Here is a 47,239-nt window from a genome sequence, read left to right on the forward strand (position 1 = left end):
AATCAGCTAAAAGCAGAAACAAGCTTTAATAAAGGCATGCCCGCAAAACAGAAAAAAGCTATGCGCAGTACAGATTACCTTGAAAAGGTATTGAAATCATAGACTTTTTTCATGCTCTTGCCCTGTATTTATATGTCGCTATAAATGGTCAGTAACTTAACACGATTGGTATAAATTAGTATTTAATTAGATAATGCTATTTTACCTCTGATTGTTCATAGACAAGTTTGGCACGGTTAGTAATCGGTATAAAAGAAATTGGGTATATAGCGTTATTATTTCGAATATATTGGTAACATTTACAGTGCGCCTTTAAGTCTTGTAGATAAAAAACAAATATAACTTCTGTTTGTAAAATTGCGGCTACGTTTTCTTTTAAAGGTCGGGTGCTTTTTTTTTGTACGAAACACCTAGGTTATTGCTGCATAAAAAGGCTTTTTTACTGAATGATTACGCTTATTCGAAATTATTATGAACTTTTTTTAACCCTGCTTGATTACACATAAAATGTTACATTAATGTTTTCTCTTTCATTAAGGGAGGTAAAACTGTTGTTAGTAAGCGGCTTTCATCCTATATGAAAAACCACCTCTGTTACATTTATGTTAATCCTTTGTTTTTTGTGTTTTAGTTTGCAATGATTGAATTAATTTATTTATGGTTAATTCCAAACATCAAGTTGACAGCGTGCATTGCATTTAGCATTATTGGAGGGTTGATATCTATTAAAAGATATCAGGGTTGTCTCCTTCGGGAGGTAATTAAATTATAAAAGTAACATTACTTAATTGGTTGGGAACTATGTCTGTTAAAATCAGAAAGAGTCTTGTAGCAACTGCGTTGGTTGGCGCTTTTGCATTCGCAAGCAGCAATGTGATTGCAGATCCTTTGAATGACGTGCAAAAAGCAGGTCTACAAATTCAAACGGCTGCGGTTAAGTCTCAAACTAAAATTGACAATGTATATGGTCAAACTCAAGAGCTATTAGCTGAGTACCGTAGCGTTGTTGATGAATCTGAGCTATTAAAAGTATACAACGATCACGTTGCCCGTTTGGTCGCTGACCAAAACGCGTCAATTGAATCGTTTGACCGTCAAATCGCTACGATCGACAACACAAAACAAAACGTTGTGCCTTTGATGTATCGCATGATCGATACGCTCGAGCAATTCATCAAAGCGGACGTTCCGTTTAACAGTGACAATCGTTTGGCGCGTGTTGAAAGATTACGTGAAACAATGGTTTCTTCTTCTGTTACTACTTCAGAGAAGTTCCGTCAAGTGTTAGAAGCGTACACTATCGAAGCTGCATATAGCTCTTTAGTAGCTGCTTCACAAGGTACTTTAGAAGTTGATGGCAAGAGCATTAACGTTGATTTCGGCCAACTTGGTCGTATCACTTACGTTGCTCAATCGTTTGACTTAAAGCACGCATGGGTATGGGATAACAATACTAAACAGTGGAAAGAATTAGGTGATGAATACCTAAAACCTGTTAAAGAAGTTATTCGTATGGCGCGTAAGCAAGCGACATTAGAACTTGTTAAACTACCAATCTTTGGCGCGGAGTAATCAATAATGAAGAAACTATTTAAAGGTTTTGCTGTTGCAGCAGTACTATCTGTTTCTGCAGGTACCGCGCTTAATGCACATGCAAATACCACTGCTTTAGATAAAATTCTTGAGCAAGTAAAGCAAGAGCGTATATCTGAAGGCAAAATCAATAAGCAACGTGAGCAAGAGTTCTTATCAGATCGTGCTGATAAGCAAGCGTTACTTAATAAAGCAAAAAGCCAATTAGCTGCTGAAAAAGCTCGTGGCGATCGTTTAACTAAAGAATATGCACAAAACGAAAATACTTTAGCTGAGAAAGAGGCTGCTCTTCAAAGCGCACAAGGTACGTTGGGTGAAATGTTTGGTGTTGTACGTCGTGCTGCACAAGATGCAATTGGTTCAATCGAAGCATCACTTGTTTCTGCTGAAAAACCTGGCCGTGCTGAAATCTTACGTTCATTAGCTGCTGCTAAAGAACTACCAACAGTTCGTGAACTTGAAGAGCTTTGGATTTCACTACAAACTGAAATGACTGAGTCAGCTAAAGTTTCAACATTCGAAACTGAAGTTGCAGGTCTTGACGGTAACGCGACAGTTAAGAAAGTAACACGTATCGGTAACTTCAACTTAGTAACAGACGATGGCTACTTAATCTATTCGCCTGAAACTAAATCAATTCAGCCTTTAGGTAAACAGCCTGATGGTTACATCCTTGCTGGTATTAAAGACTTAGAAAATACGTCTTCTGATAACTATGCTGGTGTATACGTGGATCCGACTCGTGGTGCTATCTTACGTATCAATACACAAAAAGCGACACTTGATGAATACTTCCACCAAGGTGGCGTAGTTGGTTACATCATTACTGCGTTATTAGGTTTAGGTATCTTAATCACACTAGTACGCTTTATTGACCTTACACTTACTCGTAGTAAGATTAATAGCCAGCTTAAAAACGTGTCTACACCGAATACAAATAACCCACTGGGTCGTATTCTGAAAGTGTATCATGACAATAAATCGCAAGATGTTGAAAACCTTGAGCTTAAACTTGATGAAGCGATTCTTCGTGAAACGCCACGCATTGAAGCTGGTATCAATATCATTAAAATCCTTGCTGCAATCGCCCCGTTACTTGGTCTACTAGGTACGGTAATCGGTATGATCTTAACGTTCCAAACAATCACATTGTTCGGTACAGGTGATCCGAAGATCATGGCAGGTAACATCTCTCTAGCACTTGTAACTACTGCGCTAGGTCTAATTGCTGCACTACCACTTATTCTTCTTCACGCTGTTGTTGCGGGTCGTAGTAAGTCGGTATTACACATCCTTGATGAGCAAAGCGCAGGTATTATTGCTACTCACGCGGAGAAGGAGAAAGCCTAATGCTAGTCCTGATGGAGATCTGGGAATCTATCAGGGATTTTGTTGGCACAGGCGGCCAGGTTTTATACGTGGTCGCGATAGCACTCTTTCTTATGTGGGTTTTAATGATTGAGCGCTATTGGTTCTTACTTGCAGAATTTCCTCGTTTATCGTCGGAAATTGTAGCAAAGTGGGATGCCCGCCAAGACACTACGTCTTGGTACGCACACAGAATCCGTGAAGCATGGATTTCTGAAGCGTCTGAAAAATTAGATCAGCGTATGTTGTTGATTAAAACATTAGTAGCTGTTTGTCCTTTAATTGGCTTACTTGGTACAGTAACAGGCATGATCGCGGTTTTTGAAACCATGGCAAGCCAAGGTACAGGTAATGCACGTTTAATGGCATCAGGTATTTCAATGGCAACAATCCCAACAATGGCTGGAATGGTTGCGGCATTATCTGGAGTATTCTTTAGCTCACGCCTTGAGGCAAGAGCGAGAATGGTGAAAGCCAAGCTTGTTGATAGTATGCCTCATCACTAGAGAGAGAATTAAATATGGCACGTAAACAACGTTTTCGTGAAGAAGAAGATGCAACGGTAGATATGACACCGATGCTTGACATCGTATTTATCATGCTTATTTTCTTTATCGTAACTACATCGTTCGTTAAAGAGGCTGGTATCGAGGTCAATAAACCAAAAGCGGCCCAAGCTACGAAGCAAAAAAATGCTAACATTTTTATTGCAATTCGTGACAACGGCGAAATCTGGATTGATAAACAGCAAGTTGATGTTGAACGTGTTTCAGCAAAAATTGAAAGTTTATTAGCAGAACAACCTACTGAAGTTGTAATTTTGCAAGCTGACAAAGATGCAAAACACGGCGTAGTGGTTAAAGTTATGGACCAGATCAAAGCGACGGGCGACAACCTGAGAATTTCAATAGCTGGAGATCAGTAATGATTCGTTTTCTGTTTTCACTGATTGCAGGTGGGGCAGTTACTTTCGGCTTGTTCTACTTCATGGCCTTCCTCATCTCTGGTGGGGCTGACCGTAATACGGAACAAAAAGAGCAGATCATAGTCGAAATTATGACGAATCCGCCTGAATCTAAGGTGCAGGAACGGAAGCGAGTACCGCCTCCGCCGCCTCCACCGCCAAAGCAGCCGCCTAAACCGCAGCCGCCACAGCCGGAAAACAACAACCCAAATCCAGGTGCTATGTCATTTAACATGCCAAGCATTAATGTGGGAAGTTCGGCAGGTGGTCTAAGTGGTCCAGGGGCATTCGGACGAGACGGTGATGCGACACCAATCGTTCGTATTGAACCAAAATATCCAACACAAGCAGCACGTGATGGCAAAGAAGGTTGGGTACAACTTTCATTCTCAATCGATGAATTGGGTGGGGTTACTGATGTTGAAGTAATCGACGCAGACCCTAAACGTATTTTCGATAGAGAAGCTAAACGCGCCTTGAGCAAGTGGAAATACCGTCCTAAAATTATTGACGGTAAGCCACAAAAGCAAGTTGGCTTACAAGTTCAGCTAGACTTTAAAATTAACCAAGGCAATTAAGGAGGCAAGTAATGAGAAATTTATCTAAAGTAACAGCACTTGCGGTACTTATGTCTTTCTCGGGTGCAGTATTTACTGCACCGGTTCTAGCAGCGCCAGATCCCGCGAAAATTGAAGCGCGGAAGAAAGCAAAAACTAGAATCATGGGTGAGCGCACTGGTAAAAAAGTTATAAAAGCGTTTGACTTATATAACGAAGAAAAGCTAGACGAAGCAATTGCCATGTTGAAAGAGATCGATGCTTCTGATGATTTCGACAAAGCAACAGTTAATCGCTATTTAGGTAGTATGTATGGCCAGAAAGAGCAGTACAAAACTGCGATTGGTTACTTAAAATTAGCTGTTGCCCCTGATGTTTTGAACTTTGCCGATCAAGAACAAAGTTTAAAAACATTAGGCGATATGTATGCTGGTACTGAGCAGTATGAAAAAGCCAAAGATGCTTATGTTGCATGGATGGACTTTACTGGTGAAGAAGATGCAACGGTTTATACTCGTATAGCCCAAGCTAATTACCAGTTACAAAAGTTCAAAGATGTTTTTGCACCTGCAGATAAAGCAATTAAACTTCAAAAAGAGCCTAATAAAGGCCCTTACCAATTAAAATTAGGTTCTTATTTTGAACTTAAAGACTATAAAAATATGGTTAAAATTGGTGAAGAAATTGTTCGTATCTGGCCAGATGATAAAAAAGCATGGGTAAGTTTAGGTAAATACTACCTTCAGACGGAAGACTACAAAACTGGTCTTGCGACGATGGAAGTAGCTTACAAAAACGGTTATTTTGAAACTGAAGTTGATTATAAAGTTTTGTCTAACTTCTATTCATTGAATGAGATCCCTTATAAAGCCGCTAAGGTTTTAGAGAAGTCTATCGATGATAAGATTGTGAAGCGTAATAAACAAAATATCAGTGCAGTGGCAAGTAACTACCATCGCTCAAAAGATATTGCAAAAGCAGCTAAGTACTATGAAGAAGCGGCAAAATTTGATGACGATGCTGAGCTTTATCGCAAAGCAGGTTCATTACTTTTACAATCGCAAAATTATAGTGCTGCCGTTGTTCGTCTGAACAAGGCGCTTGAATTTGGTTCTGATAAGAAAGGAACTATTTATTCAGATTTAGCGGAAGCTTATTACTATCAAGAAAAGTATAAGCAAGCTTATGCTGCAATTACTAAAGCAATGGATGACCCTCGCACGCGTAAGTTTGCGAAAGGTTGGTCTGTATTTATTAAAGATAAAGCCGCTCGCAACGGTGTTAAGATTTAACTTTAATTCGCTATAGCAATTTATAAAAAGCCCCTATGGGGCTTTTTTTATTGGATTAACTCATGATAAAACACCTAATATGGATATGCTTCTTAGCGCTTTTCTTGAGCGCATGTGGTGATACGAATAATCAGTATCAAAGTAAAGAGCAAGCTCAGCAAGCGTTGCAAACACTAAATCAATTTTTAAGACCAACAGGTGAAATTAAACCAGTTAACGAGCAACAGTTTCCATTCAGTGATGCGTATTTAAAAGAGCGCCACAGCATATATCAAGCAATGCAAACCCTTGAATTAACTCCTGTCGCTCAGCGCACATTGGATTACCTCATTATTGCAGAGCGTTTTCCGCAGCGTTACTTTACGTGGCCGGTGTATATTCCTGTGCTCGATAACATGCTTGCCTATAACCAGCAACACGATATTACTGCAAACATAAACAATTGGCTTAGTTTTACCCAGCAGCAGTTAATACTTGCTAAAGAGAGCAAACTTAGACTCAACTCAATCGAGCTTAATGCCTTACAAGCGCAGGTAACTAAAAATCTTGCTCGCGTTGATCTTCCAGAAAATCTTAAACACACTCTAACTGAATTTAATGATTATTTAGCTCTCTATGCACCCCGAGGTAGTGTTGGTTTACATGGCATATCAAATGGTGGGTCTTGGTATCAAAGTAAGTTAAATTACTTCTCAGGCGTCACTAAAGCACCAATAAATTGGCTAGTAGCAGTACAATCTCAGTTGAAGGAAATGCAGCAAGAAGCATATTCTATCCATGTAGCAGTTGATCATCGCTATTCCGTGCTTGCACAGCGTTTTGCATTGTCTAATAAAAAGCTTGTTGGCTTTGATTGGGCACAAGATTATCAGAGTCTGATAGGCTATGCTGGGCAAGCTGCAACAGGACTAAGTAATGAAGAGCGTACTTTTTGGTTAGCTATGATGGAAACCGATCTTGGCATACATTACCATGCTTGGACTGTCCAACAAGCGAAAGTTAATTTGCTTAAACGGCTGAAAATGACGCCACAACAAGTCGATTATTTAGTGGCTGATATCATTTTTTATCCGGCGCAAAGTTTTGCGTTTGCAACACTTTTAACAACTTCGTAAGTCCGCTTGCTGATTTTTATAGCCTTGGCTCGCAGTTGCCACAGCGCTGCGCTGTTGGATCGGCATTCAGCCGTTGCGAGTCAATTTTTTCTTCACAGTCACAGCAATAACCATATTGGCCGATATCGATTTGGCAGACCGCCGCTTCAAGTTGTTCTAAGCGTACTATGATATCTTTATATTCAGTGCCAAGTTGCTTTTGCGTAAGCTCTAACCATTGTTCAGGGTTATTTTTGTGCAAGGTTTCAGCTAGCGAGTGATGCGATTTGTTACTTGAGCTTGATAGTGTCGTAAGCAAGCACTGCCTTACTTGCTCTAACTCTGTATTAAGTCTTAGAAGGTGATGTTGAGCATTGATCATTGTCATTGTCCTCGTTGAGCAATGCTGCAGTATTCATTAATTTAAAAAAGCCGACTATGATGTGTGTCAAATTAAGGTGCGATAGCATATTTTTTCAAAACACCTGCAACATCTTCTTTTGTTTTAAGGCGCCTGATCTCATCGAATAAAGTATCGGCCTGGCTATATTGGCGCTTTAAATAGCCTAGCCACTGTTTAGTACGAGAAGCAAAATACTTTTCATCTTTCGCTGGGTCATGATGTATGGCTGAATGGATCAGATGATAGAGAATATGCTCCCACTGCAGGCCATCATAGTGCTCATCATTAAAGTGTGCTTTTATTTTACGTGCTAAATCAGGATGCGATAATGCACCGCGACCAAGCATTAAGTCTGTGCAACCACTACGTTGCTGGCAAAGTAGTGCATCTTCTACTTGCCAAATTTCACCATTTGCGACCACGGCGATGTTTTTATCTTTGATCAGTGGTGGAATCTTCTCCCAGTAAGCGGGCGGGTTATAACCGTCTCGCTTTGTACGGGCATGTATGGCAATACTATTGGCACCGGCACTGACAACGGCATCAACAATGTCTTGACTGTTACTGTCATCATCAAAACCTAAACGAATTTTAGCGCTTACTTGATGCTCGCTTGGCACGGCATCACGGACTGCTTTAATGATTTCATACATGTGTTCAGGATCTTTTAGTAGTACGGCGCCGCCTTTACTGCGATTGACTGTTTTAGCAGGGCAACCAAAATTAAGATCAACGCCGTGAGAGCCAAGCTCTATTACCTTGATTGCGTTTTCAGCCAATGCGTGTGCAACTTGGCCAAGTAATTGGATACGCACAGGAGTGCCTGAACGAGTGAAACCGTTATTATTTAGCTCTGGGCAATAGCGATGAAATACTTTATCAGGCAGGCAGGCATCAATAACACGAACAAATTCAGTGACGCATAAATCAAAACCGCCAATTTCGGTGAGTAGTTGACGCATTTTAAAATCGACAACCCCTTCCATAGGCGCTAAAACTAATTTCATGATAGGGGCACTTTGACTTTACATAAGGAGACGTATTTTACCTGTAACATTGATAAATGCCAATTTTACTCCCATAGTTAACTCCAGTTTTGTACTCCTTTGTAGCGTTATCATCAATAATAAATAAAAATATGTGATTAAATGAAATATTATTTTTGTAGCAAGGTCTACTTAGTACAACCTTTGTATGTTTAGAGAGAGTCATAAAATGAATACACTCAAAAAAAATTCAATCGCGTTAACATTAGGCGCGGTAGTAGTAGGTAGCACAAGTTTTATTTCTGCAGATGTTCAAGCGAATCCGTTTGAATTTCAACAAATGGTAACGGGCTACCAAGTCGACGCGACAGAAGGAAAATGTGGCGAAGGTAAATGCGGTGGAGATGCTAAAACTAAAGACGACAAAGCTAAAAAAGAAGGTAAGTGCGGCGAAGGCAAATGTGGTGGCGATGCCAAACACGACAAAGCTAAAAAAGAAGGCAAGTGCGGCGAAGGCAAATGCGGTGGCGATGCTAAACATGACAAAGCTAAAAAAGAAGGCAAGTGCGGCGAAGGCAAATGCGGTGGCGATGCTAAACATGACAAAGCTAAAAAAGAAGGAAAGTGCGGCGAAGGCAAATGCGGCGGCGATGCTAAAGCTAAAAAAGAAGGTAAGTGCGGCGAAGGAAAATGTGGCGGCGACGCTAAACACGATAAAGCTAACAAAGAAGGTAAGTGCGGCGGCGATGCTAAAGCTAAAAAAGAAGGCAAATGCGGTAGCCATTAATTAGATAAGTTAAGTAACCTGCACTTTAGCTAAGTAGTATGTTTATAAAAGGGCCGCATTGTGGCCCTTTTAAATGAAGGAGTTGATATGACTGTATCTAGTAACAGTGAATTTGGCATGGTAGGGCTTGGGCTGCGTAGAGAAATGCTCGATGAATTGCTGATGCAGATACCAAAGCAAATTGATTTTATGGAAGTGGCGCCTGAGAACTGGTTAAAACTCGGTGGTCGCTTTGCTAAGCAGTTTAAGTCACTGACCGATACAAATAATTTTGTTTGTCATGGCTTGTCATTATCCATCGGCTCTCCTGAACCGTTAGATATTGAATTTGTTAAAGCATTAAAAGTCTTTTTCAAAGCACATAATGTTAAGCTTTTTAGTGAGCACCTTAGTTATTGTTCCGGCAGCGGCCACATGTATGATCTGATGCCGATCCCATTTACTGAAGCTGCGATTGCCCATGTTGTTGGGCGGATAAAACAGGTGCAAGATATTCTCGAGCAGCAAATAGCTATCGAAAATGTGTCTTATTATGCCGCACCTGGTCAGCAAATGAGCGAGTTAGAATTTACCACTGAAATATTACAGCAAGCTGATTGTAAGTTATTACTCGATGTAAATAATATTTATGTGAATTCGATAAATCATGGTTATGATGCAGAACATTTTCTAGCTAGCTTGCCATCGCAACGTATAGCGTATGGTCATGTCGCAGGGCATTTCAATGAGGCGGATGATTTACTGATTGATACTCACGGCGCTGACGTGATTGACCCTGTTTGGCAATTACTTGATCGTGCTTATCAACATCATGGAGTGTTTGCGACTTTATTGGAACGTGATTTTAATATTCCAGCTATCGCTGAGCTTACCAAAGAGCTGGATATAATTCATCAACTACAAGCCAAGCACGCAATAATACAGCGTAAAGAAAGTGCCTGATATGAATTTTATTGAAACCCAACAAGCGTTTATGGCGCATATTCGAGCGCCAGATACACAACCAAAGCCCGATGACATTGAAGAGCGTCGTATGGCGATCTACCGTGATTTATTTTTCAATAATATCAATGGCTTTATTTCCTCAGCATTTCCGGTTCTGAAAACACTCTACAGCGATAACAATTGGTTAAGATTAGTTCGCCAATTTTTTGCTGAACACGATTGTCAATCACCTTATTTTTTGGATATTGCTAGTGAGTTTATTGCGTATTTAAGTAGTGATTACCAATTGCAAGAAATTGATCCCCCCTTTATGCTTGAACTTGCTCATTATGAATGGATTGAGCTTGATGTCTCGGTTGCGCATGCGGATCCAACTGATTGCATCATTAATGCACCGCTGAGTAATGTGCCTCTTTATATGAGTAGTTGCGCGCGAAATTTAAGTTATCAGTTTGCTGTACAGCATATCAGTGTTGATTTTCAACCACAGCAGCCTAGTGAACAGCCTCATTATTTTGTGGTGTATCGCGATACCGATGACGAAGTACAATTTCTTGCTACCAATGCAATGACCGCATTATTACTGGCAATTATAGACACAACACCGAGTATCAAATTAGCTTCGTTGGTGGAGCAAGTTGCTTTACTAGCGCCGCAATTTACTACAGAACAGCTTGTTCAAGGTGCTACAGTAACATTACATGCAATGGCGGAACGTGGCGTTATCGTGACAAAAAATCACCCTTAAAGTCTTTATTGATTATTTTACATCGTCTATTATGTGCGCCTTAATTCGTCGCGCTTAATAAAAGGTAGTACCTATGTCAGAAGATAAAGATTTTAAAGATCCGTTTAATGCAATGTATTTTCTTGCGTTCTTAGCTGTGTTTGCAGGAATCGGCTGTTTAAATGCAATCCTAGGCTGGATCACCACAGTCTCTTAATTTAGCACTGCTAAATTATAATAAGGCTGTATATAATACAGTCTTATTACTTAATTATTTAACTTCTTACCGACAACTCATTTTTGTGATGTTATAATTGTCTGCTTTGTAATATTACAGATAAAACAGTTTAAATTATGACTCAAGTAACTCCATCTATCATTAAAGATAGCATAACTACTATTGCAGATTACCCTAAAGCAGGCATTATGTTCCGTGATGTAACTACGCTAATGGCTAATCCCGCTGCATTTCAAGCAACAATTAATGCATTTATTTCAGCTTATAAAGATCAAGGTTTTACCAAGATTATAGGTACTGAATCACGTGGTTTTATCTTCGGTGCGCCGCTTTCATATGCATTAGGTATTCCTTTTATTCCAGTGCGTAAACCGGGCAAACTGCCACGTGCAGTGATCTCTCAAGATTACCAGCTAGAATATGGTGAAGATGTATTAGAGCTGCATACAGATGCCATTGTCCCAGGTGACAAAGTGCTTTTAGTCGATGACTTATTAGCAACCGGCGGTACCATTGAAGCGACCGCTAAATTAGTCAATAAGCTGGGTGGTCATGCGACAGATGCAGCATTTGTAGTCTCTTTACCAGAACTTGGTGGCGAGCAACGCATTGCAAAAATGGGGATTAAAATCCTAAAATTGGTTGAATTCGAAGGCGAATAATTAATGAGTTATCAAGTCCTAGCGAGAAAATGGCGTCCGCAGACCTTTCATGAATTGGTCGGTCAGTCCCATGTGAAACAAGCGCTTATTAATGCTTTAACACAAAACAGACTGCATCACGCTTATTTGTTCACTGGGACTCGCGGGGTGGGTAAAACCACCATCGCACGTATTTTTGCAAAAAGCTTAAATTGTGATGAAGGCATTTCGGCGCAACCGTGTGGCAAGTGTAGCAGCTGTATAGATATCGAAACTGGTCGTTATATTGACTTACTTGAAATAGATGCAGCATCGCGCACTAAAGTTGAAGATACCCGTGAGATATTGGATAACGTGCAGTACGCGCCAACTCGCGGTCGCTACAAAGTGTACCTGATCGATGAAGTACACATGCTTTCAAAGCATAGTTTCAATGCATTATTAAAAACCTTGGAAGAGCCGCCTGAGCACGTTAAGTTTTTATTAGCGACGACGGATCCACAGAAACTGCCTGTCACCATTTTATCGCGTTGTTTGCAGTTTAATCTTAATGCGTTATCGCAACCTGAAATACTCCAACAACTTGAATATGTGTTAGGCGAAGAAAAATTAAGTTTTGAAACTCAAGCCCTGCAAATTATCGCCAAAGCGGCTGATGGCAGTATGCGTGATGCGTTGAGTTTAACTGATCAAGCGATTGCTCAAACGAATGGTGATATTAAGCATCAAGCGGTGCAAGCAATGCTAGGGTTGATGGACAACCATTATAGCCAGCACTTGCTGGTTGCATTATTAGCCCAAGACGGCCATGCATTGATGGCGCAAATCGAGCAAGTTGCCACCCAAAACCCAAATTATATTGCTTTGTTAGATGATCTAATTGGCCTTACACATTTAGCACAATTAACCCAATTAGTGCCCGATGCCGCCAAGTTAGATGAATATAATCGCGAGTTTATTAATGAAGTAGCAAAGAGCTGCGATTCACAACAAATCCAAATTTATTATCAATTACTGCTTAATGGCAAAAAAGACTTACAATGGGCGCCAGAGCCTCGTTTAGGTTTTGAAATGGTTATGCTGCGCTTACTGGCATTTCAACCAGTTGATAGCCAAATGCTTGCAAGTACTGCGGCGCAGGCTCCAGCGGCCGATAACAACCGGTCTCGCTCAGCAGCATTGAGAGATATTCTCAATAAAAATAAGCCTGCAACACCACAGCCTGTTGATAACCAAGTATCATTGCCTCAAGCTGCACCGCTACAAACGACCGTGAGTGCGCCTGAACAAGCCGTTGCAACAACTGAACACTCTGTAACCAGTGAGCAAATTGCACCTGTCGATACGCAGCCAACTGTGACCACAGCACCACATACAAATTCGGGAATTATGCACGAAGCCGCGCATGGTAATGAGCATGATTCAGATGCTGAGCTTGAGCAACAATTAGTATCCCAATATGATGAGGTAATGAATAACGCAGTGGAGCAGGGCTTTCATAGTGGCTTTGAGCATGCGCCAGAACAATCTTTACCTGAGCATCAATATAGCGCAGAGCAAACCGCTCCAGCACAAAATAACAGCTCATTCTCTGACTATTCAGATACCACAGATATTAGCCAAAAAGAAGCACAAGCGCAGTCCGCAATTGCACGTATTTTACGAGATAGAAATATTTCTGGTGCAGGTACGCTCTCTGGTGGTAAAACATCTGTGGCGCCATCAACGAATAAACCAGCTGCGGTTGAGCGCGGTACTGCGGTAAAAAAGTCACAGCCCCAGATAACGGGGGCAAGTAGTCAGCCTGAGACTGATGGTTACACGCCGAATATCGCCCCAAATAAGCGTGTGAAACCTGACTTTAAAGAAAAACATCAGACTATTACTGAGAATTTAGCACCGGAATTGCTAGAGCAAATTAATCCACAAAAAGTAGTTGCTGCACCTGAGCCTGAAATAAATATTCAAATACCGGATGATTTTCAAAGCCCGATCAGCGATATTCGTTTTGCACATCAACAAGATGAGTGGGCATACTTAATTAAGCGGATGGGACTTGGCGGGCGGATGCGTCAATTTGCTTTGCATTCAATTTATTCAAAGCAACAACAACAGCTGCACTTAGAAGTGGATGAATCGCAAAAACATCTCGATACCCCTATGTTAAGACAAAAGCTTAGTGCGGCGCTGGCCAGTATTTACGGGTATAATGTTGAGCTGACAATCAATTTTGCCCCTGGGGTGATAGATTCGCCTTACTTAATTCAGCAAAAGATTGATGCAGGGCGCCATCAGCAAGCAATTGATGTGATCAACGGTGATGAAAATATCGTACAGTTACAGCAGCTATTTTCTGCAATTATCGATGAAAACAGTATTCAGGCATTGTAATTCACTGCAATAGCCCTTATCTTCATGGCAATTAGAAATAGAAAGAGAGAAAGTTATGTTTAAAGGTGGAATGGGTAACATGATGAAGCAAGCGCAGCAAATGCAAGAGCGCATGCAAAAAGCCCAAGACGAAATTGCTAGCTTAGAAGTGGTTGGTGAAGCAGGTGCTGGTTTAGTTAAAGTAACCATGCTTGGAAACCATAATGTTCGACGTGTTGAACTTGATGAAAGTTTAATGGAAGACGAAAAAGATCTTATTGAAGACTTACTTGCCGCTGCGTGTAATGACGCAGTTCGCCGTGTAGCAGAAGAAACACAAGAGCGCATGGGTAAAGTAACTGGCGGTATGCAATTACCACCAGGTATGAAAATGCCATTTTAAGATAAAATATGCAGCTTTCAGAGAGTTTAAACCAGCTAATTGAAGCATTGCGCTGTCAGCCGGGCATAGGCCCAAAGTCAGCGCAGCGCATCGCGTTCCATTTGCTTGAGCGTGACCGTAAGGGGGGCACTCAGCTTGGTAATGCACTTACCAAAGCGATGACTGCTATTGGACACTGTCAATCGTGTCGTACTTTTGCAGAGCAGCCGCAGTGTGAAATCTGTTTAAGCCCCAAACGTCAAGATAGCGGAATTTTATGTGTGGTTGAATCACCTACCGATGTGTTGGCGATTGAACAAACTGGCCAGTATAAAGGTTTGTACTTTGTATTGATGGGACATTTATCACCTATCGATGGTATTGGTCCAAATGAAATTGGCCTTGATATTCTTGAAAGTAAGTTGCAACAAGGTGGGATAAACGAGGTTATATTAGCGACCAACCCTACAGTTGAAGGGGAAACTACAGCGCATTATATTGCCCAGCTTTGTCACCGTTATAAAGTTGATGCATCGCGGATAGCCCATGGTATTCCGGTCGGTGGCGAACTTGATTTGCTCGATGGCATGACATTAATGCATGCATTTAGTGGCCGACGAGTGGTTAGTCAAAATTAGCTTTGCAGTTAAGTAAATAAATTCTTTGAAAGCGAAAAGCCTGCATTTGCAGGCTTTTTTATAGTCGCTCTAAAATAAAGCGACTCAGCTAAGCGCTAACCATACTCCAACGCCAACCATCAAACTGCCAGCGATGCGGTTCATCCACTTGATATTGTCACCTTGGTTTAAAAACAGCCGTAAACTTTTACCGCCAGTGGCATAGAGCATCATGCAAGTGAACTCGCTGAGCATAATGATGGCGACTAACATACTCAATTGTGGCGCAATCGCGTAGTCAATATTTATAAACGGCGGTAGCAGGGAAATCATAAACGCCCAGCCTTTAGGGTTGGCAATCGCGGTGATAAACCCTTGTGAGAATAGCGCTTGGCGAGATACTTTTAATTTACTGTCTGCGCCTAATTTGATGGTTGCTTTTGCTCGCCACATTGCAACCCCAATATAGACTAAATAACCTGCACCGAGCCATTTTAATACGCTAAAAAGTGTCGGGTAGTTGAGCATGATACTTGCCACCCCTGCGACTGCTGCAACAGCCACAATAGCAACGCCAAGTAATTCGCCAATCATCATCCACATAGTTCTGCGCACGCCAATACTCATTCCTAAGGTCATGGCTAAAGTCATACACATCCCAGGTGTAATAGAGACAAAAAAGAAGGTGGGTATAAATACCCCCAGGACTGCGAAGTCGAGCATGTAAGCATCCGTTAGTTGCTGTAATAGAATGCGCAATGGTAATTGTTTTTGAAAGGGTTAGAAACCAATTTGGGATGGTTAAGCACAATTAAGAGATTGTTAGCACTGGCGATAAAGCATAAACTGATTACTAATACGCAAGCTAATTTAGATCTTTGAGGAGCATGTAGCAGGAAGCTTCTATGCACTGATCACAAGCACTTATTTGTAAGTGGGTTTTAACAAATATATTTTTGCTTTGTTGGGTGCTTTGAATTAGGATCAAAACAGTTTAAAACCAAGAACTAATGCCCTGTGTCTAGATTATTTATTGCTATTATCATCATTTTCCTAAGTTTTACTGCGACTGCGGTTGAAGTTACTGATCTATATCAGGACGTATTAAAAGTATCTGACAAATCTCGCGATGCTCGACTCAGCGCCAGCCGAGAGGCGTTGCTCAATGTACTGGTTAAGGTTAGTGGCGATCCGAATGCGGATCAAAATCCAATCGCTCAGCAACGTAGTAAAGATATATCAGATTACATGCTCAAATTTGAATACGACGAAAAAGCCAATGGTCAACTTAATCTCGTGGTTAAATTTGAAGCAAATAAAATTAATGCACTCGTCAAAGAGCTTAATTTACCATTGTGGGGTACGCGTCGCCCGCTGGTGGCTATTTGGCTTGCCATTGAAGATAACTGGCGTCGTGAACTTGTTACCCAAGAAAGTTATCCGCAGCTAGAGCAACTAATTTATAGCACCGCAGCGCGACGTGGCTTGCCAGTCGTGGTACCGTTGCTTGATTTACAAGACCGTGCATTAGTGGGAATACCTGAGGTGTGGGGTAATTTCTCCTCGCCAGTCGAACAGGCATCAAGCCGTTATAGTGCAGAACGCAGTATTACCGCGCGTTTATACAAACAACTTGACAGCGAGATTTGGTTGTTGGATTGGCGCTTTACTAATGATGAGCTGTTTGAAGCAAATAGAGTAAGCGGTGATAAACAACAAGCCATAGCCTTAATGATCGACAGCTTAGCAGCTGGCTTGGCCAATGAATATGCGGTTGATCCAAATTCTACAACGCAGCTTGCCCAAGCGGTATTTAAATTAAAAGGCACCACTAACTTTGTCGATATTGAGTTGGCTAAACGTCAGCTTCAGAGCTTAAGCGTAGTTACCCAAGTGACAATTCGTTCTCGTACTGCTGATGTAGTTAGTTTTTCGATCAATCACACTGGTAGTATGCATGATTTACAAAAAGCCTTAGAGCTCGACCGCGCTTTTCAACCATTTGTTGATCCTCGTGCATTTTATCCCGTAGTAGCGCAAGACGATTTAGAATATCAATGGGTTGGTTTGTAATGCAGACAATTGAGCCGGTGCAAATGGCATTACCGGTAACGTTGCCGGATGATGAAACCTTTGCATCTTATTTTGGTGGTGAAAATTCACTGGAAGTGAGTCATTTAAAAAATGCTTTTAAAAGTTTAGCAACCACTTTTCAATATACATATTTATGTGGTTTAGGAGATTCGGGTAAATCACATTTACTGTATGCAACCTGTATTCATGCTCAAGAGCATGGCCTATCGACTATGCTGCTATCAATGCGCGAAGTGATTGATTTTGGCCCTATGGTGCTCGATGGCTTAGACGCGCTTGATGTGTTGTGTATTGATGATGTGCACTTAGTAGCTGGTAACGATGCGTGGGAAAAAGCGTTGTTTAATTTTTTTAACCGTTTTAACGAACCGGGTAAATGCTTGGTAGTGACAGCGGATCTGTTACCAGACATGCTTAACATTAACTTGCCGGATCTTGAGTCACGATTAAAATGGGGTACGACATTTCAAATCCGTTCTATGAGTGATGATGATAAAGCCGAAGCCTTAGTAAAGCGCGCCAATATGCGCGGTTTAGAGCTTAGTGATGAATGTGCGCGCTTTTTATTAACGCGTTTGAGTCGTGATATGCGAGCGTTACTTGATGTGCTTGATAAACTTGACCATGCCTCGATGGCTGCACAACGTAAATTGACAATTCCTTTCATAAAATCCACTCTAAAACTCTAGGGTCTGTTGGCCTTTGCGGATTAATATTTGTTCAAACTAGGGGCAATTTAATCGCGGCGCGAGGTTTGTAACCTAGTGGGCTAAGTAAAAGCCGAGCAACAAAGAGTTAATTGCCCCTAGGCAGAACCCTTCGGGCAGCGCCTGTTTGGCATTGATGCTGCGTTATCGCCTATTTATGGGGAATAACCACACCACATAGGCTCTGCCTTGCCTAAATACCAAACAGACTGCTGCAAATTTAACCTTGAAAGATCAACAGACCCTAGTTTTCTCTACAAAATCGTCTAACTTCCCATTTTGCTTAACCAGAATGGGAAAGAATTCAATAAGATTGGTATAAGGTCTGGAATCTAGCCATTGCTTTCAGTTATCATTAGCTATTACTTAAATCACCTTCTGTGACAGATCAGGTATCGAATGAACTTAGAAAATATATTAGCGCAAGCACTTGAGGCGGTCGCCAGTGCCAGTGAAATCGCGCAGCTTGAAGATATCAGGGTTAATTACCTTGGTAAAAAAGGCGAAATCACGAATCTATTAAAAACCCTTGGTAAAATTGCCCCTGAAGAACGCAAAGAAGCAGGCCAAGTAATTAACCAAGCTAAGCAAGATGTACAAGTTGCGATTAACGACAAGCGCGAATTATTAGCAACCAAAGCCCTTGAAGAGAAATTAGCCGCTGAAACAATCGATGTAACATTACCCGGTCGTGTTATGCCAACAGGTGGTTTACACCCAGTGACGCGTACCATTGAGCGGATTGAGAGCTTTTTTGGCGAATTAGGTTTTGCGGTTAAATCTGGCCCAGAAGTAGAAGATGATTTTCATAACTTCGACGCGCTAAATATTCCTGAGCATCACCCAGCGCGTGCTGATCACGATACCTTTTACTTTAATCCAAAACTGGTGTTGCGTACGCAAACCAGTGGTGTGCAAATTCGCACCATGGAAGCTGAGCAACCGCCGCTGCGTATTATTTCTCCAGGGCGTGTATACCGTAACGATTACGACCAAACACATACGCCGATGTTCCATCAGGTTGAAGGGTTGATGGTTGATACTGATGTAAGCTTTACTGAGCTTAAAGGTATTTTGCACGATTTCTTGCGTAACTTTTTTGAAGAAGATATGGAAATTCGTTTCCGTCCTTCATTTTTCCCATTTACAGAGCCTTCAGCGGAAGTTGATGTGATGGGTAAAGACGGAAAATGGTTAGAAGTATTAGGTTGCGGAATGGTGCACCCTAACGTGCTTAAATCAGTGGGAATTGATCCAGAAAAATACACTGGTTTTGCCTTTGGTATGGGTGTAGAGCGTTTAACCATGCTGCGTTATGGTGTAAATGACTTACGTGCGTTTTTCGAAAACGATTTGAAATTCCTTAATCAGTTCCGTTAAGAGTGAAGAAATAACATGAAATTTAGTGAAAAGTGGTTAAGAGAGTGGGTTAATCCTGCAATTGACACGCAGGCTCTTTCGGAACAGTTATCGATGGCCGGCCTTGAGGTAGATGGCGTAGAGCCCGCTGCGGCAGAATTCTCTGGCGTTGTTGTCGGTGAAGTAGTTGAATGTGGTCAGCATCCTGATGCAGATAAACTACGTGTAACTAAAATCAATGTCGGTGGCGATGAGCTATTAGATATTGTATGTGGTGCGCCAAATTGCCGTTTAGGTATCAAAGTTGCAGTAGCTATGGTTGGCGCTGTATTACCGGGCGATTTTAAAATTAAAAAAGCCAAACTACGTGGTCAACCGTCTCACGGCATGCTGTGTGCATTCGTGGAGTTGGGTATTAGCGAAGAAGGCGACGGTATCATGGAGTTGCCACTTGATGCACCAGTGGGCACAGACTTACGTGAATACTTAAGCCTTGATGACAACATTATTGATGTTGATTTAACCCCGAATCGTGGTGACTGTTTAGGTATTAAAGGCATCGCTCGTGAAGTGGGCGTACTTAACAGTATTGATGTTAAAGCCCTAGAAATACCAGCGGTTGCAGCAACTATTGATGATAAAGTATCAATTGAACTAGTAAACGATGAAGCCTGCCCTCGTTATTTAGGGCGTGTGATCAAAGGCATCAACCTTGACGCCACAACACCACTTTGGATGGTTGAGAAGCTTCGTCGTAGTGGCGTGCGCACAATTGACCCTGTGGTTGATGTAACTAACTATGTGTTACTTGAACTTGGCCATCCAATGCATGCTTTTGATTTAAATGCGATTGAAGGCGGTATCAAAGTACGTAGCGCCCATGCTGGTGAAGAGCTGGTATTACTAGATGGTAATACTGCTAAGTTGAATGAATCTACCTTAGTAATAGCCGACCATAACAAAGCGCTGGCGATTGCCGGTATCTTTGGCGGTGAGCAATCAGGCGTTACCGAGCAAACAACGGATATTCTATTAGAAAGTGCGTTTTTTAATCCAGTTGCTATCGCAGGGCAAGCCCGTAGCTATGGTTTACACACAGATGCATCGCATCGTTATGAACGCGGTGTGGATTTTGCGCTGCAACATGATGCAATAGAACGTGCAACTGCGTTGTTACTTGAGATTGTAGGCGGTCAAGCAGGCCCTGTAGTTGAAGCTGTTGCAAAAGATAAGCTTCCTAAGGTCACTGAAGTGCGTCTTCGTCGTGCGCGTTTAGACCGTGTTATTGGTCATCATATTGAAGATGCGAAAGTAACCGACATTTTAACCCGTTTAGGGCTTGATGTGAAAATTGTCGATGGTGTGTGGAGTGCAGATGTACCAAGCTACCGTTTTGATATTCGTATCGAAGAAGATCTAATTGAAGAAGTTGCTCGCGTATATGGTTACAACAGTATTCCAAACGTAGCACCGACTGCTAAATTAAAAATGACCACTCATAACGAAGCCAATATTGCAGTGAGCAAATTTCGCAATACGCTAGTGACTCGTGGTTATCAAGAAGCGATCACATACAGCTTTGTTGACCCTAAAGCACAAGCTATTTTACACCCAGGCAGTGACGCGCTGGTTTTGCCACATCCAATTTCGATTGAAATGTCGGCAATGCGTGTGAGCCTTATGCCAGGTTTACTGGCATCAGTAATGTATAATCAAAACCGCCAGCAGCCACGTATTCGTTTATTTGAGCATGGCCTTAAATTTCTACGTGATGAAAACGCAGAGAATGGCGTAAACCAAGTTGCAGTTATTGGTGGGGCTATTACTGGTCTGGCACATGGTGAACATTGGGTTGAAGAAAAGCGCACCGTTGATTTTTATGATTTAAAAGGTGACGTTGAAGCATTACTTTCATTAACCAATGATATAACGCGTTTTGAAATCAAAGCAGAGCAATCAGATGGCTTACATCCGGGCCAATCTGCGGTGATTTATGTTGAAGGTAAAAAGGTCGGTTTCTTTGGTGCTATTCATCCTCAAGTACAAAAATCGTTAGATATCAATAATGCGACTTATGTGTTTGAAATTGAAATGTCAGCCATTGAAAAAAGAAATTTACCAGAGGCTGTAGGGGTTTCGAAGTTCCCTTCAAACCGCCGCGACATCGCTATTTTAGTGGAAGATCAGGTGAAATCTGGCGACATTTTATCAGTGATAGAAAAAGTTGGCGGAAATCAATTGGTTGACCTAAACTTATTCGATGTGTATAAGGGCAAAGGTATTGAGCCAAATTATAAGAGTTTGGCGATTGCTCTAACACTGCAAGCGGTTGATAGAACACTCGAAGAGAAAGATATCAATCTAGTAGTTGATAACGTGGTGGCCGCACTGGCCGAACAGTTTAATGCATCGTTGAGGGACTAGATATGGCGCTTACTAAAGCCGACATAGCTGAACACCTATTTGAAAAATTGGGGATCAATAAAAAGGATGCCAAAGATTTAGTTGAAGCGTTTTTTGAAGAAATCCGCTCAGCGCTTGAAAAAGGCGAGCAGGTTAAGCTCTCTGGATTTGGTAACTTTGATCTTCGTGACAAGAAAGAAAGGCCTGGCCGTAATCCGAAAACTGGGGAAGATATCCCTATTTCGGCACGACGCGTCGTCACCTTTCGACCTGGTCAAAAGCTCAAAACTCGTGTTGAAGTTGGTACGAGCAAATAAATTAAAAAAGGCAGCGTCAGCTGCCTTTTTCTTTTCTATAAACTAAGTTTGAACACGATTAAAAATCCCGTGGTGAAACAAACTGCCCAGCTTGAATACTGTCGTAGGTTTGCTGTGCGAGGGTATCTAATCCGCTGAGACTTTTTCCTGTTGCTGTGAGTTGCTGCTCAATCGGGAATATTTCAACATTGGTTATCCCAGAAAGCTGTGCAATTTTTGCAAAAGTATAGGCATGCTTATATTTTTCCTGTTTATAAAATAAACTGATCAATGAGGTGTAAATCTCGGGGTTTGGAGTTTGTTCAGCTTTGTTTAGCTCTAACGTTTTATACAGTAAGTCTATGGTCTTATCTTCATCAAACTTAATATAATAACTGGCTAAGAAAAACTGGATTTCAGCGTCCTCAGTGACACTAGGATCGTTTTCAAGCGCAAGTAATTTAGTCAGGGCTGATTGGTCATTATTGCGAGACCAATGATAATACAACAACCCAGGGTGGTTAGTATTTTTGGTATCTTGAAATAACCGCGTCATTTCCTTGATACTGGTTAAATGTGCTTCAACGCGGGAGGTGGTTTTTTCTTTTAATTTGATATGTTCAATTTTTGCCGCCAGCGATACGCATTGATCGTATTTTTCAAAACCTTTTAATAATAAATATTTGTTATTATCAGTCGGTTGTTTGTATTCATGGTAACGCGCCATGATCACATCAGCACGTTGGGCTTTACAGTGACTATCTTTATTTAAATCATTACATAAACCTGGGGTTTCTTTACACACCTGTGCAAGTGTCAACGGTTCTTCACACCCAGTTAATGCCAACAAACTCAGTAAAACACTTGCTCTTAGTAACATCCCTTAACCTCACCTTAATAATTACCTTGTTATTCTAGCGTAATGAATTGCTCTCTAACAGTGGAGAATAAAGTTAGTTTAAATTAGAATAGCGAAGCCCACTGAGGCGTGTTGCTCTCAAAACTCAATACGTCTTATGGCTATCCGTTCAAAAATTGTTTAATTAGGTAAATAAAATGACCTCATCTCACGAGTTAGAATACACAAATAGTTGGCAAGAACGCCAAGATTACGCAGAAAGCATGCAACCTATCATTGGAAAGCTTTATCGTAATCGTGGTATTGAAATCGCGGTATATGGCCGTCCTCTCGTCAATGCCAGTACAATTGATATCATCAAATCTCACAAAACAGTGGCGCAGTTTGAAGGCACTAAACTTCGTTTACGTGAAAGCTTTCCGTTTTTAGAAGCTATTAGCAAAATGGATTTAAACTCTGCACGTATCGATATTGGTAAACTGGCTTATGGTTATTTATTTAACGATGTTGCAAATGGTCGTTCTATCGAAGAGTATTTAAACGACGAGTTAGCTGAAATTGTAAACTCACAAGCCAAAGAGCCACGCGATGTGGTGTTATATGGTTTTGGTCGTATCGGTCGTTTACTAGCGCGTTTGTTAATTGAAAAATCAGGTCCTTATGCGGATTTACGCTTACGTGCAATCGTTGTTCGTGGTGGTAAAGACGGCGACCTTGAAAAGCGTGCTAGCCTATTACGTCGTGATTCAATTCATGGTCCTTTTAATGGTTCAATCACCATTGATAAAGAACGTAATGCAATAAAAGCCAATGGTAGCTACATTCAGGTGATCTATGCTAACTCTCCAGATGAAATTGACTACACAGCATATGGTATTGAAAACGCATTGATCGTTGATAATACGGGGATCTGGAAAGACGAAGCTGGCCTTGGCTTACATTTAAAATCAAAAGGCGCTGCAAAAGTACTATTAACAGCACCGGCGAAAGGCAATATCAAAAACATCGTATATGGTGTTAATAACCACGATATCAAACCGGAAGATAAAATTGTTTGTGCAGCAAGCTGTACTACCAACGCAATCACACCAACATTAAAAGCACTTAATGATAAGTTTGGTATTAACAATGGTCACGTTGAAACAGTTCACTCGTACACTAATGACCAAAATTTGATTGATAACTACCACAAAGCAGATCGTCGTGGCCGTGCCGCAGCACTTAATATGGTGATCACTGAGACTGGCGCAGCTAAAGCTGTTTCAAAAGCATTACCAGAACTTGAAGGCAAATTAACGGGTAACGCAATCCGTGTACCTACACCGAATGTGTCTCTGGCTATTTTGAACTTAAACCTTGCGACCAGCACCACGGTTGAGGAGTTAAATTCGTTCTTACGCCATGCTGCTCTGCATTCAGAGTTACGCGACCAAATTGATTACACGGCCTCTACTGAGATTGTGTCTACCGATTTAGTCGGCAGTCGTTATGCGGGTGTAGTTGATTCAACCGCCACTATCGTTGATGACAACCGTATTGTACTTTATGTTTGGTACGATAATGAGTTTGGTTACAGCTGCCAAGTTGTGCGTTGTATGCGCGATATGGCCGAGGTTTCATTCCCAAGCTTGCCACGTTAATCGGTAATAGCTTAAAAATCTTTACAAAAAGCCAGCATTCGCTGGCTTTTTTAGTCATGAATGTTTTTTCAAAACCCAAGCCATGTGGTAGGCTGTGTCCAGTTTGCTACATTTTAATAACAATGCGTCCATTATAGTGAGGCGTTATTTAATTTCTAACTAACAAGCGATAAGTTAGCAATTAATTTTTCATATATAGGTTTAATAAAATGAAAATCACCAGTAATTTTGACAGTGGCAATATCAAGGTCATTGCCGCGACCGATCCACTTAATATTCAGCTTGAGATCAATAAAGATCATTTATCTGATTTTTTTCAGTGGTTCCATTTCCGTTTAGAAACAACACCTTTTCAAAGCCATAAATTACATATCAATAACCTTGAAAATTCAGCTTACCCTGACGGCTGGGAAGGTTATCAGGCAGTTGCATCATATGATCGCCAAACCTGGTTTCGTGTTCCTTCAAACTATGTTGATGGCACGTTATCATTTGAGATTGAACCAGAATGTGGCTGTGTTTATTTTGCTTACTTTGCACCATATAGCTACGAGCGTCACTTAGATCTAATCACATGGGCACAAAGCCAAGAAGCCTGTCAGCTTGAAACCTTAGGTGAAACACTTGATGGCCGTGATATGAGCGTACTGCGCATTGGTGGCGAAAGTGATGAAAATAAGAAAACTATTTGGATAACAGCCCGTCAACATCCAGGCGAAACGATGGCCGAATGGTTTGTTGAAGGTGTATTACATAAGTTATTAGATGATGAAGATCCACATGCAGCAGCATTGTTATCAAAAGCGGTATTTTACATCGTACCGAACATGAACCCTGATGGCAGTGCTCGCGGGCATTTACGTACTAACGCAAAAGGAGTTAACTTAAATCGTGAATGGCAAACTCCCAGCATGGAAAATAGCCCAGAAGTATATTTAGTGCTAAATAAAATGCGTGAGACCGGTGTTGATATGCACCTTGATATTCACGGAGATGAAGCGATTCCATATAACTTTGTAGCCGGTAGTGAAGGTATCCCAAGCTATGATGCACGCTTAAAAGACTTAGAAGACAGTTTTAAAGCGGCATTGCACATAGTGACTCCTGAGTTTCAAGATGTCCACGGTTACCCGAAAGATGAGCCAGGTCAAGCCAATCTAACGGTGGGGTCATCAGCTGTTGCAGAAGAATTTAAAGCGCTTGCTTACACGGTTGAAATGCCATTTAAAGATAACGATGGTTTACCAGATCCTGATTATGGCTGGTCAGATCGCCGTTCATATCAATTTGGCCAAGACACCTTGGCTGCGATTGTTAACGTAGTAGATAAATTAAGATAACGTGTTTGTTACTAAGGGCATCATTCATATCGATGCCCTTAGTTTTTTTTATCGCGATGAATGGCATTAGCGACGCTAATAAAGCGATGATATTTGCTTAATGTGTTACTTAAATCTTTTCCAAGCTCTGTTCGAGCCGTATCTTTAAGTTACCTACATAAAACCATGTAGAGTTAATTAAATTTTAAAAGTAGTTATTTTGAAAATTAAGTGTTAACAAACTTAGAACGTTTAAGTTAATATTCAAAAAGTTGCAGGGGAGGTAGTAATGTTGTTACCTTATTTCCCATAGCCATATGTCGCGCATTCTGATTAGCTACAGCAGAGTATCGTAACTAGAAAATAATAAATATAACTATAGAGGATATCCATGGAAGCTTTTGTAAGCGCTGTTAATGATGTTGTTTGGAGTAACGCACTCATCTATTTATGCCTAGGCGCAGGCTTGTTCTATTCTGTATTAACCCGATTTGCTCAAGTTAGACATTTTAAAGAAATGTGCAAATTACTATTTAGCCCTAACACCTCAGATAAAGGGATCTCATCTTTTCAAGCATTGGCTGTGTCGTTATCTGGACGAGTAGGGGTTGGTAATATAGCCGGTGTAGCGGCAGCTATTGGTTTTGGTGGCCCAGGTGCTATTTTTTGGATGTGGGTTGTGGCTTTTTTAGGAGCAAGTACAGCGTACGCCGAATCAACATTAGGGCAAATTTATAAAACAGAAGAAGATGGCCAATATCGCGGCGGCCCAGCATATTATTTTGATCGCTGTTTAGAACAAAAATGGCTGGCGATTTTATTTGCCGTGTCGGCAATTATTGCATGTGGTGTTTTTCTGCCGGGCGTGCAAGCCAATGCTGTTGGCAACGCGTTTACCCAAGTGTTTGGTGATGGCACTATGGTCTCAACGAGTTTTGGTGAAGTCGGTAGCTTTAAATTGGTTGCTTTGGCAATTATTCTTATTGTTTTAGCGTTTATTATCTTCGGTGGTATTAAGCGTATTGCTAACTTTACTCAAATTGTGGTGCCATTTATGGCGTTAGGCTACATAGTATTAGCTTTAATCGTGGTATTTTTAAATATCGATAAAGTACCTGATATCTTCTCTTTAATCATAACAGATGCGTTTACCGCACAGGCCGGTTTTGGTGCCGCTATTGGTTGGGGTGTAAAACGTGGTATTTATTCTAACGAAGCTGGTCAAGGTACCGGACCGCATGCAGCTGCAGCGGCCGAAGTTGATCACCCAGCCCAACAAGGTTTAGTGCAAGCTTTTTCTGTTTATGTTGATACTATTTTTGTTTGTACTGCGACAGCATTAATGATTTTAATTACACAGCAATACAATGTAGTGGGTGAATTACCAGCAGGGCAATTTATTGTACAAAACGTTGATGCTGCAACTGAAGTTGGTTCAGCTGCTTTCACGCAAATGGCTTTATTCAGCGTGTTTGGTGGTTTTGGTGAAGCATTTGTTGGTATTGCATTGTTCTTCTTCGCTTTTACTACAATACTTGCTTATTACTATATTGCTGAAACCAATATTGCATATTTAAATCGTTATTTTAAAGGCACTATTCCGCTTGTGATGGTGAAATTTGTGATTATGTTTATGGTGTCATATGGCATGGTAAACAGCTCTGGTTATATCTGGAGTATTGGTGACATTGGTGTGGGTTTAATGGCTTGGATAAATATATTGGGCATTTTATCAATATTCTTTGTGGCTAGACCTGCGCTATTATGTTTGCGCGATTACGAAGATCAGAAGAAAAAAGGTGGGGATATCACATTTGACCCTGTTAAGTTAGGGATCAAAAACGCTACTTTTTGGGAAAAGCGTCTCGCAAAACAATCAAAAGACTCTCAGTTATAGGATTGAGTGGCGTAATCAGACATGTTTTGGTTATTGTAAAAATTAGATACTCGTTGTTTTTCGGATCTCAGCTATTGGCTGCAATTGAAAAAAGACAACGACAAATAAAACACGTACAATAAGGGGCGCCGCAAGGCGCCTTTTTTATGCGTAGATTTTTATGCGAAGTATGGAGAAAGATATGGCAATTGTTCGTTGTCCTAGTTGTAATAAGTCAATATCCGATAAACACCAACAGTGCCCTCACTGTGAGAATAATGTAGCGCAGCTTGATGATGAACAACGTCAACAGCTAGCGCGCGAAAAACGCATTCAAAAACAACAAATGTTTATGAATCATTCTTTTTTTGCTCTACTGATATTTTTAGGTGGTTTCTTTAGTTTATACTTTTTACATCCAGAACCTGAAACTCCATCGTGGTACGCATGCACCGCAGCCATTGCAATCGGTTGTATTTGGTATTTAATAAACCGCGTTATTTTAGTGACTTTAAAAAAGAAAAAATGACATGAACATCGATAATCTCGTAAAAACAATTACCCCAGAATTATTCGAACGCCTTCAGTATGGTGCAGCAACAGGTAAGTGGCCTGATGGCACGGTACTCAGTGACGAGCAAAAGCAGCAGACAGTGCAATTAGTTATGCTTTACCAAGCAAAAGTAGCGCAAACAAATGAGCAATTCACCATAGGTTCTAATGGTGAAATGGTGCAAAAAACCAAAGCACAATTGCAAAAAGAATTTACCGCAGACAACGAAATAGCAAGGTTTAGTGAAAATGATCTTTAAACACCTTTTTACCCCGAAGTGGAAGCACCCAAAGCAACAAGTACGTTTAGAGGCAATTGAAAAGCTAGATGTAGAGCGTGATGCGACGATTTTAAATGCATTAGCTCTGGAAGATAGTTCAGCAGAGATCCGTAAAAAAGCGCTTAATAAAGTCAATGATTTAGTGTTGTGGTGGCAGGCGTATAAACAAGATCAAAGTTTAAAAGAATTAGCAGAACAGCATATATCAAATGCCGTACTGAGTGATGAAAGTAACCTATCTAGCCAAATTAAAAACGAATACATAGAGCGTTTTGCTCCAGTAAAAACACTTGAAAAACTTGCATTTGCAGAAAAAGAACTACAAGTAAGAGTGAAGCTATTAAAACGCTTGGCTAATCCTAAGTTAGTTGAAAAGGCGTTTAAAGAAGGTTCAAGCGAACTACAAGTAAACCTTGTTGAGCAAGTGATCACCCATCAATTAGTGAAAAACTTAGTTAAGCATGCACATGATGAGGCAAAAGTAGCCCTTGAGACGCATATAGAAAATGAGCGTTTAGCAATTGAAATGCCATTAAAAGTACAAAATGATACTCGTGTTATCTTGGCAAAACTTAATGCATTACGTGAAAAGCAAGACTATGCGCTTGTTACTCAACAATATGGCGAACTTACTCAGCAATGGCAGGCACTTGATCTAACCTGGTTAAATCCAGAACAACGCGAGACGGTTGCAAATAAATACATCGTACTAACCGAAAAATTAAATGAGTTAGTTAGTCAATTACAAGCTGTGCATGAGCAACAACAACAACGGTTAGCTCAGCAGCAACGACAATTATTGGCGTTGGCAAATTTAGAAGCGTTAAGTGATGAAATTGAAAATGCGCTACAAGTTGGCTTAGAAACACCAGAGCAAATACAACAAGATTGGTTGGAAGCTAAAGTTGCACAAGCACAGGAAACATTGACACAAAGCGAACTGCAAGACGGCGGGCAAAAAAACCAAGTGACTGGCAGATTAACAAGTTTGTTTAAGCAAGTAGCTAAATTACCAGAGCTTAGTGAAGCGATCAGGGTTTTTAAAACTTCATTAAAAGAATTGAGCAGTATCAACACTGACGATATTGACCAAGCAAATTATGATGAGGCTAATCGCCAATTTAAGCAGACGTATAAAGCGGCGAATGCATCTCTAGCTCAGTTACCTAAGCCTTTACTAGGGCCTTTTAAAGCACAATTAAATGAGCAACAACAACGCTGGGATAAAGCTGTTGCACCTATTAGTGATAAATTAACGAAAAATCAGCAACAAGCTACTCGCAAAGGACGCGATGTTCAGCGCCTTATTGAACAAGGCCGTTTTAATGTTGCATTTGGTGTGTTTAAAGGCTTTATTGAGCTGTATGAAACGTTAACTCCAGTTAGTCAGCAAAGTCTTGAAAAAGTCAAAGCAGATCTTGAGCAGCAGTTAGAAAATGCTCGTGATTGGCAAAAGTATGCGTCTGCCCCTAAGCGTGAAGAGCTACTAACTGAAATTACCAGTTTGCTCAATCAACCTTGCACAGATCCCAAGGCGCGTGCAAACGAAGTGAAAACATTACGTCGTCGTTGGAATGAGCTTGGGCGTTTAGATACCGAGCAAGAGCAGGCGCAAGGTAAAGAGTTTGATGACAAGATAGAGCTATTATTTGTACCATGTCGTGAACATTTTGCGCAACTAGAACAACAGCGCGAAACGACGAAACTTGAACGCGAAGCGATTATTACTCAGATGAAATCATTGGCTGATACTGATACGACGAGTGATGAGTTTGATTGGAAAGAGTTTGAAAGCCAATACAATCGTATCAATAAAGTATGGCGTAATGCTGGTAATGTAGAGCCAAAAGTATACCGTGCTTTGCAAACACAATATAAAGCGCAGCAACAGCAAGTATTCAATGCGTTGAATGCGTTTCATAAAAGCAACGCGGCAGCAAAAAATGCACTAGTTGAACAAGCACAGCAATTATCAGTAAGTGAAGACTTAGCTGATGCTTGTCAGCAGCTCAAAGAGCTGCAACAGCAGTGGCAGGGAATAGGCTTTGCGGGTGTAAAAGCTGAAAATGCATTATGGCAAAAATTCCGTCAATGCAACGATGTGACATTTGCTAAACGCAGTGAAGAGTTTGCTCAGCATAAGCAGCAACAAGCCGCCGACAACGCAGTTATCGCAGCACAACTGAGTGAACTTGAAGACGCATTACCAGCGGTTAATCAAAAAGCACAATTACTTGATTTACGCACTAAGCTAATTGCGCTTGAAGGGAGCAAAGAACTAAATAACCGCATTCAAAAGCTATTAGCTAACATTGATGGTAAATTAGCCGTGCTGACAGAGCAAGCAGCACAGGCTGATTTTAGCGCTTTATTTAGTGCGCTTGAAAACCAGCAAGCAATCCCTGCACAATGGCAAGGGGGTGCTGATACGCATTTAACCATTACACAACTGATGCTAAGAATGGAAATTCTAGCTAATGTTGCCAGTCCTGAGGGAGCACCGCGTATGGCTGAGCAGGTTGCAATGCTTGACGATAAGCATCGCGGTGAACAAGCTGATCTACATTATTACTTAAAACAGTTATTGGCTTTGGGTCAAGGTTCAGTTGATGCTGACACACTAGGACGTTTAAAAGCGGTATTTAGCATTTAAATAATCTAGGGCGCTGTAGATTAAATAAAAGCCGCCGTTGTGCGGCTTTTATTTTTATTTGGTTTTGACGATAATATTATAGTAAAGGAAAAACAATGAAGTATATTTTATTAATTAGTTGCTTATTACTCTCTGCTTGTAACACCACGAACGGCGTATCGGTTTATTCATTTACTAGCAGTGAAATTGAAACAGCACTTAACCAGCAATTACCAAAACTTAGTGAAAAAGTCAGCTTGATGGGATTACCTGTAGAGTTTAATGTGAATGATTTGAGCGTGAATGTTGGCCCTGATAATCGTGATGTAATCTTATTAGGTGCAGATTCGAGTGCTGTTATAAATGCTTTCGCACTTAAATACCCAGTGCGTTTAAAGCTGCAAATAGAAGGTGCGCCATTTTATGATAGTGAGAAAAAGGCGGTATTTTTACGGAATGTAAAATTGCTTGATTCAACTATCGACGCAGGCGGTTTTAAGGGAAACCTAGCGGTACTTGATGATGAAGCAATGAAAGTTATTAACGGATTTTTAGCTGTAAACCCAGTTTATAAACTAAATATGAATGACCCTAAGGTTGCGCTATTAAGTAAATTACCTTTAGATATGAAAGTAGAGCAGGGCGCAATTAAATTAGTACCTAGCATTTAAACTAATATTATTCAGATGGTTGAAGCCCTGCACGTACAGGGCTTTTTTGTATCTATAAGGTTATTATTAAATATTAGCACTATTACTGCGGCTTAATTTACAAGAGGAGGCACACGCTGTAAGGGCTGCTGTTTATAACCGGTCATCGAGATATAAATCAAAATAATAATTTTATTATATAGGTACAAGTTGTGTATTTAATCGACTATACTGATTGTTAGTTAATCACCATTAATTGCCTTCTTTATGGATAAAGAGCCTATTATGAAAAAATGTAACGTGATCTTCAATGCAACTCTAATAGCTGTATTCTCGGTTGTAGCTTTTGCTAATGAGCCCGATTTAAATTCTAATCCTTTTCTTGTTGAACCTTCAACACAACAGCAGGGCGCTCAGGTGTTTTCTTTTAAAGAAACGCCAATTGAACTGCACGAAAATGATAAAATTAATACAGCCCAAGATACAGGCTATTTACGGCTTGCTTTAGAGACTAAAAGCAATGGTTTTGCGTTAGTGGACACATCTCAGATCAAAGATATTGAAAAAGTGATTGCAGAGCACAAAAATGGCCATGAACTATTTCTGCGTAGTTTAAAACCTGAAATTATGGCGGCGCAATCAATCGCAGACCAAACTAATTTGTCGCAGCAATTTGCAGGCGATACAGTTAGTTTAGACAGTATCTTGTTACAGCAAGAGTTTATTACCTTTAGTAGAATGGTCGGTGGAAATTTTATTGCCGGTAGCGGCTGGGATCAGTTAACTCAGGTTGTCAAAAATGATACGTTTGGTACTGTGATTATAAAAATGTTTAGTTTTAGTCAAAGCAGTGGTGTATATATCGATGCGGACGCGGTGAATTATTATGTAAATAGCAATCCAGGGATCCTTTATGTACTTAAAGATAATAGCGATAATGTATACACTAGTTTATCTTGGGCTGACGAAAATCAATCCTATTTCATTGGTATTGAAAAAAATATTAATGATATTGGTTTGAAATGGCGATTTGAAACGCTAATAACGTCGATGTAGTTGTATTATAAAGTGATCAAATGATTTTATGTAATTACGAAAATATTAAACTGAACGTTCGTTTTTAAATAAAAGGATTGCATACTCTTTAGGTTAATTAAGCATGTTAAGTATATTTTTCAGCGCTGATAAAGTGAATAATAAACTACTTAACCTTAATAAATGACTATACTAATCTTATTGATTAATCCTCGTTTAAATAAAATCCTTAAAAACTGATTAATCAGCTTGGCCTATTTTAAAGAATAGGCTTATAATTTAGTTGAATCATATCTAATTTATAACTTTACAACTTAGTGAGTAAAAAATGAAAGAAGTTAAAGCTTTTATTAAATCAGCGAGTCTATCAGACTTAGAAAAAGCACAGGCATTACTTGGTGATGCGATTGCAAAATATACGCAGCAGCAGCAAGCTAAACAGGAAGTACTTGATCTGTTGAAAGAAAAAGGTCTTACTCTTGATGATCTTCAAGACGGTGCCAACGATAAACGCACAAAAGTAATGCCTAAATACCGTATTGAGTTTGAGGGTGAAATTGTTGAATGGACTGGCCGTGGTAAACGCCCTAAAGCATTCCAAGGTGTTGAACTTACCGACCACTTAGCTTAATACTGTAGGGGGTGTATACCCCCTCTTTATTTACAAAATAGTTTATTACTCCATTATTTTTTTGACCCCTTCGAAGTTGCTACTATGACGTATGTACTACGACCCTATCAACAAGAAGCGGTTGATCGCACAGTCGCTCATTTTCGTAAAACTTCAGATCCTGCTTTAATTGTATTACCTACGGGTGCAGGTAAAAGCTTGGTGATCGCTGAGTTAGCGCGAATTGCCAGAAAGAAAATTTTAGTACTTGCCCATGTCAAAGAGCTTGTTGAGCAAAATGCTGAAAAATATAAAAGCTTTGGTCTTCAGGCGAGTATTTTTTCTGCGGGTTTAAAACAAAAGTCATTGCTACATCAAGTAACGTTTGCCAGTATCCAATCGCTGTCACGCAATATTGAGCAACTTAACGAACATTATTCGTTAGTGATCATAGATGAATGTCACCGTGTCAGTGGTGAGCAAGGTAGCCAGTACCAAAAAGTGATCGTTGCGCTAAAAGCATATAATCCGCAGTTAAAAGTACTTGGACTTACCGCTACGCCTTATCGTATGGGAATGGGCTGGGTTTATTATCGTCATTATCATGGTTTTGTTCGAGGCGATAAAGCGAGTCCATTTCGAGAATGTATTTTTGAACTACCACTGCGTTATATGATCAAGCATCATTATTTGACTTCACCAAAGGAAGTGGATGCGGCGATCAGTCATTATGATTTTTCTTCTTTACAAAGTGATTCATTCGGACGCTATACAGCCGATGATATGAACCAGTTACTAGAGAAGCATAGCAGAGCAACCAAAGCTATTATGCAGCAAGTTATTCAGTACAGCGAGCAACGCCAAGGGATCATGATTTTTGCTGCGACCGTACTGCATGCAAAAGAAGTCTATGGTTATTTGCCTGAACAACAAACGGCTTTGATCACCGGGGATACTCCTAACGCTGAACGTGACCGTATTATTATGGAATTTAAGCAGCGCCGACTAAAGTATTTAGTCAATGTATCTGTGCTCACCACCGGGTTTGATGCGCCTCATGTTGATTTTATTGCTATTTTACGCCCGACAGAGTCGGTTAGTTTATACCAACAAATTGTTGGTCGAGGCCTGCGTTTAAGCGAAGGGAAAACCGAGTGTTTGGTAATTGATTATGCAGGTAATGGCTTTGACTTATTTTACCCCGAAGTAGGAAGTAAAAAAGGCGATAGTGATAACGAGCCTGTACAAGTACTTTGCCCTGGTTGTGGTTTTGCCAATATATTTTGGGGAAAAACCGATACACAAGGTAAAGTGATTGAGCATTTTGGCCGTCGCTGCCAAGGTTTACTCGAAGATGATGATGGCTCAAAAGAGCAATGTGATTACCGTTTTCGCTTTAAAGAATGTGAAGCGTGTGGTGCGCAAAATGATATTGCCGCACGTCAGTGCCAGTCTTGCCATGAGGTAATGGCTGATCCTGATGATAAACTACGTGCTGCATTAAATTTAAAAGATGCATTGGTATTACGTTGCAGTGGTTTAAGTGTTGCTAGCCTCGCAAATAACGAACATATTATTAAAGTTACTTATTATGATGAAGATGGTGCTAGTTGCGATGAAATTTATGATTTCTCAAAGTCTGGCGCCCGTTATGCGTTTAATAAACAATTTTCTCAGCGTACTGCTAATGGTCAAACACCCACAGAATATAAGTCAGCTGGACAAGTTATTGCTGGACAGATGCAGCTTGTTGCACCGGATTTTGTTATTGCTAGAAAGAGTAAAAAATATGGCTGGAAGGTTGCCGATAAACTATTTGATTATCAAGGTAACTTTAGAAAGGCAAATCAGCTAAGCTATTAATAAGCTTAACTGATTTTAGATTTAGGCGTCGTCGCCATCCATTAATCCCCAGCCATCACCATAACCGTTATAGCCATTTGCAATACTTTCTAAATATTGCTCTGTTTGGCCAAGTAAAGTGTGATCTGGCACCATCTCGACCTGAGTTACCACTTCCCAAATACCCGTGTCTGTGCATTGCACTAATTCGGTGGCAGGGGAGAGTTCATCTTCGGCTATCGCGGTGGCAAACTTTTCGGCATCTACTTTTTGCTCAAATAAAATATAGAAATCAATTTTGTGCATCTGCGCCAAATCTATACCCGCAGCGGCGATTTCAGCTAAAAGTTGGCCATTGTCATCATCAGGAAAGTGCATTTAAAAACTCAATAAAATTATTTCAAATTAGTATCGACTATTGTAACCAAAATAAAGCACATAAGCGTACTAATTTTCACATTTGAGTTACTGCGTGAAGTCACTTCAATATGGTACTATTTCAATCATTATCGGTAAATTTTTTTAAGTAAGGAAATTACTTGCCTAGTTGGATATTAACTCGCTTTGCGGTTGGTTTATTTTTGTTGTTTTCATTTCATGTATTTGCAGCTTCGCAAGTGGTAACTAGTTATGAAATTAATGGTATAAAGGGCGATCTTGAAAAAAACGTTGCGCTGTACTTAAAACAACTAGATGGTGAAAAAGTAACCAGCACTTTGTTAAGTCATGCAAAAAAACAAGTGGCGATTAGCTTAAAAGCACTCGGTTATTATAAACCGACCATTAAGTTAAAATATAATAATGAAACACAAACCTTAGTCGCTACCATTGAGCGCGGACCTGTAACACGAATTGCAGATGTACGTATCACTGTTCAAGGTGATGGTAAAGATGACCCTCTTCTCAAGCAAAGCATCATTAGTATTAATTTAAAGCAAGGAGATATTTTAAATCACAGCAATTATGACGCGGCGCGTAAAAAAATTGAAGGACAATTGCTTGAGTTAGGATATTTTGATGTTAAATGGCAAGCACATCAACTCGCAATTTCATTAAAGAATAACAGTGCTGAAGTGATTTTAACGATCGACACCGGTATTCGCTACCAATTTGGTGAGTTAGTTTTAGGTGAAGAAACCCGAGCAGAGAAATACATTCGTTCAATTGCAAAATTTAAGCAAGGTGAAGCTTATAAAGCAACCTTGGTTTCTGAGTATAACTTAGCACTTTCAACCACACCTTATTTTGCCAGTGTGCGTGTTTACGCTGATATTGCTAATCGTGCGAATAAGCAAGTACCTATTAGGGTTGACGTACTACATCGACCTGCCAACAGTTATGAAATAGGTGGCGGTTACAGTACAGATCTTGGTCCAAAAGTGCGTTTTAAATGGTCCAAACCTTGGCTCACTGAAAATGGCCACTACCTTGAAAGCAACTTAAATGTGTCGCAGCGCCAACAAGATATTTCACTTGGTTACACAGTTCCTGTTGATGATCCAAATGATGATTTATGGCGTTTTTCTGTCGGTTACAAGTTAGAAGATGAGTTAACTAACGACGTTTACAGTAAAATCCTTACTGGACAACTACAACGCCAATGGTTGACTGATGATAATTGGGTTCGTACTGCCTTTTTACGCCGCGATCGAGAAATATACCGAATTGGTGATGCAGAGCAAAGCTCAAAAATGTTAATGCCCGGGCTCAGTTACGCAAAAAAAGTCACAGAGGGAGGCACAACGCCATTATCAGGATATCAATGGTTATTGTCGGCAGAGTTTGGCTTAAAGGACATGTTTTCAACCACAAATATCGTCAGAATGCAGATACAAAATGCTTGGTTGCAAACATACCTTGACCGACATCTGATTTTTTTAAAAGCAAATATTGGTGCAATGCTAGTCGATGATATTGATAACGTACCATTTTCACTGCGTTTTTATGCTGGTGGTGATCAAAGCGTACGTGGTTTTGCATATCAATCAATATCACCTGAAGATGAAGCCGGTCGTTTGATTGGTGGTAAATATCTAATTACAGGTACTGTTGAATATAATTATCAATTTGCAGAGAGTTGGCGAGCAGCCTTATTTGTAGACAGCGGTACAGCGACCAATGACTTTACTGATCGTGTCGAAGTGGGAGCTGGGTTGGGTATTCGTTATTTAACACCAGTAGGCCCTGTGAGAATTGATCACGCGTGGGGACTCACTAAAGAAAGTAAAAGTACACGATTAAGTATTACCATAGGGCCTGAAATTTAATGTCAAGAATGAAAAAAATCATCACTGTACTCACAGTGTTTCTCGCCTCGGTATTCGTGCTGGTATTTTGTTTATTATTTACAGCACCAGGTAATCAGCTGATTGCCTATACTGCAAATAAACTAGTTGATGGCTTACACATAGATATTAACAATGGCCGTTTTTTATATAACGATTCATTTGATGTGCAGTTTCAACAAGATGGCTTAGATTTTAATGCTAAAAACCTAAAACTCGACCTATATTGGTGGGGATGTGAAGGTATTTGCATCGAAAATATTAGTGCGCAGAGTATGGCACTGATATTGCCCGATATTTCACAAAATTTAGCTGATGATGAAGCGACTGTTCCAGAGCAGCCAGTTGCCAGTAGTACTGATGAGATCAGTTTACCGATAGCAATTTCGATTAAACGTATCGCAATTGCATCGTTTAAGCTTGCTCATCCCAGCGCTGATGTCACAGTGACAAAATTTGCGCTGTCAGCCTCGGCAGAGCAATCCCTTGTGACGTTAAACTCACTCTCAATTGCTCAAGTTGATGTGCTGCTCAAAGAGACTCAATCACCTCCTAGCGAACCACTAACTGCACTTGCGGCGTTACCTGACATCCATTTTAGCTCGCCGCTTGCAGCAACACTTGAGCAATTATTGGTATCGAAAGTAACGATTGTACAAGGTGAGCAAAGTCATGAAATTACAGATATTAAAGGTGCTTTCTCAATTGCAAAAAGCCAACTGATATTACCTTCATTCAGTGCTGATTATTTGCAATGGCATTTGAGTAGCCAATTGAAAGCAACCTTAGTTGATGATACGCCTGTTACGGCAAAAATAACTCTTAACAATCCAGAGCATCAGCTCAGTTTGGCTGTGGATGGTGATTTACACGATTTGCAACTAGATGTAATCACCCAAGGGCAATATCCGCTAAGTGCAAAAATAAACGCAGATTTAAAAACGATAAACTTTCCTTTTTCAGTCAATGCAAATATTACTCAGTGGCAGCTTGAAGTAGATAACAACGCTTTAGAGATTAGTGATGTGCAGTTAACTGGCAAAGGTAATGCTGATGATTATAAGTTACAGCTAATAGCACAAAGTCAGTTGGCGGCATACCCTAAGGTACAGTTAAAGTCCTCTCTTAAAGGTGGCCTAACCCAGATCCACGTCGATGACTTGTCATTGTTAGCGAACGAGAGTAAAGCCACTATTACAGCGTCTGCGCGTTGGGATGAAGGTATCCATAGTGAGTTTTCAGGGCAATTAACTCATTTGAAAGCCCAGTACCTAACAGATGCGCTAACAAGTGATCTTTCAGGGCAATTTAACGGTGTTTTCAGTGCTGAGCAGCAGCAATGGCAGCTGAAAATGACCAATACTCAGCTAGCTGGTACGCTGAACGATATACCATTTAGCTTAGCCTCAGACTTTGATTTAAATAACTCACTGTATGCAAGCATTGACAAGTTTGAGCTTGCCAGTGGTGAGAATAAACTCACATTATCTGGTGATATTACTAAGCAGTGGAATATTAAAGGGCTGTTACATTTAAATAAAGCGCAGCAAAATGAACTCGAATTTACCGGTGTTGGTGAAGGTAAGCTTGCTATAACTGGGCAACGGTTGGAGCCGATAGTCAATCTAGATGTTGGCATCAGTCATTTAAGCTTTGCTGATATTGCGATTGAACATCTAGCGCTCAAGACCGACTTTAATTATGCCGCTGATTGGCAAACCAATGTGAGTTTAAAGCTCACAGATGCGAGTGTATCTGGTCGTCATATCAACAGTTTTACTATTGCAGCAGCAGGCGATAAAGCTGATCATCAATTGCAATTTAATTTAGATGCCGCTGACGGAGAAGCTCAATTTGAAGTTGCTGGTAAATTTACTAATCAATTATGGCAAGGCCATGTCAGTGATGTAATGCTTACTGATAATGTTATTCGCGTTAGCGCACAACCGGCGGTTGCAATTGAATTTAACATCGACAATGGTGATTTTTCGGTGCAGCAACATTGCTGGCAAAGTGACAATAGCAAACTTTGCGTTGAGCAGCTTAGCCAAACTAACCAACAAGGCCAGTTTAAAGCGCAACTGGATAATTTTGATCTAGCTGAGATAAAACATTTATTACCTGAGAATATTATTACCGAAGGGGGCTTGAACGGCCAACTAAATGCGAATTGGCAAAACACTCAATTACAAACTTTAACAGCAGTAATTAGCTCACATGATTTAGCGACCACGCTTATAAATGAAGATAAACGCTATCGTTTACCAATAGAAACATTTTCGCTTAACGCCACCGCAGATCAACAAAATGCACAATTGCAGGCTCGTCTAAGCTCTAGTGTGATTGGTGATATCAGTGCTGATCTCAATACTGAAGATTTAACTGGTCAGCAATTGCTTCGTGGTCAACTTATGATTGATAAGATTTTATTAACCGATTTACAGCCTTTTATGGGTACTCTAGAGCAATTAAAAGGCAGTATTAGCGGGCAAATTGCGTTAGCTGGCACGCTCAGTGCGCCATTGTTAAATGGTGAACTTGAGATTTCCGACGTGAATTTACAAGGCGAGCAACTTCCAGTTGCGATTGTGGATTCAAATATTAGTATCGCATTTGATAAAACCAAAGCCACCTTGGAAGGGAAGTTAAAAGATGCTGAAGGCGGTGAATTAGCACTGATCGGTGATATTGATTGGCAAGGAACTCAGCCTGCAGTTAACTTAGCGGTACTTGGTGAGCAGTTTTACGTGCGTGCGCAGCAAGGAGTGATTTTTAAGATCTCCCCAGACCTAAAAATAAGTTTAGTTGATAATGCTTTTAAACTAGCAGGGCAAGTGGTTGTCCCGTATGGTCGAATAGAAATAGAAGAGTTACCAGAAGGCGCTGTGCGAGTCAGTGATGATGAGATTATTATTGATAAGCAGACCAAGCAAACGCAAGCTGTGCCTTTTGATTACGATATAAACTTAAAGCTAATTGTTGAAAACGATGTGCGTATAAAATCTTTTGGTCTGGAGTCAAAAATTGAAGGTGATTTAGCGATTAAAATGGATCAACAAACGCCAATGATCACCACCGGTGAATTGAACTTACGACAAGGTACATATCGTTCATTTGGTCAAGATTTGATAATTCGTACCGGGCAAATTGGTTTTAGTGGCCCAATTGATAAGCCGTACTTAAATATTAAAGCGATCCGTAATCCAGACAATACTGCTAATGATGTTATTGCCGGGATCACTTTAACAGGCAATATCGATCAGCCTGTATTCAAAGTGTTCTCTGAACCAGCAATGGATCAAGCACAATCACTCGCTTACTTGTTAAATGGTCAACCACTAGGTGAAGGTGATAGCTCAACCGATGCGATGTTAACTCAGTTGTTGCTAGCACAAGGGGTGAGCCGTAGTGAAGGAATGGTTTCTAAAGTTGGTGAAACGTTTGGTTTATCTGATGTGAGTTTGAGCTCTAAGGGGAGCGGCGAAGAGACCAAAGTTGAAATTTCGGGTTACGTTGCGCCAGGCATTCAAGTGAAATACAGTGTGGGGATTTTTGACTCCCTCAGTGAAGTGGCAGTACGCTATCAGTTACTGTCGCAGTTATACATTGAAATCACCAGTGGCCTGTATCAAAATGTTGATATTCTTTATAAATTCGATTTAGATTAGTGGTAATGATACGTTGAGAAAACTAATGTTAGTTTACTTATTGTGTTCTTTTAGTGGGTACGCTAATACGCAATTAAGTGTACGTTACTCGGCAGGCAGCCATCCTTATTCTGCTGAGTTACTCGCACTGGTATTAAGTAAGTCTGCTATCACTATTGTGCCAGTTGAAGTACCTAGTATTCCATCGCAAACCAGAGCAATACGCTTGTTAGGCGATAAAAATGGTATTGATGTGTTTTGGGGGGTAACAAGCGCGAAATGGGAAAAACAAGCCAAAGCCATTTTGATCCCCATAGATAAAGGTTTACTGGGTTATCGTATTCCTTTAGTGCATGTTAGTAACAAAAATATGTTTGCAGAAGTTACGCATTCAGGACAGTTGCGTTCATTTCTATTTGGGTTAAGGCAAGATTGGCCTGACTCAGCTATTTTCGAACGCAATGAGTTATCTACGCTAAGGTATGGCATGGGGGCTAAGCCAATAGAAATGCTTCGTACTGGGCATATTGATGCACTTGCGTACGATATATTTGATGTGTCGAAAAATTACGGCAATGATGTTATTCACGATCAGCATATTGCTATTCGTTACCCATCCGCAGTGTACTTTTTTGTCGCAAATAATAATGAAACATTACATAAACTCCTTCAAGATGGACTATTGGCTGCGATCGCTGATGGATCTTTTGATGCGTTATTTTATCAGTATTTTGCCGCAGCTATTGCGCAAGCTAATTTAAAAAATCGTCGAATTATTGAGCTCATTAATCCCTTGTTGCCGCGCAGTGCGCCGATTCAGCAACAACAATTTTGGCTTGATAAAAAAACCTTAACCCAATAATGTAGCACCACTAATAATAAAAAAAGTTGTGGGATATGTTGAAAAAATCATGCTTAGCTGCGGTTGCGTTAATCTTGAGTCAAACAAGCGTGGCAAACACGGTTGAACAACCAACAGTCAGTGGCGTAATGAGTAATGTCAGCGCATCAGAATGGCGAATGGTAGATACTGATAATATCATTAAAATTACTCTACCTTCGGGCGCGGCGTATATTGAACTTAATCCATTACTTGCACCAAAACACACACAGAATATAAAAAAACTTGCTCGTGAAGGCTTTTATCGAGGTTTGAGTGTTTACCGTTTTGTGGAAGGTTTTGTAGCCCAAGGCGGTGATGCCAGTGGTAAAAAAGTAATTAACACTGCAAGTAAAGCAGTACCTGCTGAGTTTTATTTAGCGACTAAAACGGCACTTAAAATTACCGAACTGGATAGAGAAGATGGTTACGCTGCAATCACGGGGTTTTTAAATGGCTTTGCAGTGGCACAAAATGAAGCGCAAGCCCAAACTTGGCAAGTACATTGTAACGGTATATTTGCGATGGCAAGGGATAATGATATTAACAGCGGTGGCACTGAGTTTTATGTCACATTAGGTCATGGACCTCGTTACTTAGATAGAAATATTACCGTATTTGGCCGGGTGCTAGAAGGCATGGCTCATTTTAATCTGCTCTCACGCATAGAAACAGCAGGAGAGAAATTTAATCCAATAACGGATCTGCAAGTTTTAGCTGATATAAGCAAAGAGGACCGCAGTCAATTTAAGGTGCTAAAAACAGATTCTAATAGTTTTAAAATGTTGATTAAAGCGCGTCAAAATCGCAGTGAAGCATGGTTTGTAGAAACGCCTAATTATGTTGATGTATGCGGTATGTCAATACCAACTAAAAGAGTTAGTGAGCTAGAAAGTTAGCGAGTTGAAAATTAACCCCGAGCGGGCTCGGGGTTCTATACAATAAAATGACTATTATTGGCGGTTTATTTTCACGTTAAATGGTATTGTATCGTGATCTGTGGATCGATATGGGTTGATATCAAGGCCACCACGTCGGGTGTAACGGGCATAAACTTCAAGCTTGGTAATCTTCAATTGCGTGATTAAGTCACAATAAATACGCTCAACACATTGCTCATGAAACTCATTATGAGTACGAAAAGAAATCAAATACCGCAATAAAGACTCTTTACATACTTGCTCACCGGTATAGCGAATAATAATACTCGCCCAGTCAGGTTGTGAGGTGATCAAGCAATTAGATTTTAATAAGTGACTGTGCAGTGTTTCAGTCACTGTATTTGTCGCGACCGCTTGTAAAGAGTTAGCATGTAAATGGTAGTTATTAATTTCAATGTCTAAGTCGTCAATGCACTCACCAGGCAACGGCGTACAGGGTAAACAGTTATAATCACTCGGGCTGTACAAAGTAACATTGACGGGCTTTGCTACTGCTGTCGATAGATCCGCAGTTAGAATAGCCTGTACGTCATCAATTGAATCAAAACGGCTTTGATTAAAGCTATTTAAATATAACTTAAAAGACTTTGATTCAATGATATGGCTACTTTGACAAGGAAATTCAAAGGTGGCCACGGCAACCACAGGTTTACCTTTTGCGTTTAACCACGATAGCTCATAGCCAGTCCAAAGATCTTGACCCTTAAAGGGTAAGGCACTTTCATCAATATTTAAATCATCGCGGTTAAGTTTACGTGCGATCGGAAACAATAAGCTCGGTGTGTAGGTATCTACATACTCGGTTGATTGGCCAAGTACGCTGCCTTTTAGTTCAGGTGAATTGCTGTAATCTGTCATGTTACGTCTTTTATAGTTACAATAGTGCCATTATACCTAAAGCTTATGAGTTTCACAGTATGAGTATTGCTACAGAATTAGAACAACTTCATCAACGATTTGCCCAGCGCCAGTTAGAGCAAACAGATTCATTACCATGTATTGAGCACGACAGTGATTGGTCAAGCCCTTGTGAGGTTGGCAGTGCGGATGCAAATGGTATGATCCAATGGCAGGCGACGCGTCGCAGTCCTACAGGCTCTTTAACTGATTTAGCAGCAGCCCTTGAGGTTGAGTTTCCACAAGCACTGAATGAGTATTATGGCGCGTTTTTCGCAGGAGCAATTACTGCCAAAATAAACCAACATAGCGTGGAGTTACTGCAAGCTTGGAATGAAGATGACTTCGATTTACTGCAGCAAAATATAACCGGGCATGTATTGATGAAGCGTAAGCTTAAGCAAGAGCCAACGGTATTTATAGGCCTAACGGATCAAGACGACTTATTAGTATCAGTATTAATTTCTTCAGGTGAAGTATGTTTGGAGTATATCGGAAAGAAACCGCATCATACCTTAGCGGCTAATCTTGGAGAGTTTATTGCAGCACTTGAAATATAACAATGCTAAAAAAGGGAACTGCAGTTCCCTTTTGTTTTTATTACTGAAAATCCCATGATATATTAGACACTAAACCACATGGTTCACACCTAAAATCAAATAAGCCAAACCATGATTCAGGTAACTTCCAATCGTTATTACAGCCTGGGCATTTACGTTCAAGCTCAGATGCTTTGTCTTTGCCACCAACCCGATACAAATAATAATAAACTGGCTTTTTAGTTAAAAAGCTAACACGTTTGGCAATATCTTTACCGCGACGAGAAAGATCGCTATCAATGTTTGATATTTCATCTAACGCAGGAAATTCACAACGTGTTGCACCATTAATTTGAATTTGGTCGCAAGCTTGCCAGTCTTCTTGCCATTTTATTAAAGTTTTATAATCACCATTGGCAATAGCGGGTATTTTAAACAACGGAACGGGTAAAAAATCATCACCGCAATACAGCGGACTACATGTATGCACATAGGTTGTATATAAAATATAGCTGGACGGCTCATGACACTCATCTGCATCATTAGAGTGAATATCTTGGCCGATCACTTTTACTTTTGGTGCCAGCAATCCAGCGCTATGTAATTTATCAATGCTGTGTTTTACAAATGGACTGTTGTTGAGCGGGTGCATTGCATCATCAGTGGGACACATAACACGCGTTACAAAGTAGCCATCTTTTAATACTGTTGGGAATTCTTCTCCCATTATTTGCCCATTAAAGCGCAGTGCATTAACTAAGCGGTTTATCGCTTGTTCGGCATTTTCAAGGGTCGTGTCTTGGTAACAATCAAACGTTAAATCAACAACAAACATGATGGATCTCTAATTTATTATTTTTCAAGTAGTGCTAGTAAGCGGTCTAGTTTTGCTTCGATGCGATCAAGTTGACTAGAGTTATCTATAGTCTCACTTTTTTGCTGAGGTTGTTTTGCTAAATTATGGATAGAATCAGGGTTATTTTTATATTGGCTAACAGCAGCAATAATAACAGGCAATGGAATAGGTTGTGTCAGTTTACTTTTAGTTAAAGCTACAGTAGGAATTTTGCCTTCATCAAGAAGGGCTTTAATTGCATCAAAAACAACAGCATTCATTCGATTTTTAAACTCTTTAAAGTAAGGCATAGCACTAACATGTGCTGCGCCGGGTATAATAACAGGTGGTTGGCCGTAGCCAAATACTTTTACTGCTGACGTAAACGTACATCCAGTTCGTCAATCACTTCACTCCAATCACCATCTTCTGCTAATGATTCAGCAATAAAATGTTGTTGTGCTTGATCCCAAAAAGGGGCGTCTTGTAATAATGTTGTGGCGGGTAATGAATGAGCAGCAATGAAAGTGTCAATCTCAGCCTCTGAACTTGGTAAGCCGAGTTGTTTGAATAATGTATTGATATCGTGTTTAGTGGTATCCATGTCATGCTCCTTGATGGTAACAGTAAAACAGTTATAGAACTTTATGATGGGTTGTTAGAGTTTAACACCCGCTGAATTTGCCTTTTAACGCAGATAGGAATATACCTATAGTTATTGATGTACAAAAAATCAAAATAATAAAAAGGACTAGCTATGACAGTTGAGACTGAAAATGAGACATTTCGAGTTCAATATATTGCTGCAGAAGACATTAGTATTGCTGCGAGCTTAATCTATCAAGCTTATCATGATGATCCGCTATTGCAACCAATGCTCAATTATAGTGAGGCGAATAAAGCCGTTTATGAAAAAAAATTACGTGCTCTGATCCGTGAAGAGCTCAGTACTTTTTGGCAAGAAAAACAGCCGCTGATTGGTTTATATAAAAATGATCGTTTAAAAGCGGTTGCGTGTGTATTCGAATCATCAAGTCAGCTGCAAGCACAGCGCTATTGGCACTGGCGTTTAAAGTTAATGCTTAGTGCTGGCTATTTGCAAACAAATCAATTAATTGAGAAAGAGCAAACGATCCGTAATGCGCTCGCAGCACAAGGAAACTACTATTTTTTAGCCTTTATTGCAGTTGATCCTCATTTTCATGGTGAAGGCCTCGGCCGTCATCTACTTCGTGGCTTGAATGATTTAGTTAGCGGTAATCCAGCTGCATCGGGTATGGCTGTATTTGTAACCCAAGATAAACATACCGCGTTTTTTGCCAGTGAAGGTTTTGTGCACTTACAACAACTGACTTTTAACAATGTACAAGGTGAACTGCTATTTAAATCAGCTCAACAGCATTGATTTAAGATAAAGCGCCATAATGGAAATGTCACTGTGAGAGATATCTTACATTATCGTGCGCTTAAGCCTTTTATATCGCTGTGATCATGATTGATTTCATCGTAACAAACTGTTTTATAGTAAAAAAATTTTTTTTGCAAATTTGTTACATGAAAATTATTATTATTTATGACTACCGCTGAGTCCACTTTGCTTTAAACTTTACTTTGTCAAGACGACACAGACTCAATGAATGAGCTGCTGCCAAGGAAACGGATTATGGCAATTAAGCAAGATGCTTAGCAGGAAGCAAATGGACAAGTTAACACGGATGCAAGGATGAGTTAGGACACTGCGAGGATGCAGTACATTAGCGGAGCTAATGATAAGGATAGCCCAAAGGATTATATTACAGGAAGTAATAGGAGCGTTTGGAAACGCAGGACGGCCAGGTAGGCAAAGAGGATAACACTAGGATGTGTAGGATATTGCATAGATGCAATGTGAGGGTGTATTTGGATATATACCCGTTCAGGGGATAGATAAAAATGGTAGCTTCGGCGTAGGTATGGATGCCTTATTATGGACGAAGTCAGATTGGGGCGTAACTATATGTTACGCCTTAGTTTTTTATAGTTGACGTGAAATGATTAAATATCAGTGTGCGCTGATAACTTTCTAACTTTCTAACTTTCTAACTTTCTAACTTTCT

45 protein-coding genes are annotated in these 47,239 nt (G+C 40.3%); 36 read left to right on the forward strand and 9 right to left on the reverse strand.

The genetic code is table 11. The annotated features are described in order from the left end of the window. Positions 1-801: 801 nt before the first annotated feature. The 7 genes from H5203_RS16805 (at position 802) to H5203_RS16835 (ending at position 6,889) form a co-directional block, all read left to right on the forward strand. Positions 802-1,572, forward strand: a complete 771-nt coding sequence (locus H5203_RS16805) for a DUF3450 domain-containing protein (protein WP_145241560.1) — start codon at positions 802-804, stop codon at positions 1,570-1,572. Positions 1,573-1,578: 6 nt separating this feature from the next. Beyond that, positions 1,579-2,943: a MotA/TolQ/ExbB proton channel family protein gene (locus H5203_RS16810; protein WP_145241562.1), complete on the forward strand. Its 1,365-nt coding sequence runs from the start codon at positions 1,579-1,581 to the stop codon at positions 2,941-2,943. Continuing rightward, on the forward strand, positions 2,943-3,467 hold the full coding sequence (locus H5203_RS16815; RefSeq protein ID WP_145241564.1) for a MotA/TolQ/ExbB proton channel family protein: 525 nt from the start codon (positions 2,943-2,945) through the stop codon (positions 3,465-3,467). Before H5203_RS16810 ends, H5203_RS16815 begins: the two co-directional genes overlap by 1 nt. Positions 3,468-3,481: 14 nt before the next feature. Further along, positions 3,482-3,886, forward strand: a complete 405-nt coding sequence (locus H5203_RS16820) for a biopolymer transporter ExbD (RefSeq protein WP_054205753.1) — start codon at positions 3,482-3,484, stop codon at positions 3,884-3,886. Continuing rightward, positions 3,886-4,503, forward strand: a complete 618-nt coding sequence (locus H5203_RS16825) for an energy transducer TonB (protein WP_145241566.1) — start codon at positions 3,886-3,888, stop codon at positions 4,501-4,503. The genes H5203_RS16820 and H5203_RS16825 overlap by 1 nt, the downstream gene beginning before the upstream one ends. Before the next feature lie 11 nt (positions 4,504-4,514). Then, complete coding sequence (locus H5203_RS16830) at positions 4,515-5,774, forward strand: hypothetical protein (RefSeq protein ID WP_145241568.1); 1,260 nt, start codon at positions 4,515-4,517, stop codon at positions 5,772-5,774. Positions 5,775-5,836: 62 nt separating this feature from the next. Continuing rightward, positions 5,837-6,889 carry a hypothetical protein gene (locus H5203_RS16835; RefSeq protein ID WP_145241570.1) on the forward strand — a complete coding sequence of 351 codons (1,053 nt, stop codon included), beginning with the start codon at positions 5,837-5,839 and terminating at the stop codon, positions 6,887-6,889. A 16-nt stretch (positions 6,890-6,905) separates the two neighbouring features. Here H5203_RS16835 and H5203_RS16840 read toward each other — a convergent pair whose 3' ends face one another. Beyond that, entirely contained in the window at positions 6,906-7,250 is a 345-nt protein-coding gene (locus H5203_RS16840; RefSeq protein ID WP_145241572.1) for a TraR/DksA C4-type zinc finger protein, read from the reverse strand. A gap of 71 nt (positions 7,251-7,321) precedes the next feature. Continuing rightward, positions 7,322-8,278: a tRNA-dihydrouridine synthase gene (locus tag H5203_RS16845; RefSeq protein WP_182820018.1), complete on the reverse strand. Its 957-nt coding sequence runs from the start codon at positions 8,276-8,278 to the stop codon at positions 7,322-7,324. Between the two features lie 208 nt (positions 8,279-8,486). Between H5203_RS16845 and H5203_RS16850 the strand changes: the two genes are divergently transcribed. The 8 genes from H5203_RS16850 to recR all read left to right on the forward strand — a co-directional run bounded on the left by H5203_RS16850 (position 8,487) and on the right by recR (position 14,985). After that, positions 8,487-9,044, forward strand: a complete 558-nt coding sequence (locus tag H5203_RS16850) for a hypothetical protein (protein ID WP_182820019.1) — start codon at positions 8,487-8,489, stop codon at positions 9,042-9,044. A 117-nt stretch (positions 9,045-9,161) separates the two neighbouring features. Beyond that, positions 9,162-9,986, forward strand: coding sequence for a DUF692 domain-containing protein (locus H5203_RS16855; protein ID WP_145241663.1), 825 nt, complete (start codon positions 9,162-9,164; stop codon positions 9,984-9,986). A 1-nt stretch (position 9,987) separates the two neighbouring features. Beyond that, entirely contained in the window at positions 9,988-10,737 is a 750-nt protein-coding gene (locus H5203_RS16860; protein ID WP_182820020.1) for a DUF2063 domain-containing protein, read from the forward strand. Between the two features lie 73 nt (positions 10,738-10,810). Then, positions 10,811-10,933, forward strand: a complete 123-nt coding sequence (locus H5203_RS22975; protein ID WP_257325665.1) for a hypothetical protein — start codon at positions 10,811-10,813, stop codon at positions 10,931-10,933. Positions 10,934-11,070: 137 nt separating this feature from the next. Then, the gene (apt, locus tag H5203_RS16865) at positions 11,071-11,616 is read left to right on the forward strand and encodes an adenine phosphoribosyltransferase (protein WP_149982901.1); all 546 of its coding nucleotides are present in this window, start codon (positions 11,071-11,073) and stop codon (positions 11,614-11,616) included. A gap of 3 nt (positions 11,617-11,619) precedes the next feature. Then, positions 11,620-13,986, forward strand: coding sequence for a DNA polymerase III subunit gamma/tau (gene dnaX / locus H5203_RS16870; protein WP_182735412.1), 2,367 nt, complete (start codon positions 11,620-11,622; stop codon positions 13,984-13,986). A 55-nt stretch (positions 13,987-14,041) separates the two neighbouring features. Next, positions 14,042-14,368 (forward strand): YbaB/EbfC family nucleoid-associated protein, encoded by a 327-nt coding sequence (locus H5203_RS16875; RefSeq protein ID WP_145241584.1) that lies wholly within the window; start codon positions 14,042-14,044, stop codon positions 14,366-14,368. Between the two features lie 8 nt (positions 14,369-14,376). Then, positions 14,377-14,985: a recombination mediator RecR gene (recR, locus tag H5203_RS16880; RefSeq protein WP_145241586.1), complete on the forward strand. Its 609-nt coding sequence runs from the start codon at positions 14,377-14,379 to the stop codon at positions 14,983-14,985. A gap of 84 nt (positions 14,986-15,069) precedes the next feature. Here the strand turns inward: recR and H5203_RS16885 are convergent, their stop codons facing one another. Then, positions 15,070-15,687 carry a LysE family translocator gene (locus tag H5203_RS16885; RefSeq protein WP_145241588.1) on the reverse strand — a complete coding sequence of 206 codons (618 nt, stop codon included), beginning with the start codon at positions 15,685-15,687 and terminating at the stop codon, positions 15,070-15,072. 294 nt (positions 15,688-15,981) lie between these two features. On the opposite strand from H5203_RS16885, the gene H5203_RS16890 reads away from it, so the two are divergent. The 5 genes from H5203_RS16890 to ihfA all read left to right on the forward strand — a co-directional run bounded on the left by H5203_RS16890 (position 15,982) and on the right by ihfA (position 21,844). Beyond that, the gene (locus H5203_RS16890; RefSeq protein ID WP_182820021.1) at positions 15,982-17,037 is read left to right on the forward strand and encodes a DUF2066 domain-containing protein; all 1,056 of its coding nucleotides are present in this window, start codon (positions 15,982-15,984) and stop codon (positions 17,035-17,037) included. Beyond that, on the forward strand, positions 17,037-17,747 hold the full coding sequence (gene hda / locus H5203_RS16895) for a DnaA inactivator Hda (protein ID WP_182731917.1): 711 nt from the start codon (positions 17,037-17,039) through the stop codon (positions 17,745-17,747). Before H5203_RS16890 ends, hda begins: the two co-directional genes overlap by 1 nt. A 417-nt stretch (positions 17,748-18,164) precedes the next feature. Then, positions 18,165-19,145 (forward strand): phenylalanine--tRNA ligase subunit alpha, encoded by a 981-nt coding sequence (gene pheS / locus H5203_RS16900; protein WP_182731900.1) that lies wholly within the window; start codon positions 18,165-18,167, stop codon positions 19,143-19,145. Positions 19,146-19,160: 15 nt separating this feature from the next. After that, positions 19,161-21,548, forward strand: coding sequence for a phenylalanine--tRNA ligase subunit beta (pheT, locus tag H5203_RS16905; protein WP_145241593.1), 2,388 nt, complete (start codon positions 19,161-19,163; stop codon positions 21,546-21,548). A 2-nt stretch (positions 21,549-21,550) separates the two neighbouring features. Further along, the gene (gene ihfA, locus H5203_RS16910; RefSeq protein WP_016707763.1) at positions 21,551-21,844 is read left to right on the forward strand and encodes an integration host factor subunit alpha; all 294 of its coding nucleotides are present in this window, start codon (positions 21,551-21,553) and stop codon (positions 21,842-21,844) included. 58 nt (positions 21,845-21,902) lie between these two features. Here the strand turns inward: ihfA and H5203_RS16915 are convergent, their stop codons facing one another. After that, complete coding sequence (locus H5203_RS16915; RefSeq protein ID WP_145241594.1) at positions 21,903-22,703, reverse strand: DUF2989 domain-containing protein; 801 nt, start codon at positions 22,701-22,703, stop codon at positions 21,903-21,905. A gap of 176 nt (positions 22,704-22,879) precedes the next feature. Here H5203_RS16915 and H5203_RS16920 point away from each other — a divergent pair, with 176 nt between their 5' ends. From H5203_RS16920 to H5203_RS16965, 10 genes are all read left to right on the forward strand, one after another. Continuing rightward, positions 22,880-24,322: a glyceraldehyde-3-phosphate dehydrogenase gene (locus tag H5203_RS16920; RefSeq protein ID WP_145241596.1), complete on the forward strand. Its 1,443-nt coding sequence runs from the start codon at positions 22,880-22,882 to the stop codon at positions 24,320-24,322. A 209-nt stretch (positions 24,323-24,531) separates the two neighbouring features. After that, positions 24,532-25,662: a carboxypeptidase family protein gene (locus H5203_RS16925; protein WP_145241598.1), complete on the forward strand. Its 1,131-nt coding sequence runs from the start codon at positions 24,532-24,534 to the stop codon at positions 25,660-25,662. 370 nt (positions 25,663-26,032) lie between these two features. Continuing rightward, complete coding sequence (locus H5203_RS16930) at positions 26,033-27,538, forward strand: sodium:alanine symporter family protein (protein ID WP_145241599.1); 1,506 nt, start codon at positions 26,033-26,035, stop codon at positions 27,536-27,538. A gap of 181 nt (positions 27,539-27,719) precedes the next feature. Beyond that, positions 27,720-28,046, forward strand: a complete 327-nt coding sequence (locus tag H5203_RS16935) for a hypothetical protein (protein ID WP_145241601.1) — start codon at positions 27,720-27,722, stop codon at positions 28,044-28,046. A gap of 1 nt (position 28,047) precedes the next feature. After that, positions 28,048-28,329, forward strand: a complete 282-nt coding sequence (locus H5203_RS16940; RefSeq protein ID WP_182731903.1) for a YeaC family protein — start codon at positions 28,048-28,050, stop codon at positions 28,327-28,329. After that, complete coding sequence (locus H5203_RS16945) at positions 28,319-31,003, forward strand: DUF349 domain-containing protein (protein ID WP_182820022.1); 2,685 nt, start codon at positions 28,319-28,321, stop codon at positions 31,001-31,003. Before H5203_RS16940 ends, H5203_RS16945 begins: the two co-directional genes overlap by 11 nt. Positions 31,004-31,098: 95 nt before the next feature. Beyond that, the gene (locus H5203_RS16950; protein ID WP_145241607.1) at positions 31,099-31,653 is read left to right on the forward strand and encodes a DUF1439 domain-containing protein; all 555 of its coding nucleotides are present in this window, start codon (positions 31,099-31,101) and stop codon (positions 31,651-31,653) included. A gap of 264 nt (positions 31,654-31,917) precedes the next feature. After that, on the forward strand, positions 31,918-32,688 hold the full coding sequence (locus tag H5203_RS16955) for a hypothetical protein (protein ID WP_145241609.1): 771 nt from the start codon (positions 31,918-31,920) through the stop codon (positions 32,686-32,688). 307 nt (positions 32,689-32,995) lie between these two features. After that, on the forward strand, positions 32,996-33,298 hold the full coding sequence (locus tag H5203_RS16960; protein ID WP_145241611.1) for an H-NS family nucleoid-associated regulatory protein: 303 nt from the start codon (positions 32,996-32,998) through the stop codon (positions 33,296-33,298). An 84-nt stretch (positions 33,299-33,382) separates the two neighbouring features. After that, entirely contained in the window at positions 33,383-35,140 is a 1,758-nt protein-coding gene (locus tag H5203_RS16965) for a DEAD/DEAH box helicase (RefSeq protein ID WP_145241613.1), read from the forward strand. Positions 35,141-35,161: 21 nt separating this feature from the next. Here the strand turns inward: H5203_RS16965 and H5203_RS16970 are convergent, their stop codons facing one another. Next, the gene (locus H5203_RS16970; protein WP_182731907.1) at positions 35,162-35,497 is read right to left on the reverse strand and encodes a ribonuclease E inhibitor RraB; all 336 of its coding nucleotides are present in this window, start codon (positions 35,495-35,497) and stop codon (positions 35,162-35,164) included. A 203-nt stretch (positions 35,498-35,700) separates the two neighbouring features. Here H5203_RS16970 and H5203_RS16975 point away from each other — a divergent pair, with 203 nt between their 5' ends. From H5203_RS16975 to H5203_RS16990, 4 genes are read left to right on the forward strand one after another with little or no spacing between them, the layout of a single operon-like run. Further along, entirely contained in the window at positions 35,701-37,386 is a 1,686-nt protein-coding gene (locus H5203_RS16975; RefSeq protein ID WP_259401968.1) for an autotransporter assembly complex family protein, read from the forward strand. Next, positions 37,386-41,072, forward strand: coding sequence for a translocation/assembly module TamB domain-containing protein (locus H5203_RS16980; RefSeq protein ID WP_145241618.1), 3,687 nt, complete (start codon positions 37,386-37,388; stop codon positions 41,070-41,072). Before H5203_RS16975 ends, H5203_RS16980 begins: the two co-directional genes overlap by 1 nt. Positions 41,073-41,097: 25 nt before the next feature. Beyond that, entirely contained in the window at positions 41,098-41,913 is an 816-nt protein-coding gene (locus tag H5203_RS16985) for an amino acid ABC transporter substrate-binding protein (RefSeq protein ID WP_145241620.1), read from the forward strand. 35 nt (positions 41,914-41,948) lie between these two features. Further along, entirely contained in the window at positions 41,949-42,830 is an 882-nt protein-coding gene (locus H5203_RS16990) for a peptidylprolyl isomerase (RefSeq protein WP_145241622.1), read from the forward strand. Between the two features lie 54 nt (positions 42,831-42,884). Here the strand turns inward: H5203_RS16990 and queF are convergent, their stop codons facing one another. After that, a complete protein-coding gene (gene queF / locus H5203_RS16995) occupies positions 42,885-43,730 on the reverse strand; it encodes an NADPH-dependent 7-cyano-7-deazaguanine reductase QueF (RefSeq protein ID WP_145241624.1) in 846 nt (281 codons plus the stop codon). Between the two features lie 59 nt (positions 43,731-43,789). On the opposite strand from queF, the gene syd reads away from it, so the two are divergent. Beyond that, positions 43,790-44,329 carry a SecY-interacting protein gene (gene syd / locus H5203_RS17000; RefSeq protein ID WP_145241626.1) on the forward strand — a complete coding sequence of 180 codons (540 nt, stop codon included), beginning with the start codon at positions 43,790-43,792 and terminating at the stop codon, positions 44,327-44,329. A 40-nt stretch (positions 44,330-44,369) separates the two neighbouring features. Here syd and H5203_RS17005 read toward each other — a convergent pair whose 3' ends face one another. From H5203_RS17005 to H5203_RS17015, 3 genes are all read right to left on the reverse strand, one after another. Further along, positions 44,370-45,143 carry a Zn-ribbon-containing protein gene (locus tag H5203_RS17005; protein WP_145241628.1) on the reverse strand — a complete coding sequence of 258 codons (774 nt, stop codon included), beginning with the start codon at positions 45,141-45,143 and terminating at the stop codon, positions 44,370-44,372. A gap of 17 nt (positions 45,144-45,160) precedes the next feature. Beyond that, a complete protein-coding gene (locus H5203_RS17010; protein WP_145241630.1) occupies positions 45,161-45,424 on the reverse strand; it encodes a hypothetical protein in 264 nt (87 codons plus the stop codon). Positions 45,425-45,513: 89 nt separating this feature from the next. Continuing rightward, positions 45,514-45,747, reverse strand: a complete 234-nt coding sequence (locus H5203_RS17015; protein ID WP_145241632.1) for a DUF2789 domain-containing protein — start codon at positions 45,745-45,747, stop codon at positions 45,514-45,516. A gap of 153 nt (positions 45,748-45,900) precedes the next feature. Here H5203_RS17015 and H5203_RS17020 point away from each other — a divergent pair, with 153 nt between their 5' ends. Next, positions 45,901-46,548: a GNAT family N-acetyltransferase gene (locus H5203_RS17020; RefSeq protein ID WP_145241634.1), complete on the forward strand. Its 648-nt coding sequence runs from the start codon at positions 45,901-45,903 to the stop codon at positions 46,546-46,548. Positions 46,549-47,239: the final 691 nt, after the last annotated feature.

This window comes from Pseudoalteromonas sp. SG41-1, assembly GCF_014164575.1.
Taxonomy (GTDB): Bacteria; Pseudomonadota; Gammaproteobacteria; order Enterobacterales; family Alteromonadaceae; genus Pseudoalteromonas; species Pseudoalteromonas rhizosphaerae.

Excerpts from the sequence above, each read along its gene's own strand:
- H5203_RS16805 (WP_145241560.1), top strand. The coding sequence starts at position 802 with ATGTCTGTTAAAATCAGAAAGAGTCTTGTAGCAACTGCGTTGGTTGGC.
- H5203_RS16810 (WP_145241562.1), top strand. The coding sequence starts at position 1,579 with ATGAAGAAACTATTTAAAGGTTTTGCTGTTGCAGCAGTACTATCTGTT.
- H5203_RS16815 (WP_145241564.1), top strand. The coding sequence starts at position 2,943 with ATGCTAGTCCTGATGGAGATCTGGGAATCTATCAGGGATTTTGTTGGC.
- H5203_RS16820 (WP_054205753.1), top strand. The coding sequence starts at position 3,482 with ATGGCACGTAAACAACGTTTTCGTGAAGAAGAAGATGCAACGGTAGAT.
- H5203_RS16825 (WP_145241566.1), top strand. The coding sequence starts at position 3,886 with ATGATTCGTTTTCTGTTTTCACTGATTGCAGGTGGGGCAGTTACTTTC.
- H5203_RS16830 (WP_145241568.1), top strand. The coding sequence starts at position 4,515 with ATGAGAAATTTATCTAAAGTAACAGCACTTGCGGTACTTATGTCTTTC.
- H5203_RS16835 (WP_145241570.1), top strand. The coding sequence starts at position 5,837 with ATGATAAAACACCTAATATGGATATGCTTCTTAGCGCTTTTCTTGAGC.
- H5203_RS16840 (WP_145241572.1), bottom strand. The coding sequence starts at position 7,250 with ATGATCAATGCTCAACATCACCTTCTAAGACTTAATACAGAGTTAGAG.
- H5203_RS16845 (WP_182820018.1), bottom strand. The coding sequence starts at position 8,278 with ATGAAATTAGTTTTAGCGCCTATGGAAGGGGTTGTCGATTTTAAAATG.
- H5203_RS16850 (WP_182820019.1), top strand. The coding sequence starts at position 8,487 with ATGAATACACTCAAAAAAAATTCAATCGCGTTAACATTAGGCGCGGTA.
- H5203_RS16855 (WP_145241663.1), top strand. The coding sequence starts at position 9,162 with ATGGTAGGGCTTGGGCTGCGTAGAGAAATGCTCGATGAATTGCTGATG.
- H5203_RS16860 (WP_182820020.1), top strand. The coding sequence starts at position 9,988 with ATGAATTTTATTGAAACCCAACAAGCGTTTATGGCGCATATTCGAGCG.
- H5203_RS22975 (WP_257325665.1), top strand. The coding sequence starts at position 10,811 with ATGTCAGAAGATAAAGATTTTAAAGATCCGTTTAATGCAATGTATTTT.
- apt (WP_149982901.1), top strand. The coding sequence starts at position 11,071 with ATGACTCAAGTAACTCCATCTATCATTAAAGATAGCATAACTACTATT.
- dnaX (WP_182735412.1), top strand. The coding sequence starts at position 11,620 with ATGAGTTATCAAGTCCTAGCGAGAAAATGGCGTCCGCAGACCTTTCAT.
- H5203_RS16875 (WP_145241584.1), top strand. The coding sequence starts at position 14,042 with ATGTTTAAAGGTGGAATGGGTAACATGATGAAGCAAGCGCAGCAAATG.
- recR (WP_145241586.1), top strand. The coding sequence starts at position 14,377 with ATGCAGCTTTCAGAGAGTTTAAACCAGCTAATTGAAGCATTGCGCTGT.
- H5203_RS16885 (WP_145241588.1), bottom strand. The coding sequence starts at position 15,687 with ATGCTCGACTTCGCAGTCCTGGGGGTATTTATACCCACCTTCTTTTTT.
- hda (WP_182731917.1), top strand. The coding sequence starts at position 17,037 with ATGCAGACAATTGAGCCGGTGCAAATGGCATTACCGGTAACGTTGCCG.
- pheS (WP_182731900.1), top strand. The coding sequence starts at position 18,165 with ATGAACTTAGAAAATATATTAGCGCAAGCACTTGAGGCGGTCGCCAGT.
- pheT (WP_145241593.1), top strand. The coding sequence starts at position 19,161 with ATGAAATTTAGTGAAAAGTGGTTAAGAGAGTGGGTTAATCCTGCAATT.
- ihfA (WP_016707763.1), top strand. The coding sequence starts at position 21,551 with ATGGCGCTTACTAAAGCCGACATAGCTGAACACCTATTTGAAAAATTG.
- H5203_RS16915 (WP_145241594.1), bottom strand. The coding sequence starts at position 22,703 with ATGTTACTAAGAGCAAGTGTTTTACTGAGTTTGTTGGCATTAACTGGG.
- H5203_RS16920 (WP_145241596.1), top strand. The coding sequence starts at position 22,880 with ATGACCTCATCTCACGAGTTAGAATACACAAATAGTTGGCAAGAACGC.
- H5203_RS16925 (WP_145241598.1), top strand. The coding sequence starts at position 24,532 with ATGAAAATCACCAGTAATTTTGACAGTGGCAATATCAAGGTCATTGCC.
- H5203_RS16930 (WP_145241599.1), top strand. The coding sequence starts at position 26,033 with ATGGAAGCTTTTGTAAGCGCTGTTAATGATGTTGTTTGGAGTAACGCA.
- H5203_RS16935 (WP_145241601.1), top strand. The coding sequence starts at position 27,720 with ATGGCAATTGTTCGTTGTCCTAGTTGTAATAAGTCAATATCCGATAAA.
- H5203_RS16940 (WP_182731903.1), top strand. The coding sequence starts at position 28,048 with ATGAACATCGATAATCTCGTAAAAACAATTACCCCAGAATTATTCGAA.
- H5203_RS16945 (WP_182820022.1), top strand. The coding sequence starts at position 28,319 with ATGATCTTTAAACACCTTTTTACCCCGAAGTGGAAGCACCCAAAGCAA.
- H5203_RS16950 (WP_145241607.1), top strand. The coding sequence starts at position 31,099 with ATGAAGTATATTTTATTAATTAGTTGCTTATTACTCTCTGCTTGTAAC.
- H5203_RS16955 (WP_145241609.1), top strand. The coding sequence starts at position 31,918 with ATGAAAAAATGTAACGTGATCTTCAATGCAACTCTAATAGCTGTATTC.
- H5203_RS16960 (WP_145241611.1), top strand. The coding sequence starts at position 32,996 with ATGAAAGAAGTTAAAGCTTTTATTAAATCAGCGAGTCTATCAGACTTA.
- H5203_RS16965 (WP_145241613.1), top strand. The coding sequence starts at position 33,383 with ATGACGTATGTACTACGACCCTATCAACAAGAAGCGGTTGATCGCACA.
- H5203_RS16970 (WP_182731907.1), bottom strand. The coding sequence starts at position 35,497 with ATGCACTTTCCTGATGATGACAATGGCCAACTTTTAGCTGAAATCGCC.
- H5203_RS16980 (WP_145241618.1), top strand. The coding sequence starts at position 37,386 with ATGTCAAGAATGAAAAAAATCATCACTGTACTCACAGTGTTTCTCGCC.
- H5203_RS16985 (WP_145241620.1), top strand. The coding sequence starts at position 41,098 with ATGTTAGTTTACTTATTGTGTTCTTTTAGTGGGTACGCTAATACGCAA.
- H5203_RS16990 (WP_145241622.1), top strand. The coding sequence starts at position 41,949 with ATGTTGAAAAAATCATGCTTAGCTGCGGTTGCGTTAATCTTGAGTCAA.
- queF (WP_145241624.1), bottom strand. The coding sequence starts at position 43,730 with ATGACAGATTACAGCAATTCACCTGAACTAAAAGGCAGCGTACTTGGC.
- syd (WP_145241626.1), top strand. The coding sequence starts at position 43,790 with ATGAGTATTGCTACAGAATTAGAACAACTTCATCAACGATTTGCCCAG.
- H5203_RS17005 (WP_145241628.1), bottom strand. The coding sequence starts at position 45,143 with ATGTTTGTTGTTGATTTAACGTTTGATTGTTACCAAGACACGACCCTT.
- H5203_RS17010 (WP_145241630.1), bottom strand. The coding sequence starts at position 45,424 with ATGAATGCTGTTGTTTTTGATGCAATTAAAGCCCTTCTTGATGAAGGC.
- H5203_RS17015 (WP_145241632.1), bottom strand. The coding sequence starts at position 45,747 with ATGGATACCACTAAACACGATATCAATACATTATTCAAACAACTCGGC.
- H5203_RS17020 (WP_145241634.1), top strand. The coding sequence starts at position 45,901 with ATGACAGTTGAGACTGAAAATGAGACATTTCGAGTTCAATATATTGCT.